Source organism: Porticoccus sp. (assembly GCA_023261185.1).
Classification (GTDB): domain Bacteria; phylum Pseudomonadota; class Gammaproteobacteria; order Pseudomonadales; family Porticoccaceae; genus Porticoccus; species Porticoccus litoralis.
On sequence record JALRJN010000004.1, the window covers coordinates 1 to 46,816 of the forward strand.

41 protein-coding genes and 1 pseudogene are annotated in these 46,816 nt (G+C 52.1%); 26 read left to right on the top strand and 16 right to left on the bottom strand.

Annotation, left to right across the window (positions count from 1 at the left end):
* Positions 1-155: 155 nt before the first annotated feature.
* Positions 156-401, top strand: coding sequence for a hypothetical protein (locus tag ACYZYZ_RS00320; RefSeq protein WP_461482855.1), 246 nt, complete (start codon positions 156-158; stop codon positions 399-401).
* Positions 402-467: 66 nt separating this feature from the next.
* Here ACYZYZ_RS00320 and lexA read toward each other — a convergent pair whose 3' ends face one another.
* On the bottom strand, positions 468-1,082 hold the full coding sequence (gene lexA, locus ACYZYZ_RS00325; protein ID WP_461482856.1) for a transcriptional repressor LexA: 615 nt from the start codon (positions 1,080-1,082) through the stop codon (positions 468-470).
* A gap of 211 nt (positions 1,083-1,293) precedes the next feature.
* Here lexA and ACYZYZ_RS00330 point away from each other — a divergent pair, with 211 nt between their 5' ends.
* Positions 1,294-1,950, top strand: a complete 657-nt coding sequence (locus ACYZYZ_RS00330) for an LOG family protein (RefSeq protein WP_461482857.1) — start codon at positions 1,294-1,296, stop codon at positions 1,948-1,950.
* A gap of 29 nt (positions 1,951-1,979) precedes the next feature.
* Here the strand turns inward: ACYZYZ_RS00330 and ACYZYZ_RS00335 are convergent, their stop codons facing one another.
* A complete protein-coding gene (locus tag ACYZYZ_RS00335) occupies positions 1,980-2,297 on the bottom strand; it encodes a DUF6763 family protein (RefSeq protein WP_305170872.1) in 318 nt (105 codons plus the stop codon).
* Positions 2,298-2,626: 329 nt separating this feature from the next.
* On the opposite strand from ACYZYZ_RS00335, the gene nagZ reads away from it, so the two are divergent.
* Genes nagZ through ACYZYZ_RS00355 form a run of 4 tightly spaced genes read left to right on the top strand, consistent with a single transcriptional unit; the run spans position 2,627 to position 5,838 of the window.
* Positions 2,627-3,646 carry a beta-N-acetylhexosaminidase gene (gene nagZ, locus ACYZYZ_RS00340; protein WP_461482858.1) on the top strand — a complete coding sequence of 340 codons (1,020 nt, stop codon included), beginning with the start codon at positions 2,627-2,629 and terminating at the stop codon, positions 3,644-3,646.
* Positions 3,647-3,670: 24 nt separating this feature from the next.
* Positions 3,671-4,780: a mechanosensitive ion channel family protein gene (locus ACYZYZ_RS00345; RefSeq protein ID WP_461482859.1), complete on the top strand. Its 1,110-nt coding sequence runs from the start codon at positions 3,671-3,673 to the stop codon at positions 4,778-4,780.
* A 30-nt stretch (positions 4,781-4,810) separates the two neighbouring features.
* On the top strand, positions 4,811-5,551 hold the full coding sequence (locus ACYZYZ_RS00350) for an S-methyl-5'-thioinosine phosphorylase (protein ID WP_461482860.1): 741 nt from the start codon (positions 4,811-4,813) through the stop codon (positions 5,549-5,551).
* Positions 5,548-5,838, top strand: a complete 291-nt coding sequence (locus ACYZYZ_RS00355; protein ID WP_461482861.1) for a DUF4124 domain-containing protein — start codon at positions 5,548-5,550, stop codon at positions 5,836-5,838. The genes ACYZYZ_RS00350 and ACYZYZ_RS00355 overlap by 4 nt, the downstream gene beginning before the upstream one ends.
* 5 nt (positions 5,839-5,843) lie before the next feature.
* Here the strand turns inward: ACYZYZ_RS00355 and ACYZYZ_RS00360 are convergent, their stop codons facing one another.
* Together ACYZYZ_RS00360 and mfd are read right to left on the bottom strand one after the other, a co-directional pair.
* Entirely contained in the window at positions 5,844-6,791 is a 948-nt protein-coding gene (locus tag ACYZYZ_RS00360) for a CsiV family protein (RefSeq protein ID WP_461482862.1), read from the bottom strand.
* The gene (gene mfd, locus ACYZYZ_RS00365; RefSeq protein WP_461482863.1) at positions 6,788-10,243 is read right to left on the bottom strand and encodes a transcription-repair coupling factor; all 3,456 of its coding nucleotides are present in this window, start codon (positions 10,241-10,243) and stop codon (positions 6,788-6,790) included. Before mfd ends, ACYZYZ_RS00360 begins: the two co-directional genes overlap by 4 nt.
* 88 nt (positions 10,244-10,331) lie before the next feature.
* Here mfd and ACYZYZ_RS00370 point away from each other — a divergent pair, with 88 nt between their 5' ends.
* The 10 genes from ACYZYZ_RS00370 (at position 10,332) to nqrM (ending at position 20,070) form a co-directional block, all read left to right on the top strand.
* On the top strand, positions 10,332-11,009 hold the full coding sequence (locus ACYZYZ_RS00370) for a hypothetical protein (RefSeq protein ID WP_461482864.1): 678 nt from the start codon (positions 10,332-10,334) through the stop codon (positions 11,007-11,009).
* Positions 11,010-11,186: 177 nt separating this feature from the next.
* The gene (locus ACYZYZ_RS00375; protein ID WP_461482865.1) at positions 11,187-12,647 is read left to right on the top strand and encodes a glyceraldehyde-3-phosphate dehydrogenase; all 1,461 of its coding nucleotides are present in this window, start codon (positions 11,187-11,189) and stop codon (positions 12,645-12,647) included.
* Positions 12,648-12,934: 287 nt separating this feature from the next.
* Entirely contained in the window at positions 12,935-14,281 is a 1,347-nt protein-coding gene (locus ACYZYZ_RS00380) for a Na(+)-translocating NADH-quinone reductase subunit A (RefSeq protein WP_461482866.1), read from the top strand.
* A 2-nt stretch (positions 14,282-14,283) separates the two neighbouring features.
* Complete coding sequence (locus ACYZYZ_RS00385) at positions 14,284-15,486, top strand: NADH:ubiquinone reductase (Na(+)-transporting) subunit B (RefSeq protein WP_461482867.1); 1,203 nt, start codon at positions 14,284-14,286, stop codon at positions 15,484-15,486.
* Positions 15,479-16,252: a Na(+)-translocating NADH-quinone reductase subunit C gene (locus tag ACYZYZ_RS00390; protein WP_461482868.1), complete on the top strand. Its 774-nt coding sequence runs from the start codon at positions 15,479-15,481 to the stop codon at positions 16,250-16,252. Before ACYZYZ_RS00385 ends, ACYZYZ_RS00390 begins: the two co-directional genes overlap by 8 nt.
* A 2-nt stretch (positions 16,253-16,254) precedes the next feature.
* A complete protein-coding gene (locus ACYZYZ_RS00395) occupies positions 16,255-16,920 on the top strand; it encodes an NADH:ubiquinone reductase (Na(+)-transporting) subunit D (RefSeq protein WP_305170860.1) in 666 nt (221 codons plus the stop codon).
* Entirely contained in the window at positions 16,920-17,537 is a 618-nt protein-coding gene (nqrE, locus tag ACYZYZ_RS00400; RefSeq protein WP_305170859.1) for an NADH:ubiquinone reductase (Na(+)-transporting) subunit E, read from the top strand. Before ACYZYZ_RS00395 ends, nqrE begins: the two co-directional genes overlap by 1 nt.
* A gap of 21 nt (positions 17,538-17,558) precedes the next feature.
* Entirely contained in the window at positions 17,559-18,782 is a 1,224-nt protein-coding gene (nqrF, locus tag ACYZYZ_RS00405) for an NADH:ubiquinone reductase (Na(+)-transporting) subunit F (protein WP_461482869.1), read from the top strand.
* Between the two features lie 53 nt (positions 18,783-18,835).
* Positions 18,836-19,831, top strand: coding sequence for an FAD:protein FMN transferase (locus ACYZYZ_RS00410; protein WP_461482870.1), 996 nt, complete (start codon positions 18,836-18,838; stop codon positions 19,829-19,831).
* 2 nt (positions 19,832-19,833) lie between these two features.
* A complete protein-coding gene (gene nqrM / locus ACYZYZ_RS00415) occupies positions 19,834-20,070 on the top strand; it encodes a (Na+)-NQR maturation NqrM (protein ID WP_305170856.1) in 237 nt (78 codons plus the stop codon).
* A gap of 7 nt (positions 20,071-20,077) precedes the next feature.
* Here the strand turns inward: nqrM and ACYZYZ_RS00420 are convergent, their stop codons facing one another.
* Together ACYZYZ_RS00420 and gloB are read right to left on the bottom strand one after the other, a co-directional pair.
* On the bottom strand, positions 20,078-21,625 hold the full coding sequence (locus tag ACYZYZ_RS00420; RefSeq protein WP_461482871.1) for a LysM peptidoglycan-binding domain-containing protein: 1,548 nt from the start codon (positions 21,623-21,625) through the stop codon (positions 20,078-20,080).
* Between the two features lie 142 nt (positions 21,626-21,767).
* Positions 21,768-22,535 (bottom strand): hydroxyacylglutathione hydrolase, encoded by a 768-nt coding sequence (gloB, locus tag ACYZYZ_RS00425; protein ID WP_461482872.1) that lies wholly within the window; start codon positions 22,533-22,535, stop codon positions 21,768-21,770.
* 78 nt (positions 22,536-22,613) lie between these two features.
* On the opposite strand from gloB, the gene ACYZYZ_RS00430 reads away from it, so the two are divergent.
* The 3 genes from ACYZYZ_RS00430 to dnaQ are packed head-to-tail and all read left to right on the top strand — an operon-like array spanning position 22,614 to position 24,616.
* Entirely contained in the window at positions 22,614-23,441 is an 828-nt protein-coding gene (locus ACYZYZ_RS00430; RefSeq protein WP_461482873.1) for a methyltransferase domain-containing protein, read from the top strand.
* Positions 23,438-23,881, top strand: a complete 444-nt coding sequence (gene rnhA, locus ACYZYZ_RS00435) for a ribonuclease HI (protein ID WP_305170852.1) — start codon at positions 23,438-23,440, stop codon at positions 23,879-23,881. The genes ACYZYZ_RS00430 and rnhA overlap by 4 nt, the downstream gene beginning before the upstream one ends.
* Before the next feature lie 27 nt (positions 23,882-23,908).
* Positions 23,909-24,616: a DNA polymerase III subunit epsilon gene (gene dnaQ / locus ACYZYZ_RS00440; RefSeq protein ID WP_305170851.1), complete on the top strand. Its 708-nt coding sequence runs from the start codon at positions 23,909-23,911 to the stop codon at positions 24,614-24,616.
* A 9-nt stretch (positions 24,617-24,625) separates the two neighbouring features.
* On the opposite strand, the gene nhaB is transcribed toward dnaQ, so the two are convergent.
* Positions 24,626-26,128 (bottom strand): sodium/proton antiporter NhaB, encoded by a 1,503-nt coding sequence (nhaB, locus tag ACYZYZ_RS00445; RefSeq protein ID WP_461482874.1) that lies wholly within the window; start codon positions 26,126-26,128, stop codon positions 24,626-24,628.
* A gap of 154 nt (positions 26,129-26,282) precedes the next feature.
* On the opposite strand from nhaB, the gene ACYZYZ_RS00450 reads away from it, so the two are divergent.
* The 3 genes from ACYZYZ_RS00450 to ACYZYZ_RS00460 are packed head-to-tail and all read left to right on the top strand — an operon-like array spanning position 26,283 to position 29,430.
* Complete coding sequence (locus ACYZYZ_RS00450) at positions 26,283-27,938, top strand: hypothetical protein (protein WP_461482875.1); 1,656 nt, start codon at positions 26,283-26,285, stop codon at positions 27,936-27,938.
* Positions 27,911-28,780 (top strand): NAD(+) diphosphatase, encoded by an 870-nt coding sequence (nudC, locus tag ACYZYZ_RS00455; protein WP_461482876.1) that lies wholly within the window; start codon positions 27,911-27,913, stop codon positions 28,778-28,780. Before ACYZYZ_RS00450 ends, nudC begins: the two co-directional genes overlap by 28 nt.
* Before the next feature lie 2 nt (positions 28,781-28,782).
* A complete protein-coding gene (locus ACYZYZ_RS00460) occupies positions 28,783-29,430 on the top strand; it encodes a cation/multidrug efflux pump (protein ID WP_305170847.1) in 648 nt (215 codons plus the stop codon).
* Between the two features lie 61 nt (positions 29,431-29,491).
* Here ACYZYZ_RS00460 and ACYZYZ_RS00465 read toward each other — a convergent pair.
* Positions 29,492-30,420, bottom strand: a pseudogene (locus ACYZYZ_RS00465) (beta-keto acid cleavage family enzyme).
* A 457-nt stretch (positions 30,421-30,877) separates the two neighbouring features.
* Between ACYZYZ_RS00465 and sohB the strand changes: the two are divergent.
* The gene (sohB, locus tag ACYZYZ_RS00470) at positions 30,878-31,903 is read left to right on the top strand and encodes a protease SohB (protein ID WP_461482877.1); all 1,026 of its coding nucleotides are present in this window, start codon (positions 30,878-30,880) and stop codon (positions 31,901-31,903) included.
* 132 nt (positions 31,904-32,035) lie between these two features.
* Here the strand turns inward: sohB and ACYZYZ_RS00475 are convergent, their stop codons facing one another.
* From ACYZYZ_RS00475 to ACYZYZ_RS00485, 3 genes are all read right to left on the bottom strand, one after another.
* The gene (locus ACYZYZ_RS00475; protein WP_461482878.1) at positions 32,036-33,202 is read right to left on the bottom strand and encodes a cation:proton antiporter; all 1,167 of its coding nucleotides are present in this window, start codon (positions 33,200-33,202) and stop codon (positions 32,036-32,038) included.
* An 81-nt stretch (positions 33,203-33,283) separates the two neighbouring features.
* Positions 33,284-33,772 carry a DUF934 domain-containing protein gene (locus ACYZYZ_RS00480; RefSeq protein WP_461482879.1) on the bottom strand — a complete coding sequence of 163 codons (489 nt, stop codon included), beginning with the start codon at positions 33,770-33,772 and terminating at the stop codon, positions 33,284-33,286.
* Positions 33,756-35,420 carry a nitrite/sulfite reductase gene (locus tag ACYZYZ_RS00485; RefSeq protein WP_461482880.1) on the bottom strand — a complete coding sequence of 555 codons (1,665 nt, stop codon included), beginning with the start codon at positions 35,418-35,420 and terminating at the stop codon, positions 33,756-33,758. Before ACYZYZ_RS00485 ends, ACYZYZ_RS00480 begins: the two co-directional genes overlap by 17 nt.
* A gap of 235 nt (positions 35,421-35,655) precedes the next feature.
* Between ACYZYZ_RS00485 and ACYZYZ_RS00490 the strand changes: the two genes are divergently transcribed.
* A complete protein-coding gene (locus tag ACYZYZ_RS00490; RefSeq protein ID WP_305170841.1) occupies positions 35,656-35,787 on the top strand; it encodes a hypothetical protein in 132 nt (43 codons plus the stop codon).
* Between the two features lie 98 nt (positions 35,788-35,885).
* Here the strand turns inward: ACYZYZ_RS00490 and ACYZYZ_RS00495 are convergent, their stop codons facing one another.
* A complete protein-coding gene (locus ACYZYZ_RS00495) occupies positions 35,886-36,110 on the bottom strand; it encodes a DUF2970 domain-containing protein (RefSeq protein ID WP_305170840.1) in 225 nt (74 codons plus the stop codon).
* Between the two features lies 1 nt (position 36,111).
* Positions 36,112-39,801 (bottom strand): methionine synthase, encoded by a 3,690-nt coding sequence (metH, locus tag ACYZYZ_RS00500; protein WP_461482881.1) that lies wholly within the window; start codon positions 39,799-39,801, stop codon positions 36,112-36,114.
* 180 nt (positions 39,802-39,981) lie between these two features.
* Between metH and nfuA the strand changes: the two genes are divergently transcribed.
* Together nfuA and ACYZYZ_RS00510 are read left to right on the top strand one after the other, a co-directional pair.
* Positions 39,982-40,563 carry a Fe-S biogenesis protein NfuA gene (gene nfuA / locus ACYZYZ_RS00505; protein ID WP_461482886.1) on the top strand — a complete coding sequence of 194 codons (582 nt, stop codon included), beginning with the start codon at positions 39,982-39,984 and terminating at the stop codon, positions 40,561-40,563.
* 87 nt (positions 40,564-40,650) lie between these two features.
* On the top strand, positions 40,651-41,244 hold the full coding sequence (locus tag ACYZYZ_RS00510) for a TetR/AcrR family transcriptional regulator (protein ID WP_461482882.1): 594 nt from the start codon (positions 40,651-40,653) through the stop codon (positions 41,242-41,244).
* 75 nt (positions 41,245-41,319) lie between these two features.
* Here ACYZYZ_RS00510 and ACYZYZ_RS00515 read toward each other — a convergent pair whose 3' ends face one another.
* The 3 genes from ACYZYZ_RS00515 to ACYZYZ_RS00525 form a co-directional block, all read right to left on the bottom strand.
* On the bottom strand, positions 41,320-42,384 hold the full coding sequence (locus ACYZYZ_RS00515) for a 3-deoxy-7-phosphoheptulonate synthase (protein WP_461482883.1): 1,065 nt from the start codon (positions 42,382-42,384) through the stop codon (positions 41,320-41,322).
* Positions 42,385-42,491: 107 nt separating this feature from the next.
* Entirely contained in the window at positions 42,492-45,884 is a 3,393-nt protein-coding gene (locus ACYZYZ_RS00520; RefSeq protein ID WP_461482884.1) for a UvrD-helicase domain-containing protein, read from the bottom strand.
* Positions 45,881-46,816, bottom strand: a 936-nt coding sequence (locus ACYZYZ_RS00525) for a PD-(D/E)XK nuclease family protein (protein ID WP_461482885.1), incomplete at its 5' end; no start/stop codon positions are given. The genes ACYZYZ_RS00520 and ACYZYZ_RS00525, both read right to left, overlap by 4 nt.

The following is a 46,816-nucleotide window of genomic DNA, read 5'->3' on the forward strand; positions in this document are numbered from 1 at the left end:
ATCCGATTGGCGCAATGCCTTCCTCGAAGTGGTAGAACGTCACCGCCAGCACATGCTCGAGTGCTAAGTTAATTTTTCCGGACGATGGTTAATAACCGGGTTCGGCTCTGTTACAATCTCGCTTTACTACATTCCCACCACTACTGGTAGACCTCATGTCTCTTTCTCTGTTTGAAATCGTTATCCTGCCCGATGGGGATATTGCCCTGCAGCGGACTGATGATGATTCCCCCCTGATCCGGATCAGCTTTTCTGATGATGCGGAAGTATTTCTGGAGAGCGCCAAGGTGGATGTGGCCAAGGTCATGATCGATGCCGGCATCGAAGTATTTGAAGAGCTCGGAGCAGAAAACATGAAGCTTGAATCGCCCCGTATCGATAAGGACCGCGTGCTCCACTGATCTTGAGCGGGCCACTAACTCCGTTTATAACCCCGCTCAGGTATGGGTTTTCGTCATTTGCAGTGATCAGGTCTGGGTGCGAATAACACCAACCCCCAAGCCCTCAATGGCAAAACTTTTCTCTCTCAGGTCCACGTGGATCGGTTCCAGGTCTTCGTTCTCCGGTTCCAGAATTATCTCGTAGCGCTTGCGGCTCTTTTTAAAGCGTTTGACCGTGACCTCTTCGTCGATTCTGGCGACAACAATCTGCCCATTGTCAGCGGTTTCGCATTTGTGTACGGCCAGAATGTCGCCATCCATAATACCGATGTTTTTCATGCTCATTCCCTGCACCCGGAGCAGATAATCCGCCTGGGGGTAGAAGAGGTTGGCTGCCACATCCAGGTAAGCTTCAATATTTTCAATCGCCAGCACCGGCTCACCTGCAGCGACACGACCCACCAGCGGTAGACCGGGTGGTGTTTCTTCAACGAGACGAATGCCCCGGGAGGCTCCGGAGGTCATTTCAATCACACCTTTGCGAGCCAAGGCCCGCAGGTGTTCCTCGGCGGCATTGGGGGATTTGAATCCAAGCTCAGAGGCAATCTCGGCACGGGTAGGGGGATAACCGCTCTCTTCGATGTGCTGCTTAACCAGGTCCAGAATCTGTTGCTGGCGTGCGGTCAAAGACGGGTTGCTCATGGCTGTCACCTCGGCTGCTGAATAAGAGGCAGGCTTGCTGCCAACAATATATAAAGTACTGTAAATTAATATAGCCTGTATTAAAACACAGTATTTGGCCGGGTGGCACCCTGTTATTTGTCGGACGACACTATACTTAGCAGAGGCTTTGGTAAACACAGGACTTGGTATAGTCACGTGTCTGGCCCAGCAAGTATTGATAGGAGCATTTATGGACGAAAATAAAATCCCTGAAGCCTGGCGAGTATTGAGAATCCAGGCGGAACTGGTGGACGGCATTGAGGCGCTGGCCAAGTTGGGCAGTGCGGTGACTATTTTTGGTGGTGCCCGTTTTAAGCCGGGCAGCCATTACTATGAAGAGGCGCAGCGCCTTGGCGGTTTGCTGGGTAAAGAGGGGATTCCCGTCATTACCGGCGGTGGCCCGGGAATTATGGAAGGAGCCAACCGGGGTTGTCACGCCAGTGCCAGTACCTCCGTGGGATTAAATATATCGCTGCCAACGGAACAGGACCCCAATTCCTACCTGGATTTGTCCCTCAAGTTTCGCTATTTCTTCGTGCGCAAGTTCATGTTTGTTAAACATGCGGTTGGGTTTGTCATCTTTCCGGGGGGCTATGGAACACTTGATGAACTGTTTGAAGCGTTAACGCTGGTACAAACCAGCAAGGTAAGACCATTTCCAATTATTCTAGTGGGCAGTGATTACTGGGGAGGTCTGGTAGATTGGATTCAAAACACCATGTTGGTAAATGGTTGTATTGCTGAGCGGGAGCTGCATTTGTTTACGGTGGTAGATGATGCTGAATCAGCGGCAAAAATTATCCTGCAGCATGCGCGCATGCTACAGGCTCAGGAAATTGCCGAATAACTGTTGGGAGAAAAGGTGATCAGCTCTGCTCAATAGTCATCCAGGCCGTAGATCGTATCTGAGTCAATATCCATCAAGGGATCATTCCAGTTCTCTGGCACGTACACATCGTCAGATGAGAGACTGTCTTCATTACTCAGTTCATAGGATACCCGCCAGTCTTCCGGCGGTTCTGCCGCTAACAGTAACAATTGTTGCCAGGTATCGAGATCAATCTCACTGACCTCTCCGCCGACATATTGCACCTCGATAGATCCGGCGTGTTCATCAACGGCTACGACTTCGAAAATTTCATCTTCAGCGGCATCCTGATACCAGGCACCAATGACAGGAACTTGTGAAGCCATGATTCACCCCCTTCCTTTTTTCTAGGACTGATCAAAGTATCACCAACGAACTTGCTCTGCACTATGCTGGCAAGCTGTTTTGGATAAGCGGACATTGACGGGATGCAGATTTCAAACAGGATAAATATGAGACCACTTTTAAAAAAGTGATGTAACTTCAGTGATGAAAAGCATTTAATTCTTATCCCGAAAATGGTTCTGTAATCTGTTAAGTTTCATCTGTCATAACGGGTTGTTTTCAAAATGAAAAATTTGTCTAATCTGTTACCCCGGTTTCTGGCCGGTAATGGCTTGCTTTTTCCCTGTCACCCGTTGTTTGAGGTTTTACTATGATTCCTGGCCCGTTGATGCTCGATCTGGAAGGTTTGGTGCTGACCCCGGATGAGGAGCACCTTCTGCGGCACCCGGGGGTTGGTGGCGTTATTTTCTTCTCACGTAATTTCTCCAGTCGAAAGCAAATGATGGAATTGGTGGCGCAGATACGTGACATCCGCCCCGAATTGTTGCTGTGCGTTGATCAGGAAGGTGGTCGCGTACAGCGCTTTCGTGAAGGTTTTACGCGGATACCACCCATGCAGATATTGGGTGACCTTCTCCCCGGAGGTGATGCTCTACAGTTGCTGCGGGATACCGGATGGCTGATGGCTTCCGAGTTGCTGGCATCGGGCATTGATTTCAGTTTTGCCCCGGTACTGGACGTGGACCGAGAGGGTTGTGAGGTCATCGCTGACCGCTCCTTTTCTGATGATCCCATTTGTCTCGTTCAGGCTGCCGGAGCCTTTATTGCCGGTATGCATGAGGCGGGTATGGCTGCCACTGGCAAACATTTTCCGGGGCATGGCGGGGTCAGGGCTGACAGCCATCTGGAAACTCCCTACGACCAGCGTTCCCTTCAGGCCCTGCGAGATAGGGATTTGAGGCCCTTTGTCGAACTGAGCAATACGCTGGATGCTGTGATGCCGGCACATATCGTATTTCCCAATATAGATGACAATGCCGTCGGATTTTCCCGGTTCTGGTTGCAGACTGTCCTGCGGGATGAATTGCAATTTGAGGGCGTTATTTTCAGTGATGACCTGTCCATGAAAGGGGCGGACATTGCCGGGAGCTATGCGCAGAAGGCTGACAGTGCCCTGCAGGCTGGCTGTGATATGGTACTGGTTTGTAACAGTCGGCCCGGCGCGCTGGAAGTGCTGGATTTCCTGGAAAGTGCAGACGTTAACCCATCCCCCAGGTTGCCAGACATGCTCGGGCGCCAACAACCGGACTGGACAACGCTGGTCGCTTCCCCGCGCTGGCAGTCAACCGTGGCCAAACTGGAAGAGCTGGTCGCTGCCAAGGCTAAATAATCGGAGTCAATGGAGTCAATAACGATGCAGATATTCGAGGACTGGTTGGTACGTTTTATCAGTGATGACTACCTGTGGATGGTAAAGATATTCCTGATTGTGCTTATTGCCCTGATGCTTGGTTATCTGGCGAACAAATTTATCAATTTTCTGGAAATCCATGCCGCACGTTCTACCAATGTTTGGGACGACGCTCTGATCGAAGCCTGTCGCCGGCCTGCTGTCTGGGCGATCTGGATACTCGGTGTCAACATGGCTGCAGCTGTGGCGGCAAGGGCGGCAGAGTCAGAATGGTATAGCCTGGTGGCACCGGTGAATCGGGTGGCGATTATTTTCCTGGCTGCATTGTTCCTGGTGAACCTGGTCAGGCGTGTGGAGCGTAACCTGGTACACCCGGAATACATGCAGGAGCCGATGGATGAAACCACGGTCAAGGCCATTGGCAAGCTGGTGCGTGCCTCGGTGATCATCACTGCAATCCTGATCGCCATGCAGGCTTTTGGTTACAGTATTTCCGGTGTGTTGGCATTCGGCGGTATCGGTGGTCTGGCGGTGGGTTTTGCCGCCAAGGATTTGCTGGCAAATTTTTTCGGGGGATTGATGATCTATCTGGATCGACCGTTCAAGGTCGGTGACTGGGTGCGTTCTCCCGATAAGGAAATTGAAGGCACCGTGGAGGATATTGGCTGGCGTTTGACCCGCATCCGGACCTTTGACAAGCGACCGCTGTATATCCCCAATGCCGTGTTTAACAATATTTCTGTTGAAAACCCTTCGAGGATGCTCAACCGCCGCATCTACGAGACCATTGGCATTCGCTACGACGATATCGGCAAGATGTCGGCGATCGTCGAAGACGTCAAAGCGATGCTACGCAGTCACCCGGAGATTGATCAAGAGCAGACAATGATCGTGAATTTCGTGTCTTTCGGTGCCTCCTCTATCAACTTTTTTATCTATACCTTCACCAAGACCACACAGTGGGTACTGTTCCATGAAATCAAGCAGGATGTGCTGTTGAAAATCAGTGACATCATTGCCGACCACGGGGCAGAAATCGCATTCCCCACCTCCACGATTCATGTGCCCGATGACATTAAACTGTTGGGTGCCCAGTTGGAGAATGCCAGATAACCCGCTGCATCCAGGGAGTGATATGACTTCATGAAAATTGGCATTATCGGAGGCAGCGGCTTATATGCCTTGGATGAGCTGGAGGTCACCCAACGTCAGGCTGTGGATACCCCCTGGGGCAAGCCTTCAGATCAGCTGGTATGCGGCAGTCTGAATGGCTGCGAGGTCACTTTTATTGCCCGCCATGGTGAAGCTCACCATATTCCGCCACACAGGGTGAATTACCGGGCCAACCTGGCGGCCTTGCAGGCCATGGGTGTTGACGCGGTGCTTGCCGTTAACGTGGTGGGTGGCATTAACGGTGAAATGTGTCCAGGTGATTTGGTGATTCCCGATCAGGTCATCGACTATACCTGGAACAGGGAGCACACCTATTCAGATGGTGCGGGGTCGGCCTTGCAGCATGTTGATTTTACCGAGCCCTATGACAAGCCCCTGCGTGAAACGCTGTTAAAGGCTGCCATTGCCAGTGGGTTGCCTGTCCATGGCGAAGGCGTCCACGGGGTCACCCAGGGACCTCGACTGGAAACCGCGGCGGAAATCAGGCGTATGGCGAATGATGGCTGTGACATCGTTGGCATGACGGGTATGCCGGAAGCTGCTCTGGCCCGTGAGCTGGGTCTTCCTTATGCGTGTTTGGCACTGGTGGTCAATATGGCGGCGGGTCTAGCCGCTGAACCGATTTCCATGGAGAAAATAGAGTCGATGATGGCCTTGCGTATGCCTGTTGTACGCCGTTTGCTGGCCTCGGCTTGCAGTGATTTGTCATGAGTGTCAGACCACTGACCTTGATACGAATCGCTATGATGTTACTGCTTTTGCTGGCTATCACTCCAGCAGGCGCCCAGGTGTTCAAATGTGTCGACAGCAGGGGCAAAACCACCTTCAGTGATCGCCCCTGTGAGAGCAGCAGTGCTGAGAAAGTGATTGAACAGCGATCCCGTGGGGAGTCGTCATCAGCCAACAAGTCGGCGGACAAGCGTTCAGGGTTGGGGCATTTTGTGGACAGAGCTGAGCAGATGTCGAAGAGGCCGGGTACCCGCAACGACGGAAAATAAATACCTTAGGGTGTGTTTTCCTCGGAATTCTCGTAACGGTTCACAAGCACCAGTACACCCAGATTAGGGTGGTCCAGATAGGTCAGCTCCCCAAGTTGAAGGCGCGTAGACTGGTTCAGCGTGACAAGCTCATTGATCGAAAATTTTGGCGTTTCAAATGTCCAGGCGGGAGTGTCAGCCTGATTGATGGACTCCGGGAAGTCTGTGCCCGATTGCGGTGCTTCGACAGTTTCCCGCCACGGCTGGCCAGGCAGGGCAGGCCAGGTAGGTGAAACTGCGTTATCGACAGTGCTCTGTTGATCATCGGTCACCAGATCAGGTTGTTCGATGGCGGCCTCTGTAACCGGCATTGCGGGCTGCGGCTGACCAAAGCGGGTGTGCCAGAGGTTGGCCTGAACATGCAAGTAGCGATTTAGCAAGATGCGCAGGCTGCCCTCCAGTTCGTGATGCTCGCCGTATTGCTCACCGCCGGCCAGCAGCACCCAGGGGCTATTGTCGATATCCAGTCCGGGTTGACGCCATGCCCAGTGCAACAGCACCCGATACCCCGGAGCCCTGCCCAAGGTGTAATTTTCAGGACCGAGTTCATAGTCTTTTTTATCGAGCAGCACAAAAGATTTTGCTTTGTCAGTTGATGACTCTGCTTTTGTTATTCCTTTAGGGCCAGAAGCGTCGAGACTGTCTGAAGAGATGTTGTCTGGAAGTTCTGTTGTAACCTCGGAGGATTCCAGCAGGGGTGCAGGAGGTATACTTAGCTCGGAACCTTCCAGTGTCAGCCAGTTTTGCGGGTAGCTCAGTTCGACGTCAGTGCGGTGTTTTTCGTCGCCGTAGAGATCCTGTTGTGTAAATACCAGAATTTCCACCTGATACCAGGGCAGTGTCTCTTCGGCCAGCGAAAGCGTTGGTAATAATAGAAACAGCAGGGCAAAAGTCTGGCGGAATGAGGGTTTCATTGACGTCCTGTTTCCTTTGGAGTGAGTCTTTCCAATAGTGCCTGTATCTGAACCAGTCTCTGCTCGGTTGTGCTGGTTGGTATGGCAAATTTCAGTGTGGCGGCGCCTTGCAAAGAGAAAATTTTGGGTTCTTTCTGCACCATTTGCACAATGGTTAGCGGTTCGACCACCGTATCACTGCCAAACTCGACTCGTCCACCGCTTGGCCCGGATTCTACCTTACAGATACCCAGTTGGCGCGCTTCAAGTTTCAGGGCTGTGACTCTGAACAGGTTTTTCAGGTGGTCGGGCAACAGGCCAAAACGATCAATCATTTCCACCTGTAGCTCTTTGAGCTCCTCATCGGATTGTGCGTTGGCAATGCGTTTGTACATGATCAATCGCATGTGTACATCGGGGAGGAAATCTTCGGGAATCAATGCCGGAATATTGAGATTGATTTCAATGTCTTCACTGAGGGGAATATCGAGTTCAATAGATTTTCCCTTGCGAATAGCATCTACCGCTCGGTCAAGCAATTCCATGTAGAGGGTAAAACCGATGGACTGGATATGGCCACTCTGATCTTCTCCCAGCAATTCGCCGGCACCGCGAATTTCCAGGTCGTGGGTTGCCAGCGTGAAGCCCGAGCCGAGATGATCGGCGGCACTGATAGCTTCTAGCCGTTTGACGGCATCGTCGGTCATGGCCTTGGGTTCCGGCGTTAGCAGGTAGGCATAGGCCTGGTGGTGTGAGCGGCCCACCCGGCCACGCAGTTGATGCAGTTGCGCGAGACCCAACTTGTCGGCGCGATCGATCAGAATAGTGTTGGCGCTGGGAATGTCGATACCGGTTTCAATAATCGTGGTGCACACGAGGACATTGAAGCGCTGGTGATAGAAGTCGGACATCACCTTTTCCAGTTCCCGCTCGCGCATCTGCCCATGGGCAATTTCCAGACGTGCTTCCGGGATCAGCTCCTGTAGTTCCTGGGCCGTTTTGGCGATGCTCTTGACCTCGTTGTGCAGAAAGTAGACCTGTCCGCCACGCAGAATTTCCCGTAGCACTGCCTCGCGAATGACCCTCGGATCACTCTGCCGTATAAAAGACTTTACCGACAATCTACGCGCCGGAGGTGTGGCGATAATCGAGAGATCGCGTACGCCGGACATGGATAAATTGAGTGTCCGGGGAATCGGGGTGGCGGTCAGGGTAAGAATATCCACTTCTGCGCGCAGCGCTTTAATCTTTTCTTTCTGTCGAACCCCGAAGCGATGTTCTTCATCAATAATAAGCAGGCCAAGGTTCTGATAATTGACCTTCGCATGTAGCAGTTTGTGTGTGCCGATGAGGATATCCACCTTGCCCACGGTTGCGCGTTCGAGCACTTGCTGCTGTTCTTTTTCCGTCCGGAAACGGGAAAGCTCTTCAATGGTTACAGGCCAGTTGGCGAAGCGGTCACGGAAGTTTTCCAGGTGCTGGTGAGCCAGCAGTGTGGTGGGCACCAGCATCACGACCTGTTTGCCGCTGGCGACTGCAATAAAGGCGGCACGCATCGCCACCTCGGTTTTGCCGAACCCCACATCGCCGCAAACCAGACGGTCCATAGGTTGTTCCGCCAGCATATCTTTCTTGACGGCTTCGATGGTTTCCAGTTGGTCCGGGGTTTCCTCAAAGGGAAAGTCAGCACAGAAAGCCCGGTATTCCGCTTCCGGGTCCCGGCAGGCAAAGCCCTTGCGCGCAGCCCGGGTTGCGTAGATGTCCAGCAGCTCTGTGGCGGTGTCGCGTATCTGTTTTAGCGCCTTATTTTTGGCTTTTTGCCATTGTTCACTACCGAGCCTGTGCAGTGGGGCGAGTTCTTCTTCTGAGCCGCTGTAACGGCTGATCATGTGCAGTGACGATACCGGGACGTAGAGTTTGGCGTCATCCGCGTATTGCAGGGTCAGAAATTCCTGGGTCTCCCCGGCGGCATCAATGGTCTGCAGACCCAGGTATCGACCAACACCATGATCCATATGGACTACCGGTGCGCCGACACGCAGTTCCGTAAGGTTTTTAATAACCTGGTCCGCGTCTTCCCGTTGTTTGCTGCGGCGCCGACGCTGCATTACCTGCTGGCCGAATAATTCTGTTTCCGAAATGACGGCCAGGGGAGGGGTCTCTAGACTGAAGCCCCGGATGAGTGGAAAGGTTGTGATGCTGAGGGTGTCGCAGCCTGCGACAAAACTTTGCCAGTCACTGAGATTCGTGGGCTTTATTTTGGCTTGGTGCAACAGCTCCAGCAGACTTTCGCGACGCCCCGCGGATTCGGCGCAGATCAGAACACGCTGTTCGGTGTTTTCCAAAAAGGTTGAGAACTTCTGGAGTGGGGCATCAGCTTTGGCGTCCACACTGACATCGGGCAATGCACATAAGCCCAACGACAGACTGGGCTTGCCCTCTGTGGTTTGGTCTCGCAGTGCAGTGCGCGGGTAGGTTTTCAGTGACGCGAATAGCTCTTCAACCGGGATAAAGACATCTTTTGGTGGCAGCAGTGGGCGGCAAGGGTCGACGTTGTATTCCTGGTAACGCTGGGTGGCATCCTGCCAGAATTTCTCTGCTGCCTGCTCTATGGGACCCGCAGAGAAGAGCTGGCAGTTTTCCGGAAGGTAGGAAAACAGGCTGACGCAATGCTCAAAAAATAGGGGTAGAAAATATTCAACACCTTGGGAAGGAATACCTTCGCTGACATCGCGAAACACCGGGCAGCGGCGCTCATCTACATCAAACCGCGACAGCCAGTTGTCCTGAAATCGTTTGATGGCGACCTTATCCAGCGGTACTTCCCGGGCCGGCAGCAGGCAGATGGTGTCGGACTGTTCCAGGGTACGCTGGGTTTCCGGATCAAATGTACGCAACGTTTCAATTTCGTCATCAAACAGGTCAATACGAAACGGCCGGTTCGCTCCCATGGGGAAAATGTCGATCAGGGCGCCGCGCACCGCAAACTCCCCATGTTCCACCACCGTATCCACGCAGTGGTAGCCCGCGGCTTCCAGTTGTCCGCGTAGTTCGTCCAGATTGACGTGATCCCCGGTAGAGTAGTCAAAGGCGCGCTGGCTGACGAACTCCCTGGGGGGCAGGCGGTGCATCAGTGTGCTGACAGGGACAACCACTACACCGGTGTTGGCCTGTGGCAACCTGAACAGGGTACGTAGCCGCTCCGAAATGATGTCCTGGTGCGGAGAGAACAGATCGTAGGGGAGGGTTTCCCAGTCAGGAAAGTGGAAAACCGGATAGTTGTCGTCCAGGAAAAAACGCAGTTCTATTTCCAGCTCCATCGCCGTTTTTGCTGTGTCGGTAATCACCAGGGTAAGCCCCTGGTGTTGTTGGCTGGCCTCTGCAATGGTGAGGGCGGTGCCAGCTCCGTAGACTCCCTGCCAAAGGCGTCTGTCGCCGGGAGCATTGAGTGGCGGAAGTGACAAAATCGACATGCTGGAAAAGTACTTTGTGGTCGGGGAATTGAGGTGTGGTATTTTAGCGAGACCGTTTGGAGATTGATATGTCTGCTAGGGAATTGTTGTGACGCTCACGCGCAAACTCATACTGTGCTGGATATGCCTGCTGCTGGTGGCCTGTGGAAGTTCTCCTTTCCAGGTGAAGAACCTGGCCAAGACGGATATCGACATGGTGTCCGACGCCCATTACCGGGAAGTGGAATCCTTGTTGAGACAGTTGACGGTAAAGCTCTATAAGCGCAACCCGAGAGAGCTTCACAAAGGCAGTGACCCTACGATTGAGCAGCGTGTCTCTCAGATTTTTGATGTCCCTGGCAGATTGCAGTTTGCCGAGCTGCCGGTGACGGGGACCCAGGCCATTGAGCTATCCGTTGATCCTGCCTATAAGGGTGATCGTGTGTTTGCGCTTGTCGTCGGTTTAACCGATATGATTCGAGAATCCTACGATTATCAATATGATTTCTACCTTTTCTCGGAACTTTACCATCAAAAGCTTTACCACAGCGCTCGCAATATCGAGATTGCCTTGTGGCGGATTGCACGTGGTGTTGATGCCGATAATAACCCTCTGATTGTCATGAACAGCTGGCGCGGGGAGCGGCGCAACCTGAGCTACGAAAGGCTGTTCGGCAAGCTGATCGCCTTGCAGGATATGATTGCCACAATCACGGCACAGAAAAATCAGCGGGTGATCAAGGCTGTGGCGCAGAATGTGGCAACCATGGCGTTTATTCCTCTCTAGGATGGTGCCAGTCGGCATCGAAAATTGGGCTTTGCTGACCCAAATCAATCATAGATGAACTGAAGTACCAGATATTCACCAGTCTTAGTTGCTCTGAAAACACTGAATACCGATAATAGCGCCCCTCGACGGACTGTGCTCCGCAAAGCTCCTTGAATCTAGCGAGAGGTTGACCAAGTGACTGAACAAAACCGCCCCGTTCCCGCCGATTTTTTTGCCGACTGGAAAGAGCGCGAAGCGCTGGCAGAAGCCATGATTCCATTGATTGGCAAGCTCTATCGTGAGAACAATGTGTCTCTCTATATGTACGGCCGGAATATGGTGAACCGCTCAGTGATCGAGCTGATGAAGGCACACCGTTTTGTCCGTCAAATCGAGCACAACGAGCTTTCCGAGTTTGAAACCTTTCCTCTGATCAAAGCGCTGGCCGAAATGGATTTGGGGCCTGCCCACATCGATATCGGCAAGCTCACCGTAAAGTACCAGGAATCTGGCAACGGTGAAGATGTGACCGCATTCCTGCAGCGCGAGGTGGGTGACGATATTGGCTGTATGCGCAAGCCGCTGCCGCAGCCCCAGGATATTGTGCTGTATGGTTTCGGTCGTATCGGTCGACTGCTTGCTCGCCTGTTGCTGGAAAAAACCGGCAGTGGTGACCTGCTTCGTTTGCGCGCCATCGTAGTGCGCAAGGGCAAAAGTGCAGACGATCTGGCCAAGCGTGCCAGTCTGCTGCGTAGGGATTCGGTTCATGGTGCATTTGATGGCACCATTCGTGTCCTGGAAGACAAAAATATCCTGGTGTGTAACGGCAACCCCATCCAAGTGATTTATGCCAATTCACCCGAAGAAGTGGATTACACCGAATACGGCATCAGTAATGCCATCGTGGTGGATAACACCGGTGTCTGGCGCGATGAAGATGGTCTGGGTCAACACCTGAAGTGCCCCGGCGCAGGCAAGGTAATTCTGACGGCGCCCGGTAAAGGTGATATTCCCAATATTGTTTACGGCATCAACCAGGGTGAGATCACTCCTGATTCCAAAATCATTTCTGCAGCGTCCTGCACCACCAACGCCATCGTGCCGGTTCTGAAGGCGCTGATGGATGACTATGGCATCGAGCGCGGCCATGTGGAAACCGTTCACTCCTACACAAACGATCAGAACCTGATTGATAACTATCACAAGGGTTCCCGTCGGGGCCGCAGCGCACCGCTGAATATGGTGATCACTGAAACCGGTGCAGCCAAAGCAGTGGCCAAGGCGTTGCCGGAATTGGGTGGCAAGCTCACCGGTAATGCGATTCGGGTGCCGACGCCAAATGTATCTATGGCAATTCTGAATTTGCAGTTGGGCCGTGAGACCACCAAAGAAGAGCTGAATGAATATATGCGCAAGGTGGCACTGTATTCACCTTTGCAGCAACAGATTGACTACACCATTTCCTCGGAAGCAGTGTCCACCGACTTTGTTGGTTCCAGACATGCCTGTATTTTTGATTCCGAGGCGACTATCGTTAGTGGTGACAGCGTCGTACTTTACTGCTGGTACGACAATGAGTTTGGGTACAGCTGTCAGGTAGTTCGCTGCCTGGAAAAACTGGCTGGGCTTTCCTGGGCCATGTACCCGAAATCCTGACAAAAATGAAGCCGCACTTTGTTGCGGCTTTTTTGTGGCCGGGCTGTCACTGGTGCGGAAATGCTGGTCTCAGGGCGAATAGCCCTACCTTTCGCACTGGTAATGGGTGGCGCTGACCTTTATAATCCCAGCGTTTTGTTGGTCAGCATTGTCGGCCAGACGTGGGCTGTTTTTGCTGCAGTCGGGTGACGGTTACCACCGTTGCCTTTTGTCGCAGGCAAGCGATAAAAAATGGGGGCTCTTTGATTAGAGCGAAAAATCATAAACCGCATCAGTAGGCACAACCTATGATCAAGATCCGTCGCGGAATGGACTTACCGATTTCGGGCTCACCCGAGCAAGTCATTCACGATGGGCCCAAAGTGAATTCCGTCGCAGTTGTAGGCTTTGACTATGTGGGCATGAAACCCACTATGGCTGTCAAAGAGGGCGACAGGGTAAAACTGGGCCAGTTACTTTTCACTGACAAGAAAACCGAAGGCGTGTGTTTCACTGCACCCGCGGCCGGTGTCATTTCCGCTATCAATCGCGGTGAGCGACGTGTGTTGCACTCCGTTGTGATTGATATCGATGGTGATGAACAGGAGACTTTCGCCCAGTACGGTGCTGCCGAGCTGGAGCAACTGGAGCGTTCAGCCGTCGTCGACAACCTCGTGAAATCTGGTTTGTGGACTGCGTTGCGTACTCGCCCACACTCCAAGATTCCTTCACCCGCCGCTGATGTCCCCAATTCCATTTTTGTGACCGCTATGGATACTAATCCGTTGGCGGCAGACCCGGCACTGATTATTGCCGAGCGCAGCGATGACTTTGCCAATGGCCTTAAAGTTCTTAAGCGACTTACCGATGGTGCCGTACACCTCTGCCACGCTGAAGGCAGCCAGGTCGCTGGCGGTGAAGTGGCTGGAGTTCAGGTCAATAGTTTTGCAGGGCCACACCCTGCAGGTCTGGCAGGCACCCATATCCATTTTGTCGATCCAGTCAGTGTGAAGAAAACTGTTTGGACCATTGGCTATCAGGACGTGATGGCAATTGGTGCGCTGTTTACCACCGGACAGTTGGATACCCGACGCGTGATTGCGCTCGCAGGTCCCCAAGTAGAGAAACCGCAACTGTTGCGCACACGTCTGGGTGCCAGCCTGAGCGATTTAACAGCGGGTCAACTGAAAGCGGGCGAGAACCGGGTGATTTCGGGTTCTGTGTTGTCTGGTCGCAATGCCGCAGGTGATTTTGCCTACCTGGGCCGTTACCACAGTCAAGTGTCTGTGTTATTGGAAGGCCGTATGCGGGAGTTTTTCCGCTATCTGTCTCTGGGTGGCAATCGTCACTCAGCAATGCCAATTTACCTCTCATCCCTGAATAAAGGTCAGACCTTTGATTTCACTACCAATACCAACGGCAGTGAGCGTGCCATGGTGCCGCTGAGTAACTACGAGAAGGTTATGCCATTGGATATCTTGCCGACACAGCTGCTGCGCTCCTTGATCGTGGGCGATACCGAGACAGCACAAAAGCTGGGCTGTCTGGAATTGGATGAAGAAGATCTCGCGCTTTGCACCTACGTGTGTGTGGGCAAGTACGAATACGGTCCGATTCTTCGCGATAATCTGACCCGTATTGAGAAGGAGGGCTGATAGTGAAAGCGTTGCGTAACTATCTCGACAAGATCGAGCCGCACTTCGAAGAAGGTGGCAAGTGGCATAAATGGTTTGCCCTCTATGAGGCCGCCGATACCATTTTTTATTCGCCGGGTTCGGTGACCAAAAACGGATCACATATTCGCGATGGCATTGACCTGAAGCGGGTTATGATCACCGTCTGGCTGGCGGCTTTCCCCGCCATGTTTTACGGCATGTACAACCTAGGCTTTCAGGCTAACACTATTCTTGCAGCCACCGGCACCACTGACGTCGCTGGCTGGCACGGTGCGCTGATTTCCCTGCTGGCGGGGCATGACCCTAATAGTATCTGGGATTGCATGTGGTACGGTGCGGTCTACTTTATACCGATCTACATGGTGACCTTTGTTGTCGGCGGCTTCTGGGAAGTACTGTTTGCCATGGTGCGCGGACACGAAGTTAACGAAGGGTTTTTTGTTACATCGATTCTCTTTGCTCTGATCTGCCCCCCCGATATGCCCCTGTGGCAGGTGGCACTGGGCATCAGTTTTGGTGTGGTGATTGGCAAAGAAGTATTTGGCGGAACCGGCAAGAACTTCCTCAACCCGGCACTGACCGGCAGGGCCTTCCTGTTCTTTGCTTACCCCGCTGAAATGTCCGGTGATGCGGTCTGGACTGCTGTCGATGGCTATACCGGAGCGACCGCGCTGTCCATGGCTGCACAACAGGGTATGGACGTGTTGCAGCAGCAGATGACCTGGATGGACGCGTTCTTCGGTAATATGCACGGTTCCATTGGTGAGACATCTACCCTGGCGATCTTTATTGGTGGTGCGCTGTTGTTGATAAACCGCATTGCTTCCTGGCGGATTATGGCCGGGGTAATGATCGGCATGATTGCACTGTCATCACTCTTTAATTTGATCGGCTCTGATACCAACCCGATGTTTAATGTGCCCTGGTACTGGCACCTTGTGATGGGTGGCTTTGCTTTTGGCATGGTATTTATGGCAACTGATCCGGTGTCTGCATCCATGACGGATACTGGCAAACTCTGGTTTGGTGGCCTGATTGGTGTCATGGTGGTGTTGATCCGTGTCGTTAACCCGGCGTTTCCGGAGGGTATGATGTTGGCTATCCTGTTCGCCAACCTGTTTGCACCATTGATTGACCACTTTGTGGTTGAAGCGAATATCAAGCGGAGGGTGGCACGTGGCTAGTAACGATTCGACTTCCAAAACTATTATCGTCGCGCTGGCGCTCTGTATCGTCTGTTCGGTTTTTGTTTCGACTGCGGCGGTCATGTTGCGACCTGCACAGCAGTTGAACAAGGACCTTGATCGGAAAACCAACATTCTGGCCGCGGCCGGTATGTTGAAACCCGGTGTCAGTGTGGATGAGCAGTTCGCCAATGTGACAACCCGTGCTGTCGACATGAAAACCGGTAAATTTACCGATGCTGTTGATGTCTCCAGCTATGACCAGCGCAAATCTGCGAAAGTGCCCTCCATGTCAACAGACCTGAGTGAGGACGAAGATATTGCGAAGATAGGTCGTCGCGCCGACTACGCCCTTGTCTACATTGTTGAAGGCGATTCCGGTATTGATAAAGTTATTCTGCCGATCAAGGGCTACGGCCTGTGGTCTACCCTGTATGGCTTTATCGCACTGGAGTCTGATCTCAATAAGGTTGCGGGGCTCGGCTTTTATGAGCACGCCGAAACCCCCGGGCTGGGTGGCGAGGTTGATAACCCCAGTTGGAAAGCGAAGTGGGTTGGTAAAGAAACCTACGGCGAAGACAACAAAGCGGTACTGACGGTTATCAAGGGTGCTGTTGACAACACCCGGCCCGAAGCATCCCATCAGGTTGATGGGCTGTCCGGGGCGACTCTAACCAGTCGTGGTGTCGATAACCTGATTAAATTTTGGATGGGCGATAACGGTTTTGCTCCATTCCTGGCTAACTTGCGCGCAGGGGAGGCCTGATCATGGCGACGAAAACAAAAGATGTTTTATTAAATCCAATTTTCGACAACAACCCGATTGCGTTGCAGATCCTTGGTATTTGTTCTGCGCTGGCGGTTACCTCCAGCCTCCAGGTCTCATTTGTGATGTGCGTTGCTCTGACGCTGGTGACAGCTTTCTCGAGCATGTTTGTGTCGATGATCCGCAATCACATTCCTTCCAGTATCCGCATTATTGTGCAGATGACCATTATTGCATCGCTGGTTATTGTGGTTGATCAGATCCTCAAGGCTGTGGCTTACGATATCAGCAAGCAGCTGTCGGTATTTGTGGGGCTGATCATTACCAACTGTATTGTGATGGGTCGCGCTGAAGCCTATGCCATGAAAAACCCGCCAATCCCCAGCTTCCTGGATGGCATCGGAAACGGCCTGGGATACAGTGTGATCCTGTTGGTACTGGCCTTTATTCGTGAGCTGTTTGGTTCCGGTAAACTGTTCGGTTTTGAGATTCTGCCACTGGCAAGTAACGATGGCTGGTATGTGCCTAATGGCTTGTTGTTGCTGCCACCGAGTGCTTTCTTCCTGATCGGTCTGTTTATCTGGGCACTGCGTTCCTGGAAAAAATCTCAGGTTGAAGCTCCTGAATACAAGATTGCTCCAAATACACCGAAAGGGGAGGTTGCCTGATGGAACATTTACTCGGCTTGTTTGTGCGCTCTGTTTTTATCGAAAACATGGCGCTGGCCTTTTTCCTGGGTATGTGTACATTCCTAGCGATCTCCAAAAAAGTACAGGCGGCTATCGGTTTGGGTATTGCGGTTATTGTGGTGCTGACCATTACGGTTCCTGCTAATAACCTGATCTATACCTATCTACTGTCCGAAGGGGCGTTGACCTGGACTGGTATAGAGGGCATGGAAAATGTTGACCTGAGTTTCCTAGGCCTGCTCAGCTACATCGGTGTGATCGCCGCGATCGTACAGATCATGGAAATGTTCCTAGATAAATATGTTCCGGCTCTCTATAACGCTCTGGGTGTATTCCTGCCGCTGATTACAGTGAACTGTGCCATTATGGGCGCATCCCTCTTTATGGTGGAGCGCGACTACGATCTGGCGGAGAGTACTGTCTTTGGCTTTGGCGCCGGTGTTGGCTGGGCGCTTGCGATCATTGCACTGGCAGGTGTACGCGAGAAATTGAAATACAGCGATGTTCCCGCTGGCCTGCAAGGTCTGGGCATAACCTTTATCACTGTCGGACTGATGTCGTTGGGCTTTATGTCTTTCGGCGGTATCGATCTGTAATCGGCGAGGAGAAGATAGATAATGAATCTGGAAATCATACTCGGCGTCGTGATGTTCACCGTAGTGGTGTTGGCGTTAGTGGCGTTTATTCTTGCCGCCCGTGCTCGCCTTGTGAGCTCAGGTGACGTCACCATTGATATTAATGGTGAGAAAACCATTACAGTACCTGCCGGTGATAAGTTGTTGCAGACACTGTCTTCTGCTGGCCTGTTTCTGCCCTCTGCTTGTGGTGGCGGTGGTAGCTGTGCCCAGTGCAAATGTATTGTGACTGACGGTGGTGGCGCCATGCTGCCCACAGAGGAAGCTCACTTTACGCGCCGTGAAGCCAATGAAGGTTGGCGCCTGTCTTGTCAGACCCCGGTCAAACAGGACATGAAAGTGGAAGTACCTGAAGAAGTCTTCGGTGTGAAGCAGTGGGAGTGCACGGTAGATAGCAACCCGAACGTTGCAACTTTCATCAAGGAGTTGACTCTGCGTCTTCCGGAAGGTGAGAACGTCGACTTCCGCGCTGGTGGTTATGTTCAGTTGGAATGTCCGCCCCATCACGTCAAATACAGCGACTTCGAAATCGAAGAGGAATACCGTGGCGACTGGGAGCGCTTCGGTTTCTTCAATCTCGAATCGATTGTGGATGAGGCGACCATTCGCGCCTACTCCATGGCTAACTACCCGGAAGAAAAAGGTGTGGTGAAATTCAACATTCGTTGTGCTACTCCCCCTCCCGGCTCACAGGGTATTCCTCCCGGCATCATGTCTTCCTGGGTGTTTAACCTGAAGCCCGGTGACAAGGTAAAAGTATATGGTCCGTTTGGTGAGTTTTTCGCCAAGGATACTGATAACGAAATGGTCTTTATCGGTGGTGGTGCCGGTATGGCGCCGATGCGCTCTCATATCTTTGACCAGCTGCGTCGTATCAAAACTGATCGAAAAATTTCTTTCTGGTACGGCGCCCGTTCATTGCGCGAGTGCTTCTACTCGGAAGAGTATGATGAACTGGCGGCAGAAAACGAAAACTTTGATTGGCACCTGGCTTTGTCAGACCCCCAGCCGGAAGACAACTGGGAGGGCCTGACGGGTTTCATCCACCAGGTGCTGTTTGAAAACTACCTTAAAGATCATCCGGCTCCGGAAGACTGTGAATACTACATGTGTGGGCCGCCAATGATGAATGCCGCTGTTATCAAGATGCTGGTCGACCTCGGTGTCGAACGAGATAATATCTTCCTTGATGACTTCGGTGGTTAATGATTACTTCTCTGATAACAAGAAAAACAAAAACGGGGCCAGAGGCCTCGTTTTTGTTTGTTCTGCTTACTTCATTGTTGCTTGTGGCATGCTCCGAGACACCGGAACAATATGTCTTCAGCGGGTTGACGATGGGGACTACCTATCAGGTCAAGGTGGTGCCCGGTGGAGTGCCAGTGCCGGACAACTTCGGGAAGACGATTCAGAGCACCCTTGAGAGTCTCGACAGCACCTTCAGTACTTACCAGACAGACTCCGAGCTGATGTCCTTAAACCGGACTCCAGTCGGTGAAACAATGTCGTTGTCACAACCGATGATGCGTGTATTAGGTATATCTGATCAGGTTTTCCAGTTGACGGGAGGTGCCTTCGACCCTACCGTCGGGCCATTGGTCAATCTGTGGGGATTTGGCCCCGATCCGTCTCAGGACAAGGTGCCGGAGCTGTCAAAAATTAAAACACAACTTGGTCGTATCGGTTTTGGGAAATTGGCAGTCGATCATGGCGCAGCAAGTGCCAGGCGCACCGCAGACATACAGTTGGATTTGTCGGCGGTAGCCAAGGGCTTTGCAGTAGATGTGGTTGCCGAGTTGCTGACCTCCCACGGCCTTGTGAACTACTTGGTTGAAGTGGGTGGAGAACTGCGAACCAACGGTCTTAAAGCGAATGGCCAACCTTGGCGCATCGCCATCGAAAGCCCTACATTGGAACGCCGGGAGGTGCAGCAGGCATTGACCCTCGGCAATGCAGCCATTGCGACTTCAGGGGATTACCGTAATTATTTCGAGCGGGGAGGGAGGCGCTATTCCCATACCATAGACCCCCGCACGGGTTTCCCGATCACACACCAATTGGCTTCAGTGACAGTGATTGCAGAGGACACGGCCTCTGCCGATGCGCTGGCGACTGGACTGATGGTAATGGGTCACACTGAATCACTGGCGTTAGCTGAAAAAAATGACCTTGCCATTTATCTATTGGTCAAAGAAGAGGCTGAGTTCAAGGCCTATTACTCGTCGGCCTTTGCCCCTTATCTGTCAGGAGAATAGTTGTGCTTGAAGTTTTTCTTGCTTTTGTCTTAGTGCTTTTAATCATCTGCGGTATGGCTATTGGCGTGATTATGGGTAAAAAACCTCTGAAAGGATCCTGTGGTGGTGTGGGTGCAGCATTGGGTGAGAAAGATTACGTTTGCGAAATCTGTGGGGATGATCCGGAGAAATGTGTTGAAACCGAGTCTGCTGATGAGGTTAAGGCAAAGACTGAACTGGGCTATGACGCCACCCGCTGACAGTAGCTTATATTCTCAGGACATCGACGAAGAGAGTTAATTGCTGCCCCGGTTTCAGCAGGTGTTTGGTATTCAGATTATTCCATTTCAGGATATCGTTGATGCTGAGGTCAAACTCCTGGGCGATCCGGTAAAACGAATCTCCCCGGCGTACCTTGTAACGGACTTTCTTTTGTTTGGTTGGCAGCGCCTCTCCCTCGGTATAGAGGCTCAAGACCTGATTTAGTCGCAACGGCTCGCGAATATTCAGGTTGTTCCACTTGGCCAGCTCTTTAACGCTGACCTTATTATCTCTGGCAATCTTCCACAGGCTGTCTCCCTGCTTAACCTGGTAGCTTCTTGAGTATCCTGCCAAGGGTGTATCCACGCCGGAACCAGGAATTTTAAGCCGTTGACCAATCCGCAACAGGTCGTTTTTAAGATGGTTCTGTTTGCGCAGTTGGTTCACAGTAACGCGATTTTTTCGGGCAATCTCCGAAAGAGTATCTCCGGACTTTACAATATGTTGTTTGATGGGTGCCCACTGTTCCCTTGGGGTGCTATTCAGGGCCAGCTTGAAGCTCTGGGTATGATCAATGGGTAACAGGATGCGGTGTGGTCCCTCTGGATGCGTGACGAGGCGACTATAGCCGGCATTCAGTTGTTGCAGTTCAGCTTCGTTCAAATTGGCTAATTCCGCCGCTTTCGCTAAATCCAGCTGGTCGGGGATATCCACAATATCGAAATAAGGTGCATTATCAATGTGGGGGAGGGCTATCTGGTGCGCTTCGGGTGTTAAAACCACCCGTGAGACAGCCAGAAGTTGTGGCACGTAGGCGCGTGTTTCCCGGGGCAGTTTAAGAGACCAGAAGTCTGTGGGCTTACCCGCTTTGCGGTTTCGTTTCATCGCGCGTCCAACATTGCCTTCACCACAGTTATAAGCGGCTAGAGCGAGAAGCCAGTCCTGATCAAAATAATTGTAAAGGTACTGGAGGTACTGAATGGCTGCTTCCGTTGCAGCGATGGGATCGCGACGTCCGTCGTACCACCAGTCACGGCGCAGGCCAAACCTGGTACCAGTATCCGGTATAAACTGCCACAGCCCCGACGCATGACTGTTTGAGTAGGCAAATGGGTCGTAGGCGCTTTCCACAACTGGTAGCAGCGCCAGTTCAAGGGGCATCCCCCGGCTTTCCAATTGTTCGACAATGTAATAGAGGTACATTTCGGCGCGGCCCATTACACGGTCGAAATAAGTCTGGTTATTGGAGTACCAGTCAACCTGTGGGGCAATGCCGGGATGCTCGAAATACTCCTGTAACACCATGCCATTGCGGATGCGTTGCCAAATATCCTCTTCTATTTCAATAGAGGCCGGTGTCTCATAGGAGGTAAATATTACCGGTTTTTTTGAAGGCTTTTGCTGGAGGGCTGGTCTGCTGGGGGATTGTGTCAGGACGGTTTGCTGTGGAACGGCGTTTGGCGAGGTGTTTTTGGCTTGCTCGACGGGTTGCTGTGCACAGCCAGCGAGAAGCGACAAAACTACTAGTACGGTCGTTCGGAAATATCGGGGCATGGAGTTTTCTTGTTAGCCAGCACGTTGGCCAAGAATTCTAACGGTGCGATCCCATGCCTGCAATCTTTGGGATCGAGTAGTTGTTGCCGCTGTGAGCAAAGTCTCGGTCAGTCGCCCTTCAGGTTGAAGTAGATCCCTTAACCTAAAAGTTATCTTTCCACTGTCGTATGACGCGAAATACCTCATCTGAGCTCTGAATTGTGTGACCTTCATGGGCTTCTGCTGCCAAGTGGACAGAAGCCTGTTCAGGCCTCAGAAAAGGGTTGGTCGCCACTTCCTCGGCCAGGGTTGATGGCACGGTTGCCATGCCAGCACGGCGCAAAGTCTCAACCTCATTTACTCTTATCGCCAAGGCCTTGTTTTCCGGTTCAACCGCTTGGGCAAAGCGCAGATTTGCCTGGGTGTATTCATGAGCACAGAAAATGCGGGTTGATGGGGGTAGAGCGATTAATTTTTGCAGGGACTGCCACATCTGTTTCGGTGTTCCCTCAAATAATCTGCCGCAACCTCCAGCAAACAGTGTGTCTCCGCAGAAAACAAGGGATTCCTCAGGGGCAAAAAATGCAATGTGGTCCAAGGTGTGCCCGGGAACGGCGATTACCTCAAACAGGGTGCCCTCGATGGTTAGGTGGTCTTGATCAGCTACCGGGTGCGTGATCTCTTCGATGCTGCCCGGGCCGTAGACGGGCACTGGATGATTTTGGAGTAATTCCCTGATGCCGCCGATATGGTCAGGGTGATGATGTGTTACCAGAATCCCATTCAGAGTCAGTCGGTGTTCTTTAAGTGCGGCTTCAACCGGTGCGGCATCGCCCGGATCCACCACACAGGCAAGCTGGCTGTCAGCCTGATGAAACAGCCAAAAATAGTTGTCGCTAAAGGCGGCAATACGCTCAATGATTAATGACATGGATTGATCCGGTAGTTTTCGGGCAACATATTACCCATAATAAACAACAGGGTCGAAAAGGTTAATCCGGGTTTCTGAATGCGATTACAGGAGTGGTTCAAGGGGATAGTTGAATATCTGGACCTTCGCCATGCTGTGTTGCCGCTGGCCGATTCGCAACAGGCGCTGGATAGCTGGTTCCATACCCGTCAGGGTGAATTGTTACTTCGTCGGGAACAGCAGGCACTCGAGCAATTAATGCCCTCCACTGAGGCCCACCGGATGCTCTACCTGGGTGCGGGAGCCTGTCGCCTGTTGGGTGATGATTATCACCATTTACATAGTTTCTGTATCAGTGCCTCACCCTCCGGTACTGGCAATGCTGGCGCCGTCGCTGATTTTGATGCGTTGCCGTTGCCTTCCGAGACCATTGATACGGTTCTGTTGCACCATGCACTGGAATTTTCGCAATATCCCCATGAGGTGTTGAGTGAGGTCGCCAGAGTACTGACTCCCGGCGGCCAAGTGATCTTGGTCGTGTTGAATCCGATCAGCCTGTTTGGAATCGCCAAGTGGCCGGCCAGACTCTTTTCAAACCACCTGGGCTGGCGACACCATAGCCTGCGCAACCGACGTCTGCTGGATTGGTTACGGCTACTCAATCTGCAACCTGAGAAAGCCGTATCCGGATGTTTCAGTTGGCCTCTGGGGTGTGGTGACAGTTGTCAGGAACCCGGTCCACTGGAGCGGGCCGGTCAGAGGCTTCGGCTGCCCTGGGGCGCTTTTTATATTGTGCGTGCAAGAAAATATACCGCGAGGCTGACACCGGCGGGCTCTCGACTGTGGCGCTCAATCAGTGCGCCGCTGGTGCCGGGTATTGAGAAGTCTGCTATGAGAAAGTCCCCACACAGGAAGAAAGTAGATTGAAAGAAGTAGAAGTTTTTACAGATGGCGCTTGTCGTGGAAATCCCGGCCCAGGCGGATGGGGTGCGTTGCTTCGCTACGGAGGGCATGAGAAGGAACTCTATGGTGGTGAGGCCATGACGACCAACAACCGTATGGAGCTGACGGCAGCCATAGAATCACTGGCAGCGCTGACTCAGCCCTGTAAGGTGAGCCTGACGACGGATTCCGAGTATGTACGGCAGGGCATAACCAGTTGGCTGGAGAACTGGAAAAAACGTGGCTGGAAAACCGCTGCCAAGAAACCGGTAAAAAATGTCGACTTGTGGCAAAAGCTTGACGAGGAAGTAGCCAGGCATGAGGTTGAATGGCACTGGGTCAAGGGACATAGCGGCCACCGTGAAAACGAACTGGCAGATCAACTGGCCAACCGGGGGATTGATGAACTCCCCGTTAATGGATAACAGCAAACACTACCCAAAGGTAATCATATGCGCCAGGTTGTTCTGGATACTGAAACTACCGGTCTGGAAACTACACAGGACCACCGCATTATCGAGATCGGCTGTGTCGAAGTAATCAATCGTCGTCTCACCGGCCGTCACTACCACCAGTATATCAACCCCCAACGGGAAGTCGATGATGGCGCGCTGGAAGTGCATGGCATCAGCAACGAGTTTCTCGCCGACAAACCCCTGTTTGAAGCCATCGCCGAAGACTTTCTGGCATTCATCGAGGGTGCCGAGCTGGTAATCCACAATGCGCCCTTTGATGTCGGTTTTATCGATCACGAATTTGCCAAGCTGAAAGGCTATGGTAAAACCCTCGATTACTGTTCCGTGGTCGATACCCTGGTGATGGCCCGCCAACGGCATCCCGGTCAGAAGAACAATCTGGACGCACTCTGCAAACGTTACGATGTGGACAACTCACAGCGGGATCTGCACGGCGCATTGTTAGATGCCGAGATTCTTGCTGACGTCTATCTGATGATGACCGGCGGTCAAGTGGATCTCGGGTTTGGAGGTCACGGTGCCCGTGGCGGTGTGTCAGGGGGAGAAGCGATCAGACGGTTGTCAGCTGATCGGAAGCCGCTCAAAGTGATCAAAGCCTCTGATGAGGAAATCGAAGCCCACAATGCACAACTGGCCCGCATTGAGCAGGCCAGTGGCGCGTGTCTTTGGTTGTCTAAGGACTAGCCTTATAACTTAAAGAATAAAAACAACACTGATAATGCCAACACCGGAAAGTACGATGGTGTAAGGCAGTGCCATAATTACCATGCGTCCGTATGACAAACGAATCAGTGGGGCCAGCGCTGAAGTTAACAGGAACAGAAATGCAGCCTGACCGTTCGGGGTGGCAACACTGGGCAGGTTTGTACCGGTGTTGATGGCAATAGCCAGCAGATCAAACTGTTCGCGACTGATTTTTCCTGCTTCAAATACAGCCTTCACTTCGTTGATGTATACCGTAGCTACAAACACGTTGTCACTGATCATGGATAGTACACCGTTGGCGATAAAGAACATCACCGGCTGAATGCTCTGGTCCATGGCGAGCACCGCGTTAATAATCGGTGAGAACAGATGCTGTTCATGAATCACTGCGACGACAGCAAAAAACACCACCAGTAGTGCGGTGAAGGGAAGCGCCTCTTCAAATGCGTGGCCAATCTGGTGTTCTTCTGTGACACCATTAAAGGCGGTTAGCAACACAATAACGGTCAGGCCGATCAGTCCCACGGCCGCCAAATGCAATGCCAGACCAACCACCAGAAAAATGGCCACCAGGGCTTGTACAATAAGGGTCGCACGGTGCCTGTTGGTCAGCTTTTTGGATTCCTCAACATTGAATTCCTCGAGAACGGTGCGGACGTTTGTTGGAATAACTGCGCCATAACCAAAAATGCCAGTTTTCTCCAGCAGCAAGCAAGTCAGTAACCCACAGACCAGAACTGGCATGGTGACTGGTGCCATGACGAGGAAAAAGTGGATAAAGCTCCAGCCGGCCTTTTCGGCAATCAGCAAATTCTGGGGTTCACCCACCAGGGTGCAGACACCACCCAGTGCCGTTCCCACCACACCGTGCATGATTAAGCTGCGCAAAAAAGAACGAAATCCTTCCAGGTCTTCCCGGTGATATTCCATCACGGATACGTCGCTGGAATGGTCGTGGTCATGGTGTACTTCCTTACCGGAAGCAACCTTGTGATAAACGGAATAGAAGCCAACGGCGACACTGATCAATACAGCGGTCACAGTCAATGCGTCGAGAAAAGCAGATAAAAAGGCGCCTGTGATACAGAAAAGCAGTGACAGAACAGCTTTGGATCGTACACCGATCAAAATTTTAGTGAAGGTAAACAGCAGCAGATCGCGCATGAAATAGATGCCTGCCACCATAAACATCAGAAGAAGGATAACTTCAAAATTTCCAATGGCTTCATGGTAAACGGTTTCAGGTTGGGCCAGTCCCAGGAAAATGGCTTCAATAGCGAGCAAGCCACCGGGCTGCAGCGGATAGCACTTAAGCGCCATTGCCAACGTAAAAATGAACTCGATAATCAGCAGCCAGCCGGTCACAAAAGGGCCAACGGTAAAAACCAGAACAGGGTTAATAGCCAGAAAGCCCAAAATGGTGTATTTGTACCAGTCTGGGGAATTGCCAAGAAAGTTTTTCGTGAATGCCTGGAACATGGATTGGGACATGAAGGGTTCCTTTTTATTTGTTTGGTCTATCTCGGGCTCAAACGCAGGGAGCTAATGGTGTTATTATCGGAGACCATCTGGTGACGAAAAAACTATCCCGGGCCTCGTGGTTTTGTAAACTTTCGGCCTGCAATTATAAAGGGTGAATGCGTTAATGTATCCAATAAATCCCCAAGTTATTGCGATGGTGCAGGAAGAGCTTGAAAAAGAAGTGCTCGCCCTGATGCAATTGCTTGAAGATGCCGCTGACCGCGTCGATTTGGAGAAGTTTAAGGGACACCTTACGGCTCTTTCAGGGGCTTTGAAAGTTCTGGAGTTGCCCAGCGCCACTGCTTTTATGCAGGCGGTTTCAGAGCTGGCGGATACCCCGGTTCAACTGGCATCTGGCTCCTATGAAGCCAAGGCTGTTTACGCTGCGTTGCAAAGCTTTTCTGCCTACCTGCAGCAACTGGCAAATCTCAAGCAGGACAACTTGATGTTGTTGCTTCCGGAGATCAACGAATTGCGTGCCGTGGCTGGTAAGCCAGTGATGGACGAAAGAGATGCAGTACGTGATTGCACACCGGAAAATTTACCACTGCTCAATGTTTCGCTGCGAACCGAGGATGAGCGGCAGGTCGTTGCTTCGGTAAGACGTCTGTTTCAGCAAGGTTTGGTACACGCCTTCCGGGGAGTAAATCGCAAGGCTGCTATCAAGGTTATGGCCCACGGCGTACACCGGTTGCGCAAGACACTCACTGAACCTGCCGAGCGCGATTATTGGTCCCTGTTGTTTGAAATTCTCAGTGCGATGCATCGTGGCACACTGGGTTTTGAGCAGAGCCTGCTCAAAACACTGATGAGTGTGGAAAAGCAGTTGCGTGTTATGGAAGAGAACCGTGATGCGAGCGCGTTTTATCCGCTGGATATCCAGCAAAGAGCGCTGGCTTTTTTCGCCCTGTCCGGATTGCAGAGTGACGGTGCCAAGAAACTGGCGAACAAGCTGGGTGTTACTTCGCCCGGCATAACCAGTCAGGAAATTGCGGAGAGCCGGAACAGCTTCACGGGGGATAGCGATAAGCCCCTCGGTGTATTGCTGGAGGCAATCGCCGAGCAAGTTGATCAGCTCCGGCAGCAACTTGATGAAGGTATGACGTCAGACGCGGATCCAGCGGAACGTTGTGAAGAGCTGGTAGCCGGGCTTAGTCTGCTGGGCGAGTTATGCGAACAGAGCCACCTGAAACTTGCCAGTCAACGATGCCAGGTTCATGTTGCCGGTATTGAAAGCCTGCAGGGCGGTCAATTGCCCATGCAGCTCTATGAGCAACTGGCCGATACGTTGCTGTACCTGGACTGTATCCTGACGGAGTTACAGTCCCAAGCGCCTTCGGAATCCCGCATTGCCAAGGTGAACACACGCAGCCTCAAACAGGTCGTGGAAAACAATATTGTTGAACATGCAGAGAGAAGGGCGCTTCAGGAAGCCAATGATCACCTGTCAGTGGTCATGCAGATGACAGCAGATTACTGTGATGGTATAGCCGGTGATGAAGTCGCCGAACCGCTGCTGGATAATTTCAAACTGATTCTCGGGCCGATGGGTATGCTGGAGCTCACCCGTGCCGAGAATGTTGCCCGGCGCTGCCTGGAGATTCTTAATCGCTGCGTTACTTCCGGCGGAACCGTGACGCTGGCCTCGACGATGGAAGTGTTTGCTGACGCCATTGTCAGCCTCGAGTATTACTTGCAAAACCGTCGCTGGAACCGCAATTTTGACGACGCAGTGCTCAGTGTGGCTGAAGAATGCTTGTTGACTCTGGAAGCAGCCTAACACCAGCGCTGATGGGTAATTCAGAACACCACTTTGTACCTTGTTCCTCTCTGCCTGAGGGTATCCATAAAACCCCGCTGCTAATTGCCGTTAATGGACAACAGGTTGCCTGCGCTACAGAGAGCTCAGGGGACGTTTTCCTCTCGGAGTTTCTCGCCCCATCACTCAACGGGACAAAACATTTACTGGGCGTGTTCGACGGGCAACCCTGTTATGTAGTGGATGCATCCACTGCCGAGCTGCCCTCCGGGATGTCTTTTGTTGCGCTTCGTTCTTTGCTGGGCGATCTGGATGAAACCCGTTTTCAATTGGCGGGTAGAGCTTGTCAGATCGTGCAGTGGGATAAGCAGCACCGTTATTGCGGTCGCTGCGGCCGGGCGACTACTGTTATTCCCGAAGATCGCTCCCGTTCCTGCGGTACCTGCGAGGAGCGCTTCTATCCGCGCTTGTCCCCCTGTGTCATTGTGGTGATCCGTCGTGGCGAGTATTGCCTGTTGGCGAGCAGTGCCCGCTGGGAAGGGCGCTATTACAGCGCGCTGGCCGGTTTCATTGAACCGGGGGAAACCGTCGAGCAGGCGTTGCATCGTGAAGTGATGGAAGAAGTCGGTATTCGGGTTTCCAACCTGACCTATTTTGCCAGCCAACCCTGGCCGTTTCCCGGACAATTAATGCTGGGCTTTCACGCCGACTACCTGCGCGGTGAGATTCAGGTAGATGGTGAAGAGATCGTCGCAGCGGACTGGTGGCATTACCGTGATTTGCCTCCTCACCCGGATGAAAATACGTTATCAGGCCAACTTATCCGCCATTTTGTCGCCACCTGTCGAGAAGCGGAGAGTTGATCATGTCACTTCCCATCTCGATCATTATGGTTGGTGCCATTCTGTTACTGTTGCTTGGGCTCAAGGCGTTGATCGGGCAGGGTATGCTGGCGGCTGTTCTGCGCTCCGCATTGGGCTTGCTACTGTTAGCGGGTAGCGCGGTATTATTTTTAGCTGGATATGACCTGCACAGCTATCGATCCCTGCTGGACGAGCAGGCTGTGGTCACCATGCAGTTTCAGAAGCTGCAGTCCCAGCGCTACCGTGTCATTCTGGTGGAAAGTAACGGGGAGCAATACCGCTATCACCTGAGCGGCGATCAGTGGCAGCTGGATGCGCGCATAGTGAAATGGCATCCGACTCTGGCCAGCCTTGGCTTCAAATCGCTGTATCGCCTCGATCGCTTAAGTGGCCGTTATGCCGATATCCGCCAACAGCTTGAGGAACCGGCCAGTGCACACCAGCTGGTTGAACCACCCACCGACTTTGACACATGGATGCTACTCAAAAAATTCCCGGGTCTGGGACGGTGGATTGACGCGCAATATGGCAGCGCCACCTTTTTGCCCATGGCCGATGGTGCTGTCTATGAAGTCAAACTGGCTTTTGGTGGCATGTTGGCTCGCCCCGTCAATCCCGAGGCGAAACAGGCCGTGTCGACATGGCGATAATCTGTCATCGCCTTTTTTCTAGAGAGAACAACCCGAAATCACGGCCTTTTTGAGGAGGTGGTTAGAATGCCACCTTCTCTTTACCTTTCAATTCAAGAATAGCTCGAGCCTCGTCTGGAGTTGCGACTTCCAGCCCCAGTCCTTCAATGGTTTTACGCACCTGATAGACCTGTTCGGCATTGGTTTTAGCCAATTCTCCACGACGTAACCACAGCGAGTCTTCAAGTCCTACCCGAACATTGCCCCCATGGAGGCTGCCATGGCTGCCACGCGCATTTGATTGGAACCGGCAGCCAACACTGACCAGCGGTAATGATCCCCAAAGAGACGATCCGCAGTTCGCTTCATATGCATGACATCCTCGGGATGTGCGCCAATGCCACCGAGCAAGCCAAAACAGGTTTGAATAAACAAGGGAGCCTTAACAATGCCTTCTTGATAGAAGTACTGGAGATTGTAGAGGTGGCTGGTGTCGTAACACTCGAATTCGTAGCGGGTTCCGGTTTTGTTAAGTGTATCCAGCGCGTAGCGAATATCTTTAAAGCTGTTACGAAATACCAGGTCGTGGGAGCCCTCGAGCATTTCCGGCTCCCAATCATGCTCAAACTCTTTGAAGCGTTTTAACATGGGAAATAGGGCAAAGTTCATCGACCCCATATTTAGACTGGCGACCTCTGGTTGCCAATGCTCAGCGGGTTTAACGCGGTATTCAACGGGCATGAAGGGGGATGCGCCGGTGGTTATGTTTACTACGACATCCGAGCGGCTTTTGATTGCCTTAAGAAACGGGGCGAAATCTTCAGGGGTATGTACCGGCCGTCCATCCACAGGGTCCCTGGCGTGCAGGTGAACGATAGCGGCGCCTGCTTCAGCGGCACCCAGGGCAGATTCAGCAATTTCCTCGGGTGTTACCGGCAGGTAGGGCGACATGGAAGGGGTATGTATGGAACCCGTGACTGCACAGGAAATAATTACTTTTGACATCGTCATCACCACTTTTTGAGATTGAACTTTTGATTTAAGTGCTCTCAATCAGGTTGGCTGATTGATGGAGATGGTCTTGCTCAAATGAATACCGCCCGCAATTTGGTTGATCATTCCGAAGTAATACAACAAACGGGTCTTCTGGTCGTGAAGCTGACGTTTATAGTCAGATAGCAAAACGCATCAGTAAAAGTCGAGCGTTAACGTCTCATGCGTCGAGGCGCTGGATGGATAGTGTGGGTGAGCTTTCGAGAGCACCACCTAAGGCTGTGACTATCCAGCCGGGAGAGCCATCCCGTACGGCATGAATAAAGGGGATGTGCGATAGGACTGCCAACAGATATAGGATATGGTTAACAGTCATAGGTAACATACAATAACTTTCTGGTGATGCCGTCAACTGTTTTGGTGGCCTGACCCAATGAGCTTTAATTGAAAAATTATGATGTAAGGGGAACTGACGTTGGATTATTTGCTGCAATATGGATTGTTTCTGGCGAAGGCCATTACTCTCATTATTTCCCTGGTTGTGGTGATAGGTATTGCCATCGGCCTGAGCAATCGCGCCCGCAAACATGCCGAGGGTGAGCTTGAGGTCGAGCAACTAAATGAGACGTATGAGCAGATGAGTAATGTAATACAGCTGGCTACCCTCCCGCCGGGAAAGCGTAAGTTGTGGCACAAGGAAAAAAAGAAATCGGACAAAGATAAAAAAACCAACTCGGAAATCAGAAGCAGGGTTTTTCTGCTGGATTTCAAGGGAGACATGCGTGCGTCGGCTGTGGCTAGTCTACGCCAGGAAATTACGGCCATTCTTACCCAGGCAAAACCGGAAGATGAGGTAGTTGTTCGCCTGGAAAGTGGTGGTGGCATGGTGCATAGCTATGGTCTTGCCGCCAGCCAGTTGGACAGGATTCGTCAGCAGAATATTCCGCTCACTGTATGTGTTGATAAGGTGGCGGCCAGCGGGGGTTATATGATGGCCTGTGTCGCCAACAAAATCCTTGCCGCGCCCTTTGCCATGATCGGCTCTATCGGCGTTGTGGCACAGCTACCAAATTTTAATCGCCTGTTGAAAAAACACGATGTCGATGTGGAGCTGCATACTGCTGGTGATTACAAACGCACCCTGACGATGTTCGGGGAAAATACAGAAGAGGGCCGGGATAAATTTATTGAGGACCTGGAAGAAATCCACAACATTTTTAAAGACTTTGTGAAAAATCACAGACAAGCTGTTGATATTAATGAAATCTCTACAGGGAAAGTATGGCTTGGCTGCCATGCCCTTGATAAATCACTGGTGGATGAACTCAAAACCAGCGATACCTATCTCGTCGAACGCTCAGCCGAGGCGGACATCTTCCAGGTCAAGTTCGTCTATCATAAAAGTCTGCCAGAAAAATTTGGCCTAGCGGCTGAGAGTCGCGCAGATAGTTTTTTAATGCGTTGGCTGGATAGGACCCGGAAACAGCAGTTTTTTTCCTGACGGACATTCGTTTATTTTGCGCAACGTCAATTTGCTGGGAGAGGACTGTGTGGAACAGCCTCTGCCAAAGAAGGCCGTTATCTGGTTAATATTAATCGTTGATAACGGCTGAAGAAGGCCGACCGCCACATGTTAGTTTCGCCGCAATCGTTCGCTGACTGCGATCGGATTCGGGAAGTTGAATATCACGATATAACTCGACAGCAGGAAGGTCAGAATCGCGGCAGCCTGTATCAGGTGAGATGCCTGAACACTGATCAGAGAGGCGTTGAAAGCCACATAGGCAATCAATAACGAAAATTCACTGATCTGTCCGAGGCGAAAGCCAATATCCCAGGCCAATACCTTCTTTTCGCTCTGCCGACCCAGCAGGAAACGGAAAATCGCCGGTTTCAGAATCAGCATCGTCCCGCCAAGTGCCACAGATGCCAAGGCAATTTCCGGTAACAGCCCAAGATTGAATCCCGCGCCCAGGGAAAAGAAAAACATGATCAGGAAAAAATCCCTGAGAGGTTTCAGTGTCAGGGCAATGTGTTGGGAGATTGGGCTGGAGGCGAGGGTGATGCCCGCGAGGAATGCGCCGATTTCTCGCGACAGTCCTACGACTTCAGCGAGCTCCGACAAACCCATACACCAGCCGATGGCGAGCAGAAAAATATATTCGCCCATCCGATCGAATTTGGCGATCAGTTTCAGTAAGACCCAGCGGACAAAGGCCCAGGCAAACAGGATCAGTAGCGGCAGCGCTAATAGGGTGAAGCCGATCTGCATGACATTAATCTGTCCACCTTCACCACTGAGCAGGACCAGTAATACAAAGATTGCCAGAAAATCCTGCATCAGCAGTAAGCCGATCATCATGTCACCGATATGACGGTGGTGAAGAATGGTGGTTGGTAGCAGCTTGATACCAATAATGGTGCTGGAAAACATCATTGCCGCACCGATAATCAGACATTCGGTAGAGTTGAAGCCAAACAGGTGGGCGATCAGATAACCGGCAGCAGCGAAGAGTGCGGAGCTAATCAGAGTCACTACGGTGACTTTTCTGAGCGCGGTCATCAGCGATTGAGGCTGAAGATCCAGGCCCAACAGAAATAGCAGAAAAATAATGCCGATTTCGGAGATTTCAGACAGCAGGTGGACATCCTGTACCCAACCAAGTCCGTAAGGACCGATCAGTGCACCCAGAGCGATGTAGGCTACAAGCAGGGGCTGCCGACCATAAATGGCCAAAGAGGCAATAATGGCAGCGCCGGTGAATATCAGGAAGAACGACTGAAAAACGGCTTCATTCATAGGGGTACTCCACAACCCCTATTGTGAGGTACGGGTGGAGGGGCAGCAAGTGCCGGTTGCAGTATGCAACCGGCTATTCACTTACTGATCGCGCCGGAAGTGAGGGTTAGGCTGGTCTGCAGCGTTTTGATAGGTGACGCTGAAATCCTTCAGCGACTCCAAAGCAGCTTCCAGGTCCGTATCTTCTGGCAAGACGAATGAATCAAAACCGCAGCGCTTCAGGTAGAAAAGCTGGTCGCGATTGGGGTTGCCTATGGCGCGCAATTGGCCATTGTAACCAAAGCGCTCTCTAAGCAGTCTGGCGGTAGAAAATCCGCGACCGTCAGTAAATGAGGGGAAATTTACAGCAATCAATGGGAATTGGTTGGCGTCTTCCCCTAGCGCTTCCACATCTTCATCACTGTCGATCCACAGCCCCAATACGGCTATTCGGATGGACTCCTTGTTTTCGAGCCAATACTTCATGGGTGCCAGGGACAATTGGTTCTCTGGCAGATTGCCGGAATAGTTTTTGGGCAAAACTACCCACTTGTCGTCAACAATTTTGTCTTTATTAATGATTTTTGGCATAGACGCTCTCCTTAAATGGGTCGAGGCCGATGCGGCGATAAGTGTCAATAAACAGCTCATCACCCAGGCGGTTATTGATATAGACATCAAGAATTCGACTGATGATGTCAGGCATTTCTTCGCGGCCAAATGAGGGTCCCAGAACGTTGCCGAGCGCGGCGTCATTCTCGGAGGAGCCGCCCAGTTGGACCTGATAGAACTCCTCACCCTTTTTGTCGACGCCCAGAATACCGATATTGCCGACATGGTGGTGTCCACAGGCGTTCATACAGCCGGAAATATTGAGACTCAGATCTCCGAGATCATAGACGTAATCCATGTCGTCGAAGCGGCGTTGAATGGCTTCTGCAACCGGGATGGATTTTGCATTCGCCAGGGAACAGAAATCACCGCCGGGGCAGCAGATCAGGTCAGTCAGTGTGCCGATATTGGGTGTGGCGAAACCGCCAGATTTGGCTTCCTGCCACAGGGCATGGAGGTCGGATTTTCTGACATCGGCCAACACCAGATTCTGGTTGTGGGTGGCGCGAATCTCACCGAAGGAATATTTGTCGGCGAGGTCGGCAATGGCTTCCAATTGGCTGTCGGTCACGTCACCAGGTGCAACGCCAGTCGGCTTCAGTGACAGGTGGACAATACTGTAACCGGCGACACGATGTTTCAGCGTGTTGCGTTCCAGCCATTTCGCGAAGGCTATGTTGTCGGCACTCAGGGCTTGCAGTGCTGCCTCTTCGGTGGCGTCATCCAGAACCTGGTAATCCGGGAGAGTGAAGTATTGTTTCACCCGGTCCACTTCTTCCTGTGTGAGTGTGCAGGGGCCATCCTTAATGTGAGACCACTCAGCTTCAACCTTTTCGGCAAAGACTTCGGGGGTCCAGGCGCGTACCAGAATCTTGATCCGCGCCTTGTATTTATTAGCACGATTACCATAGCGGTTATAGACACGCACGATGGCATCCAGGTAGCCAAGAATGTGCTGCCAGGGAAGGAATTCGCGAATGACACTACCGATTACCGGGGTACGGCCTAGACCACCACCGACATACACCTTGAAACCCAATTCGCCTTCATCGTTACGCAACAGCTGCAGGCCGATATCGTGAACAAGGATGGCTGCGCGGTCGCTTTCTGAGCCGCTCACGGCAATTTTGAACTTGCGCGGCAGGTACGCGAATTCCGGGTGGAAGGTTGACCACTGACGCAGAATTTCACACCAGGGGCGGGGATCTTCGATTTCATCCTCAGCCACACCGGCATACTGGTCGGAAGTTATATTGCGAATACAGTTACCGCTGGTCTGTACAGCATGCATCTGTACTTCCGCAAGCTCGGCCAGAATGTCCGGCACTTCTTCAAGCTGTGGCCAGTTGAACTGAATGTTCTGGCGGGTTGTGAAATGGCAGTAGCCCTTGTCGTAATGGCGGGCGACGTGCGCCAGTTTGCGAAATTGCCCGGCATTGAGTAGGCCATAGGGAACAGCAACCCTCAGCATGGGTGCCAGGCGCTGGATGTAAAGTCCATTTTGCAGGCGCAGTGGCAGGAACTCTTCGTCAGCCAATTCCCCAGACAGGTAGCGTGATGTTTGCCCCCGGAACTGGGCAACGCGCTCCTCGATAATTTTCTGATCGTGTTCAGTATAACGGTACATAGTGTCTGTAATTTCTCCTGTGCCAGGTGGCAGAAAGCCGCGAATTCTACAGGTTAACGCGCGGTCTGTCAGTCGGATGTGGATAATAGCGGCAGCGCCCACGGATTTGAAAAACTTTTTCTCTCTAACCAGGTTGCGTTGGGTAATAAAGGATTCACCACGATAATAGGGACATCGTTTAGTGATGTTGCTACAATGCGCCCGCCGTTCGTCCCAGCCTGGAGGTACAAGAACTATGAACAATCAAGTTGATGCAGTTATGGAAGCAGAAAAAAATGATGGCGACAGCTGTGCTGATGCCATTGCAGCTATTGCAACTGTCTGTTTATTTGTAGCGACAGTGATTTTCTGGTTGAGCAATCAGTAACTGCTGCATTAAAAAAGGCGGCCATTGGCCGCCTTTTTTTGTGTCTGATTTTTGCTACTGCCGCTTAACATCTTCTCCTGGACGCTTATTTTCGGTGTTTACATACCCCGACTACTCAACACCATCTTGACGACTGTAATCACGCAGAAAATAAATATCACGGTGAAAATTAACCCGGAGGCCACATAGGCGTATATGTTCCCGTGTTTAAAATCGCGCTCGCGGTTTTTATTGCTCTGAACACCGAAAAAGGCAGCCATTGTACTGAAAACAATTTGCCAAAAACCGGGTTTCTTCTCGTTGTCGGGGTCGGGTTTATTCATGTCAATCTTCCAAGATCGGACTAAGCCAGCGTTTCATCTGTTCCACGGAGACCTGTTTTCGCTCCGCCAAGCTTTCCAACTGATCCTTCTGTATTTTACCCGTATTGAAATATTTTGCCTGCGGGTGAGAGAAGTACAGTCCGCTCACCGAGGCAGCAGGCAGCATGGCAAAACTTTCTGTGAGGGAAATGGCGGTTTTGTCGGTGACTTCCAGTAACCGGAACAGCGTGTCTTTTTCACTGTGATCCGGGCAGGCGGGGTAACCGGGAGCAGGGCGTATACCCCGATAGTGTTCCCTAATTAGTGCCTCGGCATCCAGGTTTTCATCGGGGGCATAGCCCCAGAATTCCTTGCGTACCCGCTCGTGCAGATGTTCTGCAAACGCTTCTGCCAAGCGGTCTGCCAGGGCCTTGACCATGATGCTGCTGTAGTCATCACCTTGGGATTCGTATTCGTTAGCCAGCTCGTCAGCCCCGATACCAGCGGTGACGGCAAATGCACCGATATAATCCGCCACGCCACTTGCTTTCGGGGCAATGTAATCGGCCAGCGACAGTAATTCGTCCCCAGCACCGAGCTTGCGGACCTGCTGCCGGATCTGGTGCAGGGTGCCGAGCACCTCGGTTCGAGAATCGTCACTATAAATTTCAATATCATCGCCGTTTACTGTATTTGCTGGCCAGAGGGCAAAAACCCCCTGGGCTTTCAATCGATGCTCATCGAGCAACTTGGCGAGCATGGTTTGTGCGTCACTAAACAGGTTTCTGGCGGCTTCGCCCACTTTTTCATCATCAAGAATTTTCGGGTACTTGCCTGCTAGTCCCCAGGTGATAAAAAAGGGAGTCCAATCAATGACTTCAACTAGCTTTTCCAACGGATAATCATTCAGTATTTGCAGCCCCAAGACCGAAGGTTTTACAGGCGTGTAGCTTGCCCAATCTGTGGTGAGTCCTGCTTTGCGGGCTTCCGTATAGGGGAGTGTGGTTCCCTTGGGTTTGCGGTTGGCTGTTCGCTGGCGGACCTGCTCGTATTCAAGTTGGATATCGGTGACGAACGCATCCCGCAGGTCTTTACTCAGCAGCTTGCTGGCGACACCCACAGCGCGAGAGGCATCCGGGACGTAGATTGTCTGATTACGCTTGAACTTGGGGTCGATCTTGACAGCCGTATGCGCTTTGGAGGTTGTCGCCCCACCAATTAATAGCGGAAAGTCGAGTTGCTGCCGTTCCAGTTCACTGGCGATGTGTACCATCTCGTCCAGTGAGGGGGTAATCAGCCCGGAGAGGCCAATAATGTCAACGGCCTCTTCCTTTGCTGTTTGAATGATTTTTTCCGCGGGCACCATAACTCCGAGATCAATCACCTCGTAGTTATTGCAGCGCAGGACCACACCGACAATATTTTTACCAATATCGTGGACATCGCCTTTGACCGTCGCCATCAGGATTTTTCCATTGGCTTCAGCCCCTTCTTCCTTCTCCGCTTCAATATAGGGTTGCAGGTAAGCAACGGCCTGTTTCATGACCCGCGCGGATTTGACCACCTGGGGCAGGAACATTTTACCTTCCTGAAAGAGGTCGCCGACCACATTCATACCGTCCATCAGTGGACCTTCAATGACATGCAAAGGACGGTCAGCCTCCTGTCGTGCGGCTTCAGTATCCTCTTCGATAAAGCCGGTAATCCCTTTCACCAGAGCATGTTCCAGTCGTTTGGCAACTGGCCATGAACGCCATTCCAGGTCTTCTTTTTTCTCTTCGGTTCCATCACCCCGGTATTTCTCGGCGATATTAAGCAGGTTCTCGGTGGCATCGGTATGGCGGTTAAGGATGACGTCTTCAACTCTGTCGCGCAGTTCTGCAGGCAGGTCGCTGTACACGGCTAGCTGACCTGCATTCACGATTCCCATACGCAAACCGGCATGGATGGCGTGATACAGGAAGACAGAATGGATGGCTTCTCGCACGGGGTTGTTACCGCGGAACGAGAACGAGACATTACTGATTCCGCCGGAAATCAGAGCGCCAGGTAGGTTGGCGGTTATCCAGCGTGAGGCATCAATAAAGTCAACCGCATAATTGTTGTGTTCATCGATACCGGTGGCGACGGCGAACACATTGGGGTCAAAAATGATGTCGTTAGGTGCAAAGCCCACCTGGTTGACCAGAATGTCATAGCTTCTTTGGCAAATTTGCTGACGTCTGGCCAGGTTGTCCGCCTGGCCCTCTTCATCAAAGGCCATGACCACTACCGCAGCACCATAGCGCAGACAGAGTTTTGCCTGCTCAATGAACGATGCTTCGCCTTCCTTGAGGCTGATGGAGTTGACTACACACTTGCCCTGGGCCCACTTCAGGCCAGCCTCAATCACATGCCACTTGGAGGAGTCGATCATCAGGGGGATGCGAGAAATATCCGGCTCGGTGGCAACCAGTTTGAGAAAGGTTGTCATCGCCTCGATGGCATCCAGCATGCCTTCGTCCATGTTGATATCAATGATCTGGGCACCATCCTCCACCTGCTGGCGAGCGACATCGAGGGCAGTATTGTAATCACCCTCGAGTACCAACCGTTTAAAGCGGGCAGAGCCGGTCACATTGCAGCGCTCGCCCACGTTCACAAACAGTGAGTCAGCGGTGATGTTGAATGGTTCGAGGCCTGAGAGCCGGCAGGCGGGGGCAATTTGGGGGATGTCGCGAACCGGGAATTTGGCGACGGACTCAGCGATCGCTCGGATATGTGCAGGAGTGGTTCCACAGCAGCCACCAATAATGTTAACCAGACCACTCTGGGCAAATTCGGTCACAATGGCCGCCATTTCCTCGGCGCTTTCATCGTATTCGCCGAACTCATTAGGCAACCCGGCATTGGGGTGAGCACTGACGAGTGTGTCGGCAACCCGTGATAACTCTTCAATGTGGGGGCGCAGTTCTTTAGCACCCAGCGCACAATTCAGGCCAATGGAAAAAGGTTTTGCGTGTGACAAAGAATTCCAGAAGGCTTCCGGAGTTTGCCCCGACAGAGTGCGCCCGCTGGCATCGGTTATCGTGCCGGAGATCATAACCGGGAGGGTCACGCCCAGTTTTTCGAAGGTTCCCTGAACGGCAAAAATGGCGGCTTTGGCATTCAGTGTGTCAAAAATGGTTTCAATCAGGATGAGATCAGCACCACCTGCAATCAGCCCCTCTGTGGCCTCGTTATAGGTTTCCACCAGTTCGTCAAAGCTGGTGTTTCGTGCGCCGGGATCATTGACGTCCGGAGAAATAGATAACGTGCGGCTGGTGGGGCCGAGTACGCCGGCAACCCAACGGGGTCGATCCGAGGTGGCGATGCTATCACAGGCCTGTCTTGCGACACGTGCTCCCGCTTCGTTGAGTTCGCGAACCAGCGATTCCATACCGTAATCGGCCATGGATACTGTCGTGGAGTTGAACGTGTTGGTCTCCACAATATCAGCGCCAGCATCCAGATAGGCGCGGTGAATGGCCTCAATCGCATCTGGCTGTGTCAGTGATAACAGGTCATTGTTGCCCGCTACATCCTGATGCCAGTCTGCAAAACGCTCGCCGCGATAATCGGCCTCACTGAAACGATGAGACTGAATCATGGTACCCATGCCGCCATCCAGAATCAGGATTCGTTGACGAGCGGCTTCGTAGAGGGCATCAATGCGGGTCTGTCGATTATTCAAGGCGTTTTCCATCTGACATCTGGTAAAGAAAGGGGCGCATTCTAACAGAGTTTCAACGTGTTGCTGAGGGAAGAGTCGGCTCTTCAGCAGGATAAAACCCGTTTGAATGATTGTGGTGCATACTCAACACTGCTAGAATACATGACTAAATTAGTCGGGTATATCAATCAGGTTGTTTTCATGCTCAATATCACTATTACCGAATCCGCTCAGCAGTATCTTGGTGGCCTTCTTGCCAAGCAGGATTGCGAAGGTATTGGGATTCGTATGTTCGTTACTGACCCTGGCACGCCGAAGGCAGAAACCTGTATTGCCTACTGCCGTCCAGGCGAGGAAAAAGAGGACGATGAGGTGATGGAACTGACAAGTTTCAAAGTCTACTTTGAGCATCGCAGTCTGCCTTTTCTGGTGGATGCCAAGGTGGATTATGCCGATGACAAATTTGGTGGCCAGTTGACCATTCGTGCTCCGAACTCCCGTATGCCGCAAGTGAATGACGATAGCCCGGTTGAAGACAAGATCAACTACCTGCTTTACGATGAAATCAACCCGGGATTGGCCGCTCACGGTGGCATGATCACCCTGGAAGAGGTGGTGGACGATATTGCCATACTGCGTTTTGGCGGTGGCTGTCAGGGGTGTGGCATGGTAGATGTGACATTGAAAGAAGGTGTCGAGAAAACCATGTTGGAGAAAATTCCCGAGCTGAAAGGGGTTAGAGACGTAACCGACCATTCTGACCGCAGTCAGTCGTATATCTGAGATATTAGACAGCCGCCTGACGAGGGGTATACACTCAGCAACTGTCTGCAAATAATAAAAAAACCGTCTAAACCGCCGGGAGAACAGATGCCGCGTCAACCCGAGTTTGATAGAAACCAGGTACTGGACAGGGCCCTTGACCTGTTCTGGTCCCATGGTTACGAATCCAGCTCCATTAGCAAACTGCTCGATGCTATGGAAATGAACCGTGGCAGTCTGTACGCCGCTTTTGGCGGTAAAAGCAACTTGTACATTGAAGTTCTTGACCACTACATGGATATGCTGCGCCGTGAACTCTTCAGTTGTTCTCTGGCAAAGCAAGATGATCCCAAGGGCGCTATTACAGGTTTTTATCAGAAAGTTTTCATAGAATATGAAGATAAGGATCAGCTGGCCAATGGCTGCCTGTTTTTTAATACTATCAATGAACTCAACAAGACGGAGCCCAAGTTAGCGAACAAGGCAGTTGAAGCGATTGAATGGATTAAACAGCTGTTCGTTGCCCGATTGACTGAGGCGCAGCAGGCCGGGTTCATCAAGCGGGAGAAGAGTGCGGAATCCCTGGCGGACTACCTGATTGGTTTGACCGCAGGTCTTCGCTCCTTGTGTAAATCCGGCGCGTCTCCGGAAGTGTTGCAGCAAGTGATCGATACCGGACTTTCTCCGGTGTTTGGTGATTGATCGAAGAGCTAACATTGAAAGTAATCAGACATATAAAAAAAGGGCCGTAAGGCCCTTTTTTTATACTTTCAACACTCAGCGGTTGGGGAGTACATCCCTCAATTTCTCATTCATTTCCTTCAGTGACTGCTCGGTAGCCTCCCAACCAATGCAGGCATCGGTGATCGATACCCCATATTCCAGCTCTTTAAGATCGGCTGGAATCTTCTGATTGCCTGGCTTCAGGTTGCTTTCGATCATCAGGCCAATAATAGACTTGTTGCCTTCGATAATCTGATTAGTGACATTTTCCATCACCAGCGGTTGTAGCTCGTGGTTTTTGTTGGAGTTGGCGTGGCTGCAGTCCACCATGATGTTGACGGGGATACCGGTTTTTTCAAGTTCCTGCTCAGCCAGACTGACACTGACCGAATCGTAATTGGGTTTGCCGTCACCGCCACGAAGCACCACGTGAGCGTATGGGTTGCCCGCCGTGGTAATAATTGCCACTGAACCTTCAGAGTTGATTCCCAAAAACCGGTGCGGGCTAGCCACAGATTTCAGCGCATTCATGGCGACAGTGAGGCTGCCATCGGTGCCGTTTTTGAAGCCGACTGCAGAAGACAAGCCAGATGCCATTTCACGGTGTGTCTGGGATTCCGTGGTGCGGGCGCCAATGGCTGACCAGGAGATCAGATCCTGCATGTACTGAGGAGAGATGGGGTCCAGTGCTTCTGTGGCAGTGGGCAGACCGATTTCAGCAATATCCAGCAACAGCTGACGTCCCACGTGAAGGCCTTCAGAGATTTTGAAGGAGTCGTTCAGGTAGGGGTCGTTAATCAAACCTTTCCAACCGGTGGTGGTACGGGGTTTCTCGAAATAGACACGCATGACGATAAATAGCGTCTCACTGACTTCATCTGCCAGTTTCTTCAAACGGTTTGCATAATCTTTGGCAGCGTCCACATCGTGGATGGAGCAGGGACCAACTACCACCAGAAGACGAGGGTCCTTGCGATCCAGAATGTTCTGAATGGTGAGGCGTCCTTCGGTAATGGTTTTGCGCGCCGCGTCCGAAATAGGCAGTTCCTTTTTCAGGTCGCGGGGTGTGATCAACACGTCCTGGGACAGGATGTTGATATTTTCAACAGCTTTAGTCATTGGGTTACCAGATAAATCGTTTTGTTCCAGTTCGGCCGGGCATTCTACATGAATTTGCCTGAATCGTGGCAGTGGACAGCGATTTTGCCTTTATTGACAGAATCATGCTATCCCGGACAGATGTGTAGTTTTTGTATCAGGGGGAAATACAGGGCGCATTGAATGGGAAAATCATCGCTCCCCTCTAATAACTGGGCATAGCGGCTTAGCTGTTCCCCGTATTGTTCTTGCTGGTGTTGTAGAAATTCTGCTTCGGTTTGTCCTTCATGCGGTTGCGCTGTTTTGTAGTCGATAATCCAGCGTGATCCCTTGCGGATAAAGGTTCTGTCGATAACGGCAGTGCGAAAATTCCCCTTATGGTCCTGATAACCGAGGGCGTACTCGCAGGCGCTTTGTGGATGGCTGTGATCGAATATCCAGTGCGAGTTCTTATCTTCGATGCAATTAATGACGGCCCGCTGGAGAATAGACAGCGCACTTCGGGTATCGCACAGTCCCAATTGTCGCAGCTGGATATCCCAGAACGGCTGCCTTTCTGCCACAGTTTGTGCAGACCAGCGTTCGATACCTTCCAGCGTGATTTGGTGAAGTATTCGATGGAGCACTGTTCCCGTGTGTCGAGCGGTGTGATCATTTTTCACCTGCGAGGCGGAACTCGTCAGTGACGCTGATGGGGTATCACCGTGTAGATTATCCCCTTGAGGAAGAGTGGGAATCGGTGGAGTCCAGCTGGGAGGAAGGCGTTTAAGCGTGGTCAGTTTTAATGCCAGCGGCTTTCTGGCGTCGTTGTCTCCTTGGTACTGATACCACCGCATAGACTCGGACCGAGACGTAAAGTCGTCCGCTATCGCTGGCCAGAGGCTGCCTAACAGGCTGTTTTTAACCGGCTCGTCGTTTGTTTTCATGGTGCATAACAGGTGCAGGCGCTTGATGGCACGTGTCATACCCACATAAAGCACACGAGCGATCTCCTGTCGGGTTTTGAGTTTGCGTTCCCGGTCGAGATGAAGATAGAGGCTATCTTTATCCTGCCCAATTTCCGCCGTTGGGGCGATTAGCAACTGACTGCCACCCTGTTTGCTGACCCGTTCCTGCCACAGCAGCAGCTGAGGGTCCTCATTGCGGGGCTTGCGATTGAGTCCGGGAATAATCACGGTGTCGAACTCAAGCCCTTTGGCCTTGTGAATGGTCATGACATGCAGGTGCGGATCCGCATTCTCGTCTGGTGTGGCGTATAACGCCTGAACATCCCGTTCAAAGGTCTGCCAGTCCGGCACGGTGCCGGCATGGTCGTGGGTTTCCAGAAGGTCCAGATATTGTTGGCATTGCTCCAGCTCTGTGACCGAGCTGAGTGCGACGGGACCACCCAAGGCCTCCCAGGTCCCTTCAATCCAGCAGCGTAGGGGTTTGCGTTGCCGTTGGTGCCAGGCTTCTACAAGCACAGGTGCCACACGTTGCATGATGGTTCTGCCAGCCGTCGACAATTGCTCCAGAACTGCGCTCGATTGCAGTTGGGATAACAGCAAGGGAAAGCCTTTCTGTTCTGACCGCCCTTTGATGGTGGTGGCCAGATGGAGCAGATCATGGTGATCGAGGCCACACCAGGGCGCGCGCAGTATGGAAAGCCATGCGATGCGATCAGCCGGTGATAACAGCGCTCGTGTCAGTGACATCAAGTCAATAACCGGCATGCAGCTGGCCAGGGGATCAATGTCCGAAGTCTGCCAGCTATGGCCAGCTTGGCGCAGTGCACTGAGAATTTCCGGGAGGTGAGTGCGGTTGCGTACCAGTATGGCGATGGAACCATCGGGGTTTTCACCCTTGGCTTCGGTCACCAGTTCGACCACACGTTGTGCTTCCGCCTCGCGGTCCGGGTAGTCCAGAAAGGCTTCCAGGGTCACGGCAGACCCTGACATCGCCTCGTGAAACGCAGTGGCTGGACTGTAGGGGACAGCACCGCGAGCGATATTTTCTTCCGCGGGAAATACCGCGGGAAAGTGCTCGTTGATCCATTGGATAATGCCCGCCTGTGAGCGAAAGTTGACAGTGAGATCCAATGGTTCGAGTTGGATTTGCCCGATGGGCTGGGTGCGGGCCTCCAGAAACAGCCCTACATTGGCATTGCGAAAACCATACAGGGATTGCATGGCATCACCGACGATGAACAAGCTGTGCCCATCATTGGACTGCCAGCCTGCGGTCAACTGTTTAAGTATCTCAAACTGGGCGGTGGAGGTGTCCTGAAATTCGTCGGTCAGGATATGCTTAATCTGGTAATCAAGCCTGAGAGCCAGCTGCGAGGGATCGTCTTCACTGCCTAACGCTCTTAATGCCGCCAGTGTGATTTCAGTGAAATCACAGGCTTTGATTTGTTGAAAGTGCAGGCTTAATGCCGCAGCCAGGGTCGGAAGCAGCTGGCACAGGGCATCGAGAGCCTGCCACTGGTTATCAGGGTAGGTGTGATAGGGCAGGAAACGCACGTCCTCAAGGGTGTCCTGCAGGCCGGGGATCTCCCTTAATTCCGATAGCAAAGCCTTCATGCGATCCTTACGGGCTTTTGCCAGTGATTTATCGCCGTCAACATCTGTCGGAAAGCCTACGTTCTTATTCAGGCTAAGACGCCACTGATTACTGGTGGTCAGCAGTAATTCACAGAGACCAAGCCACTGCTCAAGACGATCCCCATTGCCTTCGGGAAGGGCTGTCATACCCAGGCATGAGGCAATTTTTGACTGCTGCTTTTCCTTTGGTAGTTGTGAGGCCGCGAAATCCGCCAACGAGGCCAATTCACTGCCAAAAGGGACGAGCTTTCTGTGCGCGCTGGACAAAACTTCGTAGATGGCGACTTGCAGATTCTGTTCCAGATAGGCCTTCGCATCCCTGGCACTCAGCAACGGGCTGATCCATTGTTCACGTTTTTGCAACAGCTCTACCAAGAGCTGCTCCAGTTTATTGAGATCGTTGTCCAGATGACGCAGCAGCGTGCCTACGGCGGTTCCCAGCAGGGACTGTTGTTCCAGCGCCGGTAACAGCAGCTCAGCGATAACCTGCCGATAGTGGGGAAGGGGGTTGTCCAACGGTTCCACCTGGTCGCCAAAGCCACTGTCGGCAGGAAGCTGTCTCGCGAGATTGAGGCAGAAACCGTCGATGGTGAGAATTCTCAGCCTGTTCGGAGTCTGTAAGAGCTGCCAACCCAGTGCCTTATCCCTATCCAGAGCCGTGCGGGCCAGTTCGAGCGTGACACGCTGATGTTCACTGGTGTCCGTTACCTGCTGGTCCGCCTGCTGGAGGGCTCGAATGATTCTCTGACGCATTTCCCCTGCAGCTTTGCGGGTAAATGTCATACATAAAATTTCTTCCGGGGCATCAACGGTGGATAACAGGCGAAGCACGCGCTGGGTGAGCAGTTCTGTTTTACCCGAACCGGCCGGAGCAGCTACCGCAAAGGAGCGGTTAGGGTCTAACGCAATTCGGCGCTGTTCGGCGTCAGATATCGTCATTCGTCGTTTTCCCCATCACTAGACGTCGTCATTTCTGCAGCGCGATTTAGTGGTTCGAGAGCAGCCGAAAACTGTCGGCTTTGAGGATGGTGAAACTCCACGGCGGCGTAACCCTGTTTGAACTCTTCACCCAGTTGATTGAGCGACTGTTGCCACTGTTCAAGTAGTTGCTCCCAGCTGTCAGGCTCGCTATTTTTTCCCCTGGGGGGAATGACACCAGGTAACAGACCTTCACTGTTGGTATAACCCAGGAACTTCTGCTCACTGCTGTTGATTTGGGCAAAGCACACTGCGGCGACAGGTGTTTCACTGCATAACAGGTAAAGGGGAAGTTGAGGTTCTTCCGGGCGCTCACCAAGCCAGCGCCGAGTGGAAGCTGAGCCGGTTTTATAATCGATAATAATTCGTTCTCCAGAATCCAGCGTATCGATACGATCGATGGTCATTCTCAGGGGTAAGCCGGCGAATTCTGTATCCATACGTTTTTCCATGCCAGCCACTGCAAATGGCTGACGGGTTTTTTCCACATCTAGCCATGACAGTAATAACTTACGCAGTCGTTGCTGTTCCAACGTTGTAAATACCGGGCCAAACAAGTCCCGTTGGTTCTTTTGGAATTCCCGAACGGCAGACTGGGTTACCTCGTCCACAAGCTGATGAAGCGCTTGCTCATCCATAGCCACTAGCCGGGCCTGATTCTCCAGTCTGGCCCAGAGCAGCTCGAGACACCCATGAACCAGGTTGCCCCGTTCCATGGCGGACAGGCCTGGAGAAGGATCCGGTGGTTGTCTGGCACCAAGGCGGTGGATGGCAAATGCATTGAAGGGGCAGCTGGCCTGCTGCTTGAAAATACCGGTACCACCACGGATAAGCTCCTGTGCCGTGTCCAATGGTGGAGCATATTCGCAGGACAGGGTTTCAAGGGCCACAGA

What these genes read in the sequence shown, in the direction of transcription:
- ACYZYZ_RS00320 (WP_461482855.1), top strand. Translation starts at nt 156, where the DNA reads ATGTCTCTTTCTCTGTTTGAAATCGTTATCCTGCCCGATGGGGATATT.
- lexA (WP_461482856.1), bottom strand. Translation starts at nt 1,082, where the DNA reads ATGAGCAACCCGTCTTTGACCGCACGCCAGCAACAGATTCTGGACCTG.
- ACYZYZ_RS00330 (WP_461482857.1), top strand. Translation starts at nt 1,294, where the DNA reads ATGGACGAAAATAAAATCCCTGAAGCCTGGCGAGTATTGAGAATCCAG.
- ACYZYZ_RS00335 (WP_305170872.1), bottom strand. Translation starts at nt 2,297, where the DNA reads ATGGCTTCACAAGTTCCTGTCATTGGTGCCTGGTATCAGGATGCCGCT.
- nagZ (WP_461482858.1), top strand. Translation starts at nt 2,627, where the DNA reads ATGATTCCTGGCCCGTTGATGCTCGATCTGGAAGGTTTGGTGCTGACC.
- ACYZYZ_RS00345 (WP_461482859.1), top strand. Translation starts at nt 3,671, where the DNA reads ATGCAGATATTCGAGGACTGGTTGGTACGTTTTATCAGTGATGACTAC.
- ACYZYZ_RS00350 (WP_461482860.1), top strand. Translation starts at nt 4,811, where the DNA reads ATGAAAATTGGCATTATCGGAGGCAGCGGCTTATATGCCTTGGATGAG.
- ACYZYZ_RS00355 (WP_461482861.1), top strand. Translation starts at nt 5,548, where the DNA reads ATGAGTGTCAGACCACTGACCTTGATACGAATCGCTATGATGTTACTG.
- ACYZYZ_RS00360 (WP_461482862.1), bottom strand. Translation starts at nt 6,791, where the DNA reads ATGAAACCCTCATTCCGCCAGACTTTTGCCCTGCTGTTTCTATTATTA.
- mfd (WP_461482863.1), bottom strand. Translation starts at nt 10,243, where the DNA reads ATGTCGATTTTGTCACTTCCGCCACTCAATGCTCCCGGCGACAGACGC.
- ACYZYZ_RS00380 (WP_461482866.1), top strand. Translation starts at nt 12,935, where the DNA reads ATGATCAAGATCCGTCGCGGAATGGACTTACCGATTTCGGGCTCACCC.
- ACYZYZ_RS00395 (WP_305170860.1), top strand. Translation starts at nt 16,255, where the DNA reads ATGGCGACGAAAACAAAAGATGTTTTATTAAATCCAATTTTCGACAAC.
- nqrE (WP_305170859.1), top strand. Translation starts at nt 16,920, where the DNA reads ATGGAACATTTACTCGGCTTGTTTGTGCGCTCTGTTTTTATCGAAAAC.
- nqrF (WP_461482869.1), top strand. Translation starts at nt 17,559, where the DNA reads ATGAATCTGGAAATCATACTCGGCGTCGTGATGTTCACCGTAGTGGTG.
- ACYZYZ_RS00420 (WP_461482871.1), bottom strand. Translation starts at nt 21,625, where the DNA reads ATGCCCCGATATTTCCGAACGACCGTACTAGTAGTTTTGTCGCTTCTC.
- gloB (WP_461482872.1), bottom strand. Translation starts at nt 22,535, where the DNA reads ATGTCATTAATCATTGAGCGTATTGCCGCCTTTAGCGACAACTATTTT.
- ACYZYZ_RS00430 (WP_461482873.1), top strand. Translation starts at nt 22,614, where the DNA reads ATGCGATTACAGGAGTGGTTCAAGGGGATAGTTGAATATCTGGACCTT.
- dnaQ (WP_305170851.1), top strand. Translation starts at nt 23,909, where the DNA reads ATGCGCCAGGTTGTTCTGGATACTGAAACTACCGGTCTGGAAACTACA.
- nhaB (WP_461482874.1), bottom strand. Translation starts at nt 26,128, where the DNA reads ATGTCCCAATCCATGTTCCAGGCATTCACGAAAAACTTTCTTGGCAAT.
- ACYZYZ_RS00450 (WP_461482875.1), top strand. Translation starts at nt 26,283, where the DNA reads ATGTATCCAATAAATCCCCAAGTTATTGCGATGGTGCAGGAAGAGCTT.
- nudC (WP_461482876.1), top strand. Translation starts at nt 27,911, where the DNA reads ATGCTTGTTGACTCTGGAAGCAGCCTAACACCAGCGCTGATGGGTAAT.
- ACYZYZ_RS00460 (WP_305170847.1), top strand. Translation starts at nt 28,783, where the DNA reads ATGTCACTTCCCATCTCGATCATTATGGTTGGTGCCATTCTGTTACTG.
- ACYZYZ_RS00475 (WP_461482878.1), bottom strand. Translation starts at nt 33,202, where the DNA reads ATGAATGAAGCCGTTTTTCAGTCGTTCTTCCTGATATTCACCGGCGCT.
- ACYZYZ_RS00480 (WP_461482879.1), bottom strand. Translation starts at nt 33,772, where the DNA reads ATGCCAAAAATCATTAATAAAGACAAAATTGTTGACGACAAGTGGGTA.
- ACYZYZ_RS00485 (WP_461482880.1), bottom strand. Translation starts at nt 35,420, where the DNA reads ATGTACCGTTATACTGAACACGATCAGAAAATTATCGAGGAGCGCGTT.
- ACYZYZ_RS00490 (WP_305170841.1), top strand. Translation starts at nt 35,656, where the DNA reads ATGAACAATCAAGTTGATGCAGTTATGGAAGCAGAAAAAAATGATGGC.
- ACYZYZ_RS00495 (WP_305170840.1), bottom strand. Translation starts at nt 36,110, where the DNA reads ATGAATAAACCCGACCCCGACAACGAGAAGAAACCCGGTTTTTGGCAA.
- nfuA (WP_461482886.1), top strand. Translation starts at nt 39,982, where the DNA reads ATGCTCAATATCACTATTACCGAATCCGCTCAGCAGTATCTTGGTGGC.
- ACYZYZ_RS00510 (WP_461482882.1), top strand. Translation starts at nt 40,651, where the DNA reads ATGCCGCGTCAACCCGAGTTTGATAGAAACCAGGTACTGGACAGGGCC.
- ACYZYZ_RS00515 (WP_461482883.1), bottom strand. Translation starts at nt 42,384, where the DNA reads ATGACTAAAGCTGTTGAAAATATCAACATCCTGTCCCAGGACGTGTTG.
- ACYZYZ_RS00520 (WP_461482884.1), bottom strand. Translation starts at nt 45,884, where the DNA reads ATGACGATATCTGACGCCGAACAGCGCCGAATTGCGTTAGACCCTAAC.